The following is a 57,671-nucleotide window of genomic DNA, read 5'->3' on the forward strand; positions in this document are numbered from 1 at the left end:
AAGGGGAAAGGGAGCCGATCCTGGTGCTTTTCAAAACCTGAGTTCGGCTCGGTAATTCAGGTCGGTGTAGCTCCTGCAAACAACTCGGTCAGTCCCCTCTCCCTCTGGGAGAGGGTTAGGGTGAGGGGCTGCGATATCAGCCTCACACCAGATGCAGCGCCGTGAGCAGCATGTCGATCGCCTTGATCCCCACAAACGGCACCAGAATCCCGCCCAACCCGTAGATCAGCAGATTGCGTCGCAGCAACGCTGCCGCACTCGCCGCCTGCACGCGCACACCGCGCAGCGCCAGTGGAATCAGCACAACGATGATCAAGGCGTTGAAGACGATCGCCGAGAGAATCGCGCTCTGCGGACTGGTCAGCTGCATGATGTTCAGCACACCCAACTGCGGATAGATCGAAGCGAACAGCGCCGGCAAAATCGCGAAGTATTTGGCCACGTCGTTGGCGATGGAAAAGGTCGTCAGCGCACCGCGAGTCACCAGCAATTCCTTGCCGATCTGCACCACGTCGAGCAGCTTGGTCGGGTCGCTGTCGAGGTCGACCATGTTCGCCGCTTCGCGGGCAGCCTGGGTGCCGTCGTTCATCGCCATGCCGACGTCAGCCTGAGCCAGCGCCGGGGCATCGTTGGCGCCGTCGCCGCACATCGCAACCAAGCGACCGTCGTTTTGTTCGTGACGAATGCGCGCGAGTTTTTTCTCTGGTGTGGCTTCGGCAAGAACGTCATCGACGCCCGCTTCAGCGGCGATGGCAGCGGCGGTCAGCGGGTTGTCGCCGGTGACCATCACGGTGCGAATGCCCAGTTTGCGCAGCTCGGCAAAGCGCTCGCGAATACCCGGTTTGACCACGTCCTTGAGGTGGATCGCGCCAAGCAGTTTGCCGTCGGCGCAGACCAGCAACGGGGTGCCGCCGCTCTGGGCGATCTTGTCGATTTCCCGCGACAGTGCCGGAGCCAGATCCGAGCGTTTCTGGCCGAGGAAACTCAGCAGCGAATCCACCGCGCCTTTGCGGTAGACACGACCCTGATAGTCGACACCGGACAAACGGGTTTCCGCGCTGAACGGCACAGCGGTCAAGGTTTCCAGCGCCGGCTCAGGCTGTGGATGCAGACCGCGCAGGTACTCGACGATGGATTTACCTTCAGCGGTTTCGTCGCCCAGCGAAGCGAACAACGCACCTTCGGCCAGCTCACGACCACTCACACCGGGCGCGGCATACACCGCGCTGCAACGACGGTTACCGAAGGTGATGGTGCCGGTCTTGTCCAGCAACAGCACATGCACATCACCCGCCGCTTCCACTGCGCGACCAGACTTGGCGATCACGTTGAGGCGCACCAGACGATCCATCCCGGCAATACCGATCGCCGACAGCAAACCGCCAATGGTGGTCGGGATCAGCGTAACCAGCAGCGCTACCAGAAACACCAGCGGCAGGCTGCCATTGGCGAAATGCGCGAACGGTTGCAGGGTCACGACCACCAGCAGGAAGATCAGGGTCAGGCCGATCAGCAGGATATCCAGCGCCACTTCGTTCGGGGTTTTCTGGCGTTTGGCGCCTTCGACCAGCGCGATCATGCGGTCGAGGGTCGATTCACCGGGATTGACGGTGATCTTCACCAGCAACCAGTCGGACACCAGTCGCGTGTTGCCGGTAACAGCCGAACGGTCACCGCCGGACTCACGAATCACCGGCGCCGATTCACCGGTGATCGCTGCTTCGTTGACCGCCGCGATGCCTTCGATGACTTCGCCGTCACCGGGGATCATCTCCCCGGCTTCGACGCGCACCACATCGCCTTTACGCAGGCTCGTAGCCGGGACCACCTGAAAACTGCCGTTGGCCTGTTTGCGTCGTGCGCTGAGGCCTTCGCTGCCAGCCTTGAGGCTGTCGGCGCGGGCCTTGCCGCGACCTTCGGCCAAGGCTTCGGCGAAGTTGGCGAACAGCACGGTGAACCAAAGCCACAGGGCGATTTGCGCGGCGACGAAGGTCGGCACGTCGGCGTCGGGAATGAAGCACAGCACGGTGGTGAAAATCGCTGTCAGCTCAACCACCAGCATCACCGGCGAACGTTTCAGTTGCCGCGGGTCGAGCTTGACGAAGGCTTGCACCAGCGCCGGCCGCCACAGGGCCGAGATCGCGGTTTTCGGTGCTTCTGCCGACTTGGTCGGCTCTGCAGGTTTTGCAGGAACGTGCATATTCATGATGGATTCCTTAGAAGCCCATACTTAAATGTTCGGCAATCGGGCCGAGCGCCAGCGTCGGCAGAAAGGTCAGGCCGCCCACCAGCAAAATGGTCACGGTCAACAGGGTCACGAACAGCGGGCCGTGAGTCGGGAAGCTGTTCTGCCCGATCGGTGCGGTTTTCTTCATCGCCAGGCTGCCGGCCAAGGCCAGAACCGGGAGGATGTAACCGAAGCGGCCGATCAACATGCCCAAGCCCAGCATCAGGTTATGGAACGGTGTGTTGGCGCCCAGGCCACCGAACGCCGAACCGTTGTTGGCACTGGCAGAGGTGTAGGCGTATAGCAACTGGCTGAAACCGTGCGGGCCGGGGTTGCTGATGGTCGCCGCAGCACTGGGAACCGCTGCGGCAATCGCACCGAGCACCAGCACGCCGACCGGCATGACCAGCAGGGTCACCACCAGCAATTGCACTTCCCGCGCCTGGAGTTTCTTGCCGAGGTATTCCGGCGTACGGCCAATCATCAGACCGGCGAGGAACACCGCGATCAGCACGTTGAGCAACATGCCGTAGAGCCCGGCACCGACGCCGCCGAAGATCACTTCGCCGACCATCATGTTGACCAGTGCAACCATGCCGCTTAGCGGATTGAGGCTGTCGTGCATGCCGTTGACCGAGCCGTTCGAGGCCGCCGTGGTTGTCACCGACCACAGCACGGTGGCGGTGGTGCCGAAGCGCGCTTCTTTACCTTCCAGCGGCGCGGTCTGTTCGACGGCGGCGTTGTTCAGGGTCGGATTCGGTTGGTACTCAGCCCACAGCGAAGTCGCGCCGCCGATCAGGAACAGCGCGAGCATGCAGGCGATGATCGCGCGGCTCTGACGCAGGTCCTTGACGTAGTGGCCGAAAGTGAACACCAGCGCCACCGGGATCAGAATGATCGAGGCGACTTCGAACAGGTTGCTCCACGCCGTCGGGTTCTCGAACGGATGCGCCGAGTTGACGCCGAAGAAGCCACCACCATTGGTGCCCAGTTGCTTGATCGCAATCTGGCTGGCGGCAGGGCCGAGCGGGATCACTTGATCGACGCCCTGCATGGTCACTGCATTCACATATTGCGCGAAAGTTTGTGGCACGCCCTGCCAGACCAGATACAGCGCCAGCAACAGGCACAGCGGCAACAGACCGTAGAGGGTGGCGCGGGTCATGTCGACCCAGAAGTTGCCGAGGGTTTTCGTCGATTTGCGGCCGATGCCACGGCACAGCGCAACCAGCACGGCGAGGCCGGTGGCGGCGCTGACGAAGTTCTGCACGGTGAGGCCGACCATCTGGCTCAGGTAGCTGAGGGTCGCTTCACCGCTGTAGGACTGCCAGTTGGTATTGGTCATGAAACTGACCGCGGTGTTGAACGCCTGCGTCCATTCCTGGCCCGGCAGATTTTGCGGATTCAGCGGCAAGTGATCCTGAAACAACAGGATCGCGAACAGCAGCAGAAAACCGGCGAGGTTAAACGCGAGCAGCGCCAGCGTGTACTTCTGCCAGCTCTGTTCCGCCTGCGAATCGACCCCGGCAATGCGGTAGCAACCGCGCTCGACCGGGCCGAGAACCGGCGTCAGCCAAGTGCGCTGACCTTCCATCACCTTGTAGTAGAAGCGCCCGAGGAACGGCGCCGGCAGCAAGACCACCGCAAAAAACGCGAGGATCAGCCAATAGTCATAACTGTGCATAGCCGCTCCTAGTTCCGATCCGCGCGCAACAGCGCAACCAACAGATAAATGAACAGCCCCACTGCCAATAGCAGTGACACCCCGTCCAGAACGCTCATGGAAGATCTCCGTGTTACGGCGTATTGCCGCGTGTGGAGGCATTGTCGGAAAGGAGGCTGTAAAGGAACGAGAGCGAGGGTGTTGGCTGTGCATAAAGAAAGCGTAAAGAGTGGGTTTATGCGGGCGTTACAGCAGGTTTTTGCGCCGTCAGGCCGGGCCTCTTCGCGAGCAGGCTCGCTCCCACAGGTGTCGGCGTTGTTCAGGCGAGCGCATTTCAAAAATGTGAGCGAGCCTGCTCGCGAAGACGGCATAACGAGCAACATCGCACCCAACTGGCGCACAAAAAGCAGCTATCCCACCGCGAACATCCCCGATACGACAGCTTTCAACTCATTACGACTTGTTTCAGCGCAATGGCACGCCCACTGCACACGCCCTTCCCCGAGCTTTCCAAACCGTTCAGGGAGCAACCGCATGAACACACAACTCAAACCCACACTGGGCACTTTGCACCTGTGGGGCATCGCCGTAGGGCTGGTGATTTCCGGGGAATACTTCGGCTGGAGTTACGGCTGGGGCGTGGCCGGAACACTGGGTTTCCTGGTGACCTCGTTCATGGTCGCGACCATGTACACCTGCTTCATATTCAGCTTCACCGAACTCACCACCGCGATTCCCCATGCGGGTGGCCCGTTCGCCTACAGCCGTCGCGCCTTCGGCGAAAAAGGTGGCTTGATTGCCGGTCTGGCGACGCTGATCGAATTCGTCTTCGCCCCACCGGCCATTGCCCTGGCCATTGGCGCCTACCTTAATGTGCAGTTTCCGGCACTCGACCCCAAACACGCGGCAGTCGGTGCCTACATTGTGTTCATGGGCCTGAACATTCTTGGGGTGAAACTGGCGGCCACTTTCGAGCTGATTGTTTGCGTGCTGGCCGTTGCCGAACTGTTGGTGTTCATGGGCGTCGTCGCGCCGGCGTTCAGCTTCAGCAACTTCGCCCTCAATGGCTGGGCGGGGTCGGATGTGTTTGGCGCACCGGCGATTGCCGGGATGTTCGCGGCCATTCCGTTTGCGATCTGGTTCTTCCTCGCCATTGAAGGCGCGGCGATGGCCGCCGAAGAAGCCAAGGATCCGAAACGCACGATTCCCAAGGCCTACATCAGCGGCATCCTGACCCTGGTGTTGCTGGCGATGGGCGTGATGTTCTTTGCCGGCGGCGTTGGCGACTGGCGCACCCTGGCCAATATCAACGACCCGCTGCCGCAAGCGATGAAAACCGTGGTGGGCGACAACTCCGGCTGGTTGCACATGCTGGTGTGGATCGGCCTGTTCGGTCTGGTCGCCAGTTTCCACGGCATCATTCTTGGCTACTCGCGGCAGTTCTTCGCCCTCGCCCGCGCCGGTTACCTGCCGGCCTCACTGGCGAAACTCTCGCGCTTCCAGACGCCGCACCGCGCAATCATTGTCGGCGGCATCATTGGCATTGCCGCGATTTACAGCGACGGCCTGATCAACCTCGGCGGCATGACCCTTACCGCCGCGATGATCACCATGGCCGTGTTCGGCGCGATCGTGATGTACATCATGAGCATGCTCAGCCTGTTCAAACTGCGTAAATCGGAACCGAATCTGGAGCGTACTTTCCGCGCGCCGTGCTATCCGTTGATTCCAATGATTGCATTGGTGCTGGCGGTGGTTTGTCTGGTGGCGATGGCCTGGTTCAACGCGCTGATCGGCTTGATCTTCCTTGGCTTCATGGCGGTCGGTTTCGGCTACTTCCTGCTGACCGGACAACTGCGTGCCGACGCACCGGCCGATGCAATGCTCACAGGCCTGTAACGCCCCGTCTCCTGTAGGAGCTGACGAGTGAAACGAGGCTGCGATCTTGCTTTTCAAGATCAAAAGATCGCAGCCTTCGGCAGCTCCTGCCAGGGATTTCGGGTGTAGCGGGTACAAGCGGCCTAGAATGGAACCACTGCGAGTTCACTTCGCTCAAAAGTGGTATGCAGCGTTGCACGGCGAATCCTCGTCCGTCGACCTGCCATTAAGGAGAGCCGTTATGCCTTGGTATGCCTGGTTGATTCTGGTCGTTGCAATCGGCTCGATCGTCGGCGGATTGATGATGTTGCGCGACACCGCCAACAAGGTCGATCTGACCGATGAAGAACGCCGACGCGTTGCCCAACGCAATGCCGAAGCAGATGCCAAAGACGCGCAAGACCGTTGAACACAACCCCGCCTGATCGGCGGGGTTTGTGCTTTTTATAGCCATTGGACCTATCCGCACGTTTTTAAGAAGTAGAAGTACAGTCACCATCTAATTTTCCTTGGTTAAGATGGGGACATTGTTGCGGAGAGTTCCAGATGCGTTATTCGCAGGACCATAAAGCCCAGACCCATCAGCGCATCATCAAGGAGGCTTCGGCACGCTTTCGCAAGGACGGAATCGGCGCTACCGGTCTGCAACCCCTGATGAAAGCGCTGGGTCTGACCCATGGCGGTTTCTATTCACATTTCAAATCCAAGGACGAGTTGGTTGAGAAGGCCCTGCAAGAGGCCGGCAACCAGGTCGACGGGTTATGTGCCGAGATTTTTTCGCAGGATAATCCGCTTGATGCCTTTATCGAGACGTACCTGTCCGAATGGCATCAAACGTCGCCCCATGAAGGCTGCCCGTTGCTGACCATTTCTTCGGAGCTGGGCCTGCGCGGCCAACCGAGTCCCACCAGTGACGTGGTCCTCAACGCACGGCTGGAACAGATCGAAAAAAGCCTCGAAGGCGAAAACAGCGCTGACCGCGCCATCGTCATCATGTCGACACTGGTCGGTGCGCTGCTGCTGTCACGCAGCGTCGCGGATGCCGAGTTTGCGCAACGCATCCTCGATGTCACCCGCGATCACCTCAAGAACCGGGATTAAGCCTACCAGCGCTTGAACAGCACGCTGGCATTGACCCCGCCGAATCCGAAACCGTTGGACAGTGCATATTCGATCGACATCGGCCGCGCCTGGCCATGGACGATGTCCACCCCTGCACTCGCCGGATCGGGGTTGTCGAAGTTCAGTGTCGGCGGGACCACCTGATCACGAATTGCCAGCAGCGTGAAGACCGCTTCGAGCCCGCCGGCAGCGCCGAGCAAATGCCCAGTGGCGGATTTGGTCGAGGTCACGGCGATTTTATTCTGCGTACCGAACAACGCTTTGATCGCCGCCAGTTCGCCGAGATCGCCCACTGGGGTCGACGTCGCGTGAGCATTGAGGTGCTGCACCTGATCCGGCTCGATACCTGCCTGCGCCAGTGCTAGCGTCATCGCCCGCCGCGCACCACTGCCATCTTCAGGCCCGGCCGTCAGGTGATAGGCGTCAGCGCTGGTGCCATAACCGACCAGTTCCGCCAACGGTTGCGCGCCACGAGCCATGGCATGCTCCAGCGATTCGATCACCAGCAGCCCCGCGCCCTCGCCCATCACGAAACCATCGCGACCGCTGTCGAACGGCCGAGACGCCCGCTCCGGTGTGTCGTTGTAACCGCTCGACAGTGCCCGAGCTGCCGCAAAACCGGCGAGACTGACGCGGTCGATGCAGGCTTCCGCACCGCCACACACAGCAATATCCGCTTCGCCGGCGCGGATCAATCGTGCCGCGTCGCCAATCGCTTGAACACCCGCAGCGCACGCCGTCACCGGCGCACCCAAAGGCCCCTTGAGGCCGTGTTGAATGGACACGTGACCTGCCGCGAGATTGACCAGAAACGACGGGATGGTAAACGGTGACAAACGCCGAGGACCGCGACTGTCGGTCGTGCGTACAGCGTCAGCAATCGCGCCGAAACCGCCGACACCGGAGCCGATGATCGTTGCGGTACGCTCCTGGCTTTTGCTCTCCGACGGATGCCAGTCAGCCTGCTCCAGCGCCTGCCGGGCAGCCTCCATGGCGAACAGAATGAAGCGGTCCATTTTCTTCTGTTCCTTGGGCGGCGTGGCGCGATCCGGATCGAAACCGGCTTCGGCGTCCTCTTCCTGCGTCGGTACCGTGCCACCAACTCGCGTAGGCAAATCAGCGACCACTGCCTCAGGCAAGTTACGCAGGCCGGAGCGCCCGGCCAGCAAACGCTGCCAGACGACTTCGAGATCGCTGCCCAAGGGTGAAACCAGGCCCATGCCCGTAACGACTATTCGACGCGAATCCATACCGTGGTGACCTCTGATCAATTCAATTGCCGGACTTGTAGCGTTGCGCTGCAGCACTGCGGGAAAGGTTCGGCGCCATGACATGGCGAGCCGCAACAAAGGCGTGCCATTCGCTTGCGTCAGGCAGCGAAGGAATGGTAATCAACTCGCCCTGATCCAGCCCCGCCAGCGCCGCATCGACCATCTCGCCCGCGTCCATGACCATTTCTGCCGGAATGCCACTGGCGTCAATACCGGAGCGCTCCCAGATTTCGGTGCGAGTCACACCCGGCAGCACGGCCTGGATCTGCACGCCGGTGCCTTCGAGTTCAGTGTTCAGCGATTGGGTGAGGCTCAGTACATAGGCTTTGCTGGCGCTGTAGGTAGCGTTGAAGCGTTCCGGAAACAGCGCCACCACCGAGGCGATATTAATGATCGTGCCACGACCGGCCTTGGCGAAACTGGCAGCAGCCGCCGATGCCAGTCGGGTGACGGCGGTGATGTTCAGCTGAATCAACCGCTCCAACTGGTCCATATCGGCGTTGGCCAGTAATCCATCTGCCGCGACACCGGCGTTATTGACCAGCAAGCTGATGCTGGAATCGCTGCGCAGGCGTTGCTCGAGTTTGAGCACATCGTCCTTCAGCGTCAGATCGGCCTTGAGTACTTCGACCTGAATGCCATGGGCTTCACGCAACTTACTCGCAGCGCTTTCCAGACGATCCTTGTCACGGGCCACCAGCAGCAGATCAAAACCACGCGCCGCCAGGCGCTGAGCGTAAATCGCACCGATACCCGACGAAGCGCCAGTGACGAGAGCAGTGCCTTTGGATTGTGCGGAATTCATTTGAATGCTCCAGGAATGCTTGATGGAAACGTGTCATTGAGTCATGTCAGCTCAACGACCCGGCAAATTATTATAGGCATAATCTCCAAACAATATGATAGCCATAATTTTCAGTCCTCCGATGAGTAACGTCTTCACCGCAATTACGTGCCGTGCACTGCATCAAACAAAAAAGGCCGGTCAATGACCGGCCCCTTGGCGTAAAACTATCAGCTTAGTTGACTTCCAGCTTGTCGCGATTGCGATCCAGGATCGCCTTGCCAATACCCTTCACTTCCAGCAATTCATCCACGGAGGCAAACGGACCATTTGTTTCGCGATATGCAACAATCGCTTTGGCCTTGGCCTCACCTACTCCGGCCAGCTCTTTTTGCAGCGTTGCCGCGTCAGCTCCGTTGAGATCGACTTTTGGACCTTGTAAAGGCGCCGCTGCATCCATCACCATCGGCGCCTTGGCAGACTCAGTTGGCGCAACAGGTGCGGCAATAGCCGCAATCGAGGCGCTGGTGAGGAAGGCAAAAATCAGAGAATAGAAGTAACCGGTACGCATTAGTGACGCTCCATCATCGTTTGAGAAAGCAGCTTTTCCGAAGCTGCTCTCCAAACGTAGGTCATGGTGGGGCTATGTCAAAAATGCGTGCGTTACAGAATGTGAAACAATCAGGGTTCGAGACGACGCTGCTGGTAGATCCAATCGACGATTTCGCCATCGGGGGTGTAGCCGGAGACGGTTTCGCGCAGGAGTTGGCGTACTCGGGAATAGTCGTCTTTTTCGACCGCCAGAAGCAATTCGCTCAACCGAGCTTTCAATACTTCCCAGGGCAGATGATCTTCATTGGCACTCATGATCATGGGGTGAGGTGTGGCGGCTACGTTTTCGCCGATCAACAATTCCTCGTAAAGTTTTTCGCCCGGGCGCAAACCGGTGAACTCAATGGAAATGTCCCCTTGAGGATTGCGATCGGAGCGAATGCTCAGGCCCGAGAGATGAATCATTTTCTCCGCCAGTTCGACGATCTTTACCGGTTCGCCCATGTCCAGTACGAAAACATCGCCGCCCTGGCCCATGGAGCCAGCCTGGATCACCAATTGCGCAGCTTCCGGGATGGTCATGAAGTAGCGGGTGATTTTCGGGTGAGTGACTGTCAGCGGTCCACCAGACTTGATCTGGCTATGGAACAAGGGAATCACCGAACCGGACGACCCTAGTACATTGCCGAACCGAACCATGGTGAAACGGGTTTTGTTGACTCGGGATACTCTCGCATTGTCGCCGAACAGTACCGGCGCGACCTCACGGCTCAAAGCTTGAAGCGTCAACTCGGCCAAGCGCTTCGTGCTACCCATGACGTTTGTCGGACGAACTGCCTTGTCAGTGGAAATAAGTACGAAGTTGGACACACCTGACTGTAATGCAGCCTGAGCGGTATTGAGCGTCCCGATTACATTGTTCAGTACACCTTCGGCAATATTGTGCTCGACCATGGGTACATGCTTATAGGCTGCGGCGTGATAAACGGTGTCTACTTTCCAGGTCTGCATGACATCGAGCAATTTTTCTTGATGACGAATAGAACCGAGTATAGGGAGCAGTCTGACTGGCGTAGACTCGCGACACATGCGCCTCTCCAGTTCAGTGACGATACTGTAGAGGTTGAACTCACTGTGCTCAAACAAAATAAGTGATACCGGGCCCAGTGCAAAAATCTGTCGACATAGTTCTGCCCCTATTGACCCTCCAGCACCAGTGACCATGACAGTCTTACCTTTGATGCAGCGCTCCAGAAGGCCCGGCTGCGCGGGCACGGAATCGCGCCCGAGCAAATCAGCGATATCGACCTCTTGAATGTCTTCGACCTTCACCCGGCCGCTGGCAAGATCGGTAAAGTTCGGAACACTTCGAACGTGAAGCGGAAAACCTTCCAGCAAATTCAGAATTTCCCGGCGTCGAGCACGGGTTGATGACGGTAGCGCCAGCAAGATTTCCTGGGCACCGGTTTCGTCGATCATTTGCTGAATATGTTTCGGTTTATAGACCTGAAGTCCTGAGATCGATCGATCCGAAATGCCAGGGTCATCATCAATAAATGCCACAGGGCGTAACACACGTCCCATCCGCAGTGCCGCTACGAGTTGATTTCCCGCGACCCCGGCACCGTAGACTGCAACCTTGGTCAGACCATCGTCGCGATTGGTGAATGGAACGTGCTGGGCCGCGGTGAACCAATCACCCATAAAGTACTGACGCATGCACAAGCGCAGGCCACCAATGATGATGAGACTGAGCCACCAATAGTTGAAAATAATTGAACGAGGAACCACCGCCTGGTGATTGCTGTACCAATAGACGACGAGCGCCAACACAAGCGACGAAAGACTGACGGCCTTGATGATGGCAATGAGTGCATCATTTCCAAAGTAGCGCATGACCGCGCGGTACATCCCGAAACGTATGAAAAGCGGGATTGCGATCAAAGGTGCACTGGCAAAAAGCCAAAAATGTAGCTTTACCGGGTTGTACATGTCATCGATGCCAAGGCGCACGATGAATGCCAGCCATAAAGCGACCCACACCAAAACCACGTCAGTTGTGACCTGAATAAGCCGTTTATGTCGACGCGGAAGCCCGACCAAAAATGTGCGCAGTCTGCCCATAAACCTTTCGTCTGAATGTATCATTGAGTCATCTACCCTGACCGATTGTACACATCAGTAGCCGCTGCTAACTACCGTCAAGACAGACAAAAGCTCAGATCGTCCAACGGTATCAGATTATGAGTCAATGGAGGTTTAGCATCAGAGGATAGCTACGGCGCTGACCTGCCAGCATCAGATCCACAGGATCATGCCGAGTCAAAGGAAATGCCTGCTCGGCGCAGACCGTTGACGCTGCCGTCATATCGCAATGATTCAAATATTGGTAAAGAGAACGTTAAAAAAGGTAATGGACTAACAAATGACTTTTTCATCTGATCGAACAATTCAGTTGACGCCCGACGTTCAAATTACATCAAGGAACAGCGATAAAAAAGTAGCGATACTTCTTTGTACATACAACGGAGCAAAGTACTTAGGAGCACAACTGGACTCGATAATAGATCAATCGCATAAAAACTGGGTTATCTATGCATCAGACGACGGCTCGGAAGACAGCACGTTAACTATTCTTAATGATTACAAGAATATAATCGGAGAAAACCGTCTGGTAATATTTTCCGGCCCTCGATCAGGCTTCGCTAAAAACTTCCTATCACTGATTACAAATTCAGAAGTAGAGGGCAGCTATTTTGCGTTCAGCGATCAGGATGACATTTGGGAGAAAGAAAAACTAACGAGAAGCATAGCCTCGATTGATACCATTCCAAGTCAAACGCCTGGAATGTATTGTTCAAGAGCAAAACTTATAGACGAAAACAACATTATGATAGGCATGTCCCCCTTACGGTTGAAGCCGCCTGGTTTTCGCAATGCGCTAGTACAAAGCTTGGCGGGCGCCAATACCATGTTGATAAACGAATCCGCCCGCGAACTCTTAAAGCTTACTGGAGAGACGCGCGAGATTATTGCTCATGACTGGTTAACCTATTTTGTAGTTACAGGATGCGGAGGCCAGGTAATTTATGATCCAGTCCCAACGATAGCCTACAGACAACACGCCAACAATTTGATCGGCGGGAATATAGGCTTAAAAGAACGACTGAAAAGGATAAAAAAAATAACAACAGGAAGATTCAAAAATTGGAGTGACAAGAATCTTCTGACCCTCAAAGACTTTGAAAAAACACTTACATCGGAAAGCATATACGTACTGACAGAGTATCAAAAAATCCGGAACAACAACGTAACCGGGCGATTGCGTCATCTTAAAAATTCAGGCGTTTACAGACAGAATCTTCTGGGAAACACTTTGTTATTCACTGCAGCCCTTCTAAACAAACTCTAAAGCAGCGCCAAAGATGGCAAAGTCACTCACACGCAACAATCAATTCAGCGATCAACAGCAGTCATTTACTTCTACAATAAGAACCGCAGAGGCATCATAAATGATACCTCTGCGCCAAGAAAATCCATCAAGGATTTGTACCAACAGCTAAATCATCGATGGAGAAAACCGGACACCCTTTAGGCGCGACAAGGTCAAATCTAATTTCGCTAAGTTCTTTTCCAACTGGCCATTTTTTTGCTGATGAAATGTCAACGGCCGTAGTTCCCTGTTTAACATTGAAAATAGCACTGTCCTCTTCGTTGAACCCCTTGTCCTTTGTTGACCAGTACACCTGGACCGGAAAAACAGTATCCGAGGTACTCACACAGGACAGATTGAAAGCCAACTGCCTGACGTTGTCACTTTGTAGCGGCTTGGAGAATTGAAATACAACATACGGATCCGCCCCTGTGACTTTATACTCGCCATTCAAAGCCGCTTGATTGAGATCGTTCGTTTGGGAAGCCTTACCGGAAGCCAATTGAAGAAACTGCTTTCGGTCGTTTGCAATTGAAAACGTAGGCGGAGAGGCCAAGAAAAGCCCCATTCGTGATACACGCTCGACGGCCGAAAACACTACATAATCTGGTTTAAACTCATTCACCAGTTCAACCAACTTATCACTACTCACCTGATCATAATGAATTTGTAGTGTTTTTGAAAAAGTCGCGGCCATAAAGGGTGAGAGTGATATACCGAAAGAGTCTCTCAACCAGAGAACTTTAGCATCGTTCAACGCGCCTTTAGTGCTAACTAATAATGGCTTCTGAGGCGCATCAAGCGGAGTATTCGGCCCTGATCTTACAAGCAATCCAGAAGTATAATCATACTCTTCAACATCCAACTGAGGACCTGCATGAAAAGCAAGTGCAACTTCCCGATCTCGGGTCACACTCTGGATTCGTTGAAATCTGGAGAGATCACCACCTTCTCGATCATGACTGGTCATGACTTTCCCCAGCGAAGGCTCAGGCCAGCGTAAACCTGGTTCACTCTTATGAAGATTGGCAGCGAAAGCCTCAAAAGCGATCCACGCTCCCAAACTATTCCAATGCGTGTCAGTTTTGAAGTATAGCGGGACTGACTGGTTTTTCTTTGCTGCCAACAAAGGAGTAATTGCATCCACATACAACAGCGAAGGCGAATCATTAAGCAACTTGCTGAGAACTTGATGTGTAGAGTGCACAGCCCAATCGGGAAGAAATTCCGGATACACAGAATCTTTGTCCGGCCCAATCAATATGCGATATTGTTTTACACCGTGCCGGTGAAACCAGTGTTCCCAATTTTCCTGATTAGAGATGACTTGCTGTACGACAAGTGAATTTTCATCGGTAACACCCGTTCGTTTGACGGTTATGGATTGGGCATGATCATCACCAAGAAAAAACCAACCATCTTTACCTAACACTACCTGGCCTGGATTTATTGAAACACCCAAATAACTATAAACCCTGCCTAATACTGGAAGCGCATAGTCAATATTATAGAGAAAAGCCTTGTTCCACAAAGACTTTGTGCCGTCTTTCAACGATTTAGCATCCAGCCAGATATTGACAAGCGGCGTGAAAACCAACGTAAAAAATACAATAGAGATAAATATATAGATTTTTTTCTTCATCTCAACACCATCAAAAATTAAAATACAAGAATACGGTACTGGTCGACTTCAGCGTTGAATACATTGCGATAGTAAAAACAAGCGACATCCAAAAAACCTTTTTCCACGTAAACGGTTTTGCCGTTGTCATCTCAAAGGAGTTTTTCTGAGGCACTATCAAAAGCCCTATAGCAATCATTACAAAACAAACAAAGTTCAACGCTAAACCGCTCGGCAAAACTTTAAGCAAATGATCTGAAAATACTCCACCCCAAGCAAGTTCCGAAGTAGGCATCGACGTTACCGGCAAATCTCTAATAGATCCCGGGCTAAACATATTAGAAAGAATGCTCAGAGCATCCCCCATAGACGTAGCACGAAAGAACACCCAAGTAACATTGACAAACATAAAAGTTACAAACCATGCCAACGCGTTTGGCATGGACATGCCAAATTGCTTCCAGGCACGATGCAAAACTAACGCGCCACCATGCAGAGCACCCCATACAACGAACATCCAACTGGCGCCGTGCCAAAGTCCACCAAGCACAAATGTTAGCATCAAATTAACATATATTCTTGCCGACGAACATCTATTGCCACCCAGTGGGATATACAAGTAATCTCGAAGATAGCGGCTAAGCGTCATGTGCCAACGACGCCAGAAATCTTGAATATCCAACGCTTGATATGGAGAATTGAAGTTAATCGGAAGCCATATATTGAAAAGCAAAGCTGCGCCTATAGCCATGTCGCAGTATCCGCTAAAATCAAAATATAGTTGAAACGTATAAGACAGACTCGTACTCCAGGCACTGTAAAAATCATGAACAGCCCCGGGTGCGAAACCCGCATCAGCCCAAACAGCGAAAGTATCAGCAAGAATAACTTTTTTGAAGAGACCAATACTAAATATAAACATACCCATCAGTATATTTTTGTGTCGCACCGCAAATGTCCACCGCGACTCAAACTGCGACATCATCTCTTTGTGGTGCAAAATCGGTCCGGCGATCAAGTGCGGAAAAAACGTCACAAACAATGCATAATTAATAAAATCGTACTCTTTTGCCTCTCCCCTATAACTATCAACAAGAAAAGCTATTTGCGTAAACGTGTAAAAGCTTATCCCTAACGGTAGAATTATTTGATGCAACTCGAAACTACTGCCCGACAAGGCATTTAAGTTATCGATGAAAAAATTCATATACTTGAAATAAGCAAGCAGGACCAGATTGATAACCACACCCAACGTCAACAATCTTTTCTTGCTGTTTCCCGCTACAACCCTATTAGAATAAGGCGAAACCAATCTACCTACAACATAGTTGAATGCGATTGAACCAATTAGAAGTGGGAGATAAGCCACGCTCCAGTAGCTATAGAAAAACAAACTGGCGAGGACAAGCCATATCTTACCAACAACAATAAGCCGTTTTTTGTTTAATAAAAAATAAACAAAAAAGACGATCGGAAGATAAACCAGAATGAAAGCGGAAGAGCTAAAAATCATGAGCGCACCTGGCGTGATGTTTACTGAGTTACATAAAAGACAAGATTATTGCGACAGCTCAGGGGCGTAGATACCAGTTCATCAGAAAATATCGACTGACGGCTTGATCGACTTTCCCTTCACACTCAAAACCGTTCATTTTAGATGCCCCCCTCCTTGACTGAATGAAAACACTGTCCAAAAATCCGAGTGGCGTTCCCTTAGACATGAAGCCTGTGTCCCGCGCCGCACCTTTTTGAACAATTTTATGCCACACAAGATAGCATGTTACAAATTATTTTAAGAGCACTTTTGAGCAATTGGATGTCTGATCAGATGCTACCGGCAGGTGTTTGGCTTTCCGTAATTCATACTGGCAGTGAATGAGATCTATACATAAAAAGTCATCAGAAAAATATATACATCATGCTATTGGACTACTTAGTCACTCTGATCGTCCAGGTTACCAAGCCTTGACCTAATCCCATCGCGTAGCGACATATACAGATAGTGCAGTCGCTTTCTCCGCTCACCCGCCACTAAAACACTAAATACAGAAACTTTTATTGACTGCAAAAGAAAAAACAGCCGCCATCTGATTGGAATATATTTCAGAGAACACAGGTATATAGCATTCCTTACCTTGTAGTAATTTCTCAACGGAGAGTGAATAGAAACATTCTTCCGACCAAACAACCATATTGAGATCACTTTATCGCCAAGTGCATGAGACAGCGTCGCTTGCGGTGACTCATAGATCTCATAACCGAATGATCTCGCTCTAAAACACCATTCATGATCTATGTGATCAATAAACAAAGCTTCCGCCATACCTCCGATCTCTAAAAGCGCCGTAGCTTTAATTAATGATCCTGATGCAATAATGAAGTCTTTTTTTATTGCTTGTACTTTATCTACTTCACACGCTGGCGAATTGAAACTTAGTCGGCGATCTTGGATCACAGGTCCGACAATCGCTACGTTCATCAACTCTGTATCGAAAAAAACATGAAGCAGATGATTAACAAATTCAGAATGAGGACTGCTATCTTGATCTAACAACAGTGTAAAGTCATAATTATGCTTTAGTGCATAATCAATCCCTACATTCTGTGCATAAGCGAGTCCGTGATTTTTATCCAGCAAAATCAATTCACAATTTTCGTGATCACCGGCGCACAACAGGAGCTGAAGCTCTTTGCGACTGGAGCCTCCACTGAAATTGTCAATTATAAGTATTTTATCAACTTGGCCGCCTAGAACATCGAGAGTATTCTTTAGCTCGAGAATACTCGGCTGATAAGTCACAATCAGACAGATAACGGTACTATTTGCTGCAAATAAACGGGGGTTGGACATGCTTTGTTCCAGTAACTTAATTTCATTGAACAATACAAATTTATTTGTCCACGCCAAACCAAGTAAGCAGCGAGACCACAAAGAATCAAAGCTTTAAATTCCAAAAACCAACTTTAAATATCAGTTAGATAGAAAATGAAAAGGTGGTAAAAACTACCACCCTTTCACATGACCAATTTTCAACCAGCCACAACCTTAACCAACTGCTGATTGTTCTGCCACTCTAGTGTATTCCTAATACCCTCATCAAAAGAGACTAACGGTTCAAAACCAAAGCACGCTTTGGCCTTCGATATATCAAGAACATTAGATTTTATATCAAACTGCCTAGACGGTAAAAATCTGACTTCCGGCATCGGATCAATCCATTTCGACACTTCCGAAATCACTTCGAGCAATGACCTTCCCTGTCCAGATCCAATATTAAATATACGTTCCTCACCCGTATAGTTCATTAGAGCTCCGATACCACGAATAGCGTCGTCGATATAAATATAGTCACGCACATTAGAACCATCCCCCCAAATCTCTATTGGCAGCATGTTTCTTGCGCGTTCTATGAATACCGAGACTGCGCCCTGGGCCTTATTGACATCTTGTCCGGGGCCATAGGGATTGGCAAGACGGATAATCTGATAATTCAGACCATGCAGCCGTTGAAAGAGCGCCAGATATTTTTCAATCGCCAGTTTGCTGACAGCATAAGAGCACGTCGGCTCCAATGGATGATCTTCTGGAATCGGCAGCACTCTGGCATCACCATAAATGGTTCCGCCAGACGATATAAAATAGAGTTTTCCAACTCCTAATTCTGTTGCCAATTCCATGACCTGAAGCGAATTGCAAACATTGGTGCTGATGTCCCAAGAGGGATCCTTGTTCGAATTCCCTGGCAACGATGAAGATATCAAATGAAAACAAATATCCTGGTTAACAAGGAGACTTTTGACATCCTCCCTATTCTCGTAGTCACCAACGTGCCAACGAACTTTGGACACTGCTGCCTTAGACAAAATTGCGTTTTGCGCAGGCGTGTGACGAGTTAACGAACTGACCTCATGTCCTTGTTCGATCAAATGATTGATCAGATGGCTTCCAATGAAACCAGTTCCGCCCAAAATTGCGCATTTCACACAGCGTCCCTCTTGTTAAAAACCCAATTGATACATGAGTTTCTTCGAGAATTCCTGCTCGGAAAAACATTTGTCGAAAAGCTGTTTAGCCGAATCGCCCATAACTGGCCAGTCAGCGGATAAAGTTATGGCTTCGACTAATGCCTTCGTCATCTCGGCAGCAGAACTTCCAGGGATGATAAATCCGGATTGTTTATGCTTGAGATACGCAGACGTCCCCGTTGCAAGCGTACACATTACAGGTTTACCTGCGCTCAATGCATGCAGCGATACAAGCGGCAACGTATCGTCTCGTGAAGGGACAATCAACAGATCAGTAGAAAACATAAGTTCAACATACTGTTTGTAACCAATATCGCCAAACAACTCCAGATTAGGAATCTTCTTAGATGTATTAGTCAAGCCTTGAAAGAAGCTTTCATCAAGCACTCTTCCATAAAACTCAAACTTGCATTTATTTGCAATTTCCGCTGGAAGCGCTGCAATCGCCAAGGCAAGTAAATCTTGTCCTTTACGAGGTTCGTAGGATCCAAAAGTACGAACAACCAGCTTTTCCCGAGACGATTTTTCCTTGATATCCGATAGAGGTGGCAACAAGCTTGGAAAGCCATACTCAAGAACTTGCACAGACTGATTATGTTTCATAACCGGGATGGCTGCCAATTTACTACCAGCCCATATTTTTTTCGGCTTTTTCAGTGCCCTGACAAAATCTGGATCGGAAGCTGCCAACTGAGCCAAAAGACTGATTTCATGAATGTACCAGTATACATCCACAACATCAGACAACTGATTGACCACAGGATAGGTCATTACGGTATTGCAAATCAGCGCATCAAAGTTCCGAGCAAAATCAAATACAGATGCGTGTTGCGTAAGCAGCAACTCATCTACAACAACGGTTACACCGAGATCTTGCAGATCTTTCCGTATAGAACCATCAGTAGGCGACATTACGACAACGAAATGACCCGCGTTGGTAAGCAGCTTGGCGAGTTCGTATACAATGCGCGGTGCACCGCTCTCGCTAAGGTCATGAGAGAAAAGGAGTATATCCTTCCCCCCAACACACTGCAGTGTCTCGTTGGAGAAGACCTCGTAGTAATCCGGCGAGTCATGAAACAACTGCTCTCGCATCGCCTTGGTATAAAACGGGTCGCGCCCCAAATAATTTGCCCAGCGGCGCAGAATGTAAATATCAGCTTTGTCTTTTTTCTTGGGAGCTGAAACCTTTTCAATCGCGTCAACTGACGCTAGCGACATATGGCCTATATGTGTCAGCGTCGAATGGGGGGTATAAACACATGAGTACCCTAACTCTCTGACCTTGAAGCAAAGATCGACATCAGAGTGATTAATTGGAGCATTGACGGCATCAAAGCCATCTATCTGCTCAAATACATCTTTTCGAATTGCCAGGCAGGCGCCACAAATGAGAGAAACTTCACGTACGGATTGAGCGAAATTGTAGTGCGCATTGGTATCTTCAGGAAGGCAATGAAATGCTGTTCCTAAAAGACGTCGCACACCCGTCACCATGCCCGCGTGCTGAATGGTATTACTTTCATAAACCAGTTTAGGACCGGCGATTCCGACGCCAGGAAGCTCTAAAACCTCCACAAGGGTTTCGACCCATTCCGAAGTCTGAACCCGAACATCATCATTGAAGAAAACCAGAAATTTACCGATTGCTGCTTTAGCACCTTGGTTGCACTTATCGGAAAAACTGTAAGGCAGATCGTAACGTACGAACTTAATATGCTCACTTGGATAACGAGGTTCAAGTGCATCGCATACGGAAGAATTAGTGACGACAAGAATCTCGTAATTAGACCAGGTTGTCGACTTACCGATAGACTCCAGACTATCACTGATATTCTTCTCATTATCAGAAGGAATAACAATCGAAACCAAATCGGAAGCATCATCTAAGGCAAACTTGAATCTATTCGCGGCGGGAAGTGCTAAAGCAGTACCTTTCCATCCACGTCGATCTCCAGCCGCTTGCAAAGCCCGAATGTTCGACTCTCGCGCGTAAGGTTTGCCACCGGCTGCACCAGAAGAAGCGATAGCCCTCCAGCCATAGAGAACCTCTTCTATGTGGTAAATTTTATCGGTTCTCTCAGTGATCCTCAGCGCAAGATCATAATCCTGGGAAAAATCAAATTCAGAGCGAAATCCACCGACTTCATCCACGAGTGCCTTTCGATAAGCTGACAAATGACCCGTGTACATGCAGTTCAACAGAAGGCTTGGGCTCCAATCAGGTTTGTTGAAGATTTCCTGAACAGTTCCTTTTTCATCGATCTTGCATTCGTCAGAATACAACATGTCTAAAGCAGGATCGGCTTTGATCGTAGATGCAATCCAAAAAAGCGCATCGTTGGTCAATACATCATCATTATCCAGCAATGCGATATAGGCGCCTGTAGCTAAACTTAATGCTTGATTCGAAGCGGCCGCGATTCCCGAATTCTTTTCCAACTGCACATACTTTATTCGCTTGTCACGTTGGACATAGCTTTCAAGCAGAGAGTTAAGACTTGGTGATTGCGAGCAGTCATCCGCAATACACAATTCCCAATTTATATACGACTGACCGATAACTGACTCTATGGCAGCCTTCAGTAGGTCATCAGGAACTTTATAGACGGGCATAATCAAAGAAATTTTTATGCCGAAATCAAAAGACTCATTTGATTGCATGAGGAATCGACTTTCAATTTCCTTGAACCTTGAATCCTGACGATCCTTCAGAATGTCCCGAGTCGCTCCTCTCTCAGCCTCCGGTGATTTAAGTTGCGCCCGCGCCGCTTCTTTCAGGGCACGAATCCCGCCAGACTTAAGAATACGCTGTATACGAGTGCAGAAATTTCGCCATCCACCAACTTTATTTTTTGCAGCCACAACTTTACGTGCCAACGTACGTAGTTTTCTGGCCTGCCTGACTTTCTTATGAACTATGGCAACGGCACGCCACGACTTGCTGTTTAATATAGCATGAAGCTCGTGATTACGAGCTTGCAACTCCTGGTTACGACTTTGAAGCTCACAATCCAATTCTGCAATTTTGTTGCGCAGGTCATCCGAAACACTCTCCTGCTCGTCTGTCAGGCTTTTCTGTTCAGCGAGTTGATCAGAAAGTTGTGCTTTTTCCTGGGCGGACTGCTCCACATTGTGATTTTGAATGTGCAGGGCATCTACAAGTTTACGCTCGTTGACGACTGCAAAGCCGAGTTCTTTATAGAACTCGCGAATAGACACTTTGTCCGTATCTGAAAGCTCAAACAGAAACTTTAGTTCGTCCGGTACATCTTTACCTGCAGCCACCACACCTAAACCATGCGCATGATCGAATCGGAAGGTAGGGTAATTTACTTCGATTTCCTCAAAGAGCTTCCATACTCCAAAACCATTCTCTCGCACATTTACATCGTGAAAGATGACGATGGCTTTGTCGCTTAACAACGGTAGCCATGTATCCCAATCGTTTTTTACCGCTTCATAGCTGTGTAGCCCGTCAATATGCAGCAAATCTACACTTTTCGGAGCGAAGTGCTGCGCTGCGTCATCAAATGTCTCGCGGAGTAACCTTGAAAACGACGAGTAGGGAACATCATGACGTGCGCGCAGTTGGTTCAGTACGTCCTGGCCGTAGTGCCCTGCATGCTCATCGCCCTGCCAAGTGTCGACAGCATAAGCCTGACAGTCCAGCTCGGTTTTCTGAATGGCTTGGCAAAATGCGCAGTAAGAGTCTCCGTAATGAGTCCCAAGCTCTACGAAAATTTTCGGTTTTACCTTTTCAATCAGAGTGAAGGCAAACGGAATATGTTCCGCCCACGCACTTTTGCCTGAAAGATAAACTGGACGCCCGAAACACATTTTGCCAATATCATTTAAAAACATACTTTTCTCAACTATGATCAAATTCAGGAACAGCGGCGAGCTTCAACGAAATATCCTGCATCGGGATACCGATCAACCCGGTACTCGCACTGGTGGATTCAGATTTGAAGAATAAAGCATCATGTATCCAGTGCATCTGCACATGCTCTTCTTGCGTGCCTTCCGCTAATGCAACGCAAATGGAATAATCACCTTTCGGCAAAATTGGCATATGGAAGGTAAAGTCGCAGCGAAGCGCTTGTTCCTCCATAACCTCCAAAGGTTCATCCATGTAGGAAAGGAACGAGTTATCTCCAAACAACGTCTGCCCCAATCGGTCCTTGATATAGAAACCAACAATCGGAGATTTCAGAGTCAGGTGCGTAACGGCCAGGATTGAGATTGTTACAAGCTCGCCCCCCACCAACCAGATTAGCCGGTCACCCTCTGCTGTCGTAAAGGACACATCCACTATTACTGCCGACCCCAGACCAAACGATGTCGACTCATGGTTAAACTCAAAAATTTGCAAATCGTTACGATGCTGAGTTTTATTTATGAATTCAAGCCGCTGATCTTTTACCGCGACTTGGCGTTCAATTCTAAGCTTAGGTTTCATTTTTGTTGTAGTACCCTTCCCTTGTTGTGCTTCGTAAAAAGCCTCCAAGTAAAAGTCACTTACAACCTTTGGCAAACCTTCTTGAATAACCTTACCTTTCTCTAGCCAAACTGCGTATGAGCACAGATTTTTAACTGAAGCAGTATCATGACTAACGAACAGTACCGTTCCACCCTTCATGAACTCGCGAAGGAAACGCATACATTTCTGCGTAAAAAACGCATCGCCTACGGCGAGCGCTTCATCGATGACCAATACATCGGCGTCCACATGGGCAATAACTGCAAAAGCCAATCTTACTAACATACCACTCGAATATGTTTTAGTTGGCTGCTCAACGAAGTCACCAATATCCGCGAATGCAATAATTCGCTCAAAACGCTCATCGATCTGTTCGATCGTCAGGCCGTATAGTTGACCATTTAAATAAACATTTTCACGACCAGTAAAATCAGGATTGAAACCTGACCCCAACTCTAGCAATGCTGCAACCCGGCCATTTATCTCTGCGACCCCGCGTGTAGGGTTCAGGGTTCCGCAGATAATCTGCAGAAGTGTACTTTTCCCTGACCCATTACGACCGATAATCCCGACGGTCTGACCCTTTTTAACTTCAAAACTTATGTCTGTAAGCGCCTCAAATTTACTTGAGCAAGCGTTTGCTCTGAAGTCAAAAGATCGACGCAACCGCGGAATCAATGAGACTTTAGACAGAACTCTATACAGCAGCTGCTGCAGCCGCTTCTGTGGTCTGTCATACGTTTCAAATGTTTTACTGACATTAGAAACTTTAATTGCAATATCAGAGCACATCGGCAAAACCTATTCTGAGTTTTTGAAACCAGGCAAAACCTAGCCAGCAGAAAACGAGAGATACGACCAAATAGGTCAACCAGGCAACCGGATCAATGCCGACGCCAAAAATCAATAAGTCTCTAGTTTGCTCTATCGGATAGGTCAGCGGATTGTAATTAGCAAGAAACCTCCAATGCTCAGGAAACGAACTGGCAGGAAAAAAGATTGGAGAAATAAACATCATGCCTGTTGTGATCAAACCAATTGTCTGGCTAATATCTCGAACAAAAACACCTGTTGCCGACAACCAGAACATCATCCCGAGAATAAATACAAAAAACGGAAAAATCCCGATCGGAAGCAATAAAGCGGTCCATGGGATACTGCCCGTTTCCACCAATATAAAGATTAGCAAAATTGCGAAGCTTATTGCCGCTTGAAAAAGAGCGCATAGAATCGACACCAGTGGAAGAATTTCCAATGGGAAGATTATTTTTTTAACAAAATTTTGATTACCAATTATTATCGCTGGAGACCGTCCAAAACACTCGCTGAAAAAATTAAACACGATCAGCCCAGCAAATAGAATGACGGGATAGGATACAGTGGTAGCCTCAACCGCCACCCCCCAACGAGACTTGAAGATATTAGTAAACACAAAAGAAAAAATTATCAGCATAAACAAAGGGCTGAGTATCGACCAGAACAACCCGAACAGCGACTCTTTGTATCTCCCCACAATTTCCCTTTTTGCCAAATTTAGCAATAAATGCCGATGCTTGTACGCAGACCTTAGGAGTTTTAACGGGGATAAACTTTGAGTTTCCATTTATTTCAATTTACCTTTCAAAAAACTGATTTCATCGCAATTTATGGAGTACCTTCGTATTCGCATCCAGCTTCTGGCAATCACCTCGGTACGAAGGGCTCTCACGATCCAGGGTGGTAAAGGGGTAGCTCGCATCCTTGACCCAACCCTCTGAGAAAATTTACGATTCGCGCCGCGCGCTGCAGCCAAGGTCTAACATAAGCTCTTCGCGCCTGCTAAACGAGCCTTGCAAGCCGCCTTAGCGTCGATCCGCCTATAGGACCCCAGCCTTGCGTCGTCTGGTCAAGCGTCATCTGCTTTAGCTGCTACCAAGTAACTACGACGGATGCGGCGTCGATCCAAAAAAATAAGCTTATCATGCGTGCCGCTTGTACGTAACCATTCCGCCCTCACGCCGCGGCTCTACGGATTCGAGCGCCTTCAATACCACGCCTCGCCAGCCTTTATCGCTTCAGGCCGAGATCAATGCTATTAAGATAGCGAATTAGAATGCGCCCCTTTAGAACCCGAAGCATTTACGAAAATTAATGCTTCATACCTTCCTGCTCGCCACAACCAACTCCAACACGCGACACTCTACAATACCTTCAAAGGGAGTCGCGGCTGACGGGACGAGCGCTTACGAATTAGCATTGAGTTCTTGCCTAGGGATAGCACCAAAAAAGGTTACCCAGAGTACATCAAACACTAGAATCAATTCGGTATCATACTCTGTCGCTACCCGCTTTTAACCGAAATGCCAACCAGATCAAAGGCGCGTATGCCAATATGAGATAGATAGAGCCGTAATCACTTCCTACAGATAATACTGCAATCGGTAATAGCCAAAAGACATTGATGGCAATAACGGAAAATGTCACCACACCATGTCTTCCAAATTTCATTGCCGCTTTTTGGTAAGCGTGGCTTCGATGGGCTTCATAAACTTTATGCCCAGTCATCAGTCGACACATCAGAGTGAATGTAGCGTCGACAATGAAGACACCCATCAGGATCAACCAGCTCCACAAAAACTCTGTCGTCTGTGCCGCAGATTGAACAGAAAGACTCGCAAGTACGACCCCCAAAAATCCGCTCCCTGCATCCCCCATAAAAATCTTTGCGGGAGGAAAATTCCAGCATAAAAATCCCAAAACCGCAGCAGCCAGAACCAGGGGGGCCCAAATCAGATCAGTTTCACCACCCAGCCAGTAAACGATGCAAATACTGACACAAACACAGATAGCTTGCGCGCTAGCCAGAGCGTCGATGCCATCCATGAAATTATAAAGGTTGAGCATCCATACAAGATAGAGCGCAGTCCATATGGTGCCGAGCCATCCCAACTGAACAGCAACACCAAAAAAATTGACTTCGTGAATACCGCCCAACCAAAAAATAGCCCACGCGGCAGCGAGGAAATGCCCAAGCAGGCGCCATCTAGCAGCGATATGCCCATGGTCATCGGCGAAACCGATCAGCGCAACAATCAGGCCGGAGCCAAACAATCCAAAAAGTGCCGCTGTGCTTAAGAGATTCAGAGTTGCCAATAAAGGGATTGTTACCAAAAACGCGATAACGATTGCCACTCCACCACCACGTGGTGTGGGTATTACGTGAGAGCTTCGCTCGTTCGGTATGTCTATCAAGCTCTTCGCCAAGGCATAACGGCGCAGAAGAAACGTCCCACCCAAGGACGCAGTAAACACCACAAAAAGTAACAGCCAAACAATCATTTCGTTAACTCTTGCTGGTAAAAACTCGCGGTTCGACGCAGGGCTTTGTCGGTGCTGACAGGCGGCGCCCAAGACAACAACTCAGAGTTCTTGCCGATATCGACTTGAAGGGATTCACAAATACGCTGAACTGCAGCCTTCTTACCTAGAATTGAAGCAAGCAGGTTTAAACACCACTCAGGAACCGGTAGGAGAATCGCACGATTACCAAGTGCTTTGGAAAGACGACGCGCCAATTGTGTCGTCGAAAGATCTTCACCGTCGGAAACTAGAAAAGTTTGGTTCGCTGCCGCTGGATGATCAATGCAGTGGATGATGAGACTAACCAGGTTTTCAACCGAGACCAAGCTTCGTTGATTGTGGATGGCCCCTAAGGGTAACGGAACACCGACTCGCAGCGCGTTCAATAACCGAAGAAAATTACCTTTTACCCGCGGTCCATACACTAGAGGCGGACGCAAGATTACGAGTTCCATACCGGAGTTTTTTGCAAGCTGTGTCAATGCCAATTCTGCTTCGTACTTTGAAATACTGTAGGGATCAAGCGGCTTAGGGTCGTCGTCAGCAGTAAATGGCCTACCCAAACCTGTAGTTTCTCCATTGACTTTGATTGTACTGATGAATATGAAGCGTTTGACTCCGGCCTTGACGGCATGCTTAGCCAACCTCAACGTACCCTCGACGTTGACTTTGCGAAACTCGGCTAATGCATCGGCAGACTTTTCATCCATGATATGGACTCGTGCAGCGGTGTGAATGACCACTTGAACATCGTCTAGCGGTGGTAGCGTCTTTAGATTAGTTAAATCAAAATGCACTACGGGACACAAACCACAGAGACGGGATGCACCCCGTAAGGCTGCGACCGGGGAAAACTCCCTTTCTGCCAATAACCTGAACACCAAAGCCTCGCCAACAAACCCACCAGCCCCGGTGACCAGTATTTTCAGAGCGGTCATTCAGCTCGACTCCCTAACAGCGCAGTTGCCCAGCAAACAAAAAAGAAGAAAATTTTATCACGCCTTCTGCGCCTGCATTTACCAGCACTGAACGACAGCTTAAGTAATTTCAAGCGCCCCAACCCGAACCAGCTTTTCACAAAAGACTGATCATCCTGCCCCACCAATAATGCGACCTTCTTTACTTGGCTGAACCACCATCCGTTATAAATTCTTCGATAGCGAGTAATCAGCGGAATTAATCCGGTATTGGCACCTACTTGATTATTTCCATGTTGCCGATACTCAACTGACGGCATTGGATCAATAAACCAGCGAAAACCATGACTTCGCGCGAACGCATAGATATACCAATCATGAAGAGTTATCGCTTGTAACGCCTGCCAGTTTTCGAGCATCGACGCTTTCAACGCTAATACGAATGCTTTACTCATCACATAGCTGCAACCAGGGCCCGCAGATTCGAATAGATAGTCCCATGTAACCTGAGGCTGCGCTTTGTCGAGTAACTGTGTTCGACCGTCAGGCCAAAATGCTCGGACATTACTGGAATAAGCATCAAGCTGGAGATTATTGATAGTCTCAGTCGCACGCTGTAGCTTGTCTGAGTGCCAGATATCATCTTGATCAGCGAATGAGATGAAATCATAAGCGCTGATATCAACATCACGAATCAAACGAAAAAAATTGCGAGAAGCACCGCCAAATATCTCCCCAGATGGTAGAACAATTACTTGCGAATGCTTATTAGCGTAAGCCGCACACCAAGCTTCAGTGCCATCGGAGGAGGGGTCGATACTGATATATATTGTCACTTTGACTTCGGACTGGCGGAGGATAGAGGTTAGTTGCTCCTCAATCCACTGCATGCCATTAAATGCGGCCAGCAAAACCGCAACATTGGGATGTTTCACTGGCATCGCATTCCTGCTCACTCTTTTCAAACTGCCTTTCGAAAGGCAAAATCCTTCGAATCAGTGAGACGCAGGGTCTAACAGCTTCTGCAGGTACTGACCGTAACCGGTCTTCTTCAGAGCATCAGCTTGTGCACTCAATTGCTCGGAAGTGATCCAGCCATTGTGATAGGCAATCTCTTCCAGGCAGGCAACTTTCAACCCCTGACGCTGCTCAATCGTATGCACGAAATGGCTGGCTTCAAGCAGTGAGTCGTGAGTACCAGTATCGAGCCAAGCGAAACCTCTTCCCAGCATTTCAACGCTGAGAGACTTACGCTCAAGGTAAACACGGTTTACATCTGTAATTTCCAGCTCACCACGCTCAGAAGGTTTGATATTCTTCGCGATATTGACAACTTCATTGTCGTAGAAATACAGGCCGGTTACCGCATAGTTCGACTTAGGTTTAAGCGGCTTTTCTTCGATGCTGAGAGCACGCCCACTGCTATCGAATTCAACCACACCGAAACGTTCAGGATCTGACACATGATAACCAAACACTGTCGCACCGCTCTTTTGCTCAGTAGCAGAGCGCAAATTGTCAGAGAAGTGCTGACCGTAAAAGATGTTGTCGCCCAAGATTAGGCAGCAAGGATCCTTAGCAATAAACTCTTCACCAATGATGAAGGCCTGAGCCAGCCCGTCTGGACTAGGCTGCTCGGCATAAGTCAGCTTGATACCGTACAGACTGCCATCCCCCAGCAACTTGCGAAACAATGGCAAGTCTTCCGGCGTGGAAATAATCAGAATTTCACGCATGCCCGCCAACATCAATACAGACAGCGGATAGAAGATCATCGGCTTGTCGTAGATCGGCAGCATCTGTTTGGATACACCTAGAGTTAGCGGGTGCAGTCGAGTGCCCGAACCGCCAGCCAGGATGATGCCTTTACGATTTGTCGTGGTCATTTGTTTAAAACTTCCCTAAGCATTCTTGTTACACCATTTTGCCAATCCGGCAAGTGTAGAGAAAATTTGTCGCGTAGTTTTTGAGTGTTCAATCGCGAGTTCAGAGGGCGGCGTGCCGGTGTTGGATAATCGATCGTATCGATTGGATTCACCATTGAAACCGCCAGCTCTTCACCGCTTGCCTTGGCAAAATCGATGACGTGACTCGCATAACCGTGCCAGGAAACTTCCCCGGCAGCCGCCAAATGATAGAGCCCCGCCAGCTCAGGATGCTTCAAGACCTGCTGAATGACCAACGCCGTCACATCGGCGATCAGATCGGCCCCGGTCGGAGCACCTACCTGGTCACTGATGACGTTGAGCGTCTCGCGCTCCCTGGCCAGGCGTAACATGGTTTTTGCGAAATTATTGCCGCGGGCGCTGTAAACCCAGCTGGTCCGAAATATCAGATGTTTGCAATCCGAAGCAGCAATTGCCCGTTCTCCGGCCAGTTTGCTGACGCCATACTGATTTACAGGAGAGACGATATCCGTCTCACACCAAGAGGTCACACCCTCACCACTAAACACGTAGTCGGTCGAGTAGTGAATAAGCCATGCATCTAGCGATGCTGCTTCTTCTGCCAAAACTTGAACGGCTTGCGCGTTGACTCGATTTGCCTGTTCAATTTCTGATTCAGCACCATCGACCGCGGTGTAAGCTGCGGCATTTACGATTATGTCGGGCTGTATCTGGCGAATCGTTATACGTAATGCTTCTAGATCGGACAAGTCGCCACTCAAGCCGTTTGCCTGCTGACGATCCAGGGCGATCAACTCACCAAGCGGTGCGAGGGAGCGTTGCAGCTCCCAGCCCACTTGGCCATTTTTTCCTAAAAGAAGGATTTTCATTTTTTGTTCGAGCGATCTGCGTAATTCTGATCAATCCACTGCTGGTAACTGCCACTCTTCACATGAGCAACCCATTCAGTGTTGTTCAGATACCACTCTACGGTTTTGCGAATACCCGTTTCAAAGGTCTCTTCAGGCGTCCAGCCCAGCTCACGCTGAATCTTGCTCGCATCGATAGCATAGCGCTGGTCGTGCCCCGGACGATCCTGAACGTAAGTGATGAGACTGGCGTGCGGGAGATGGTCAGAATCAGGGCGCAGTTCATCCAATAGCGCACAAAGGGTGTTTACTACCTCAATGTTCTGCTTTTCATTATGGCCACCGATATTGTAAGTCTCACCAATGACACCTTCCGTCACCACCTTGTACAACGCACGCGCGTGATCTTCCACGTATAACCAATCGCGAACCTGATTGCCTTTGCCATAAACCGGCAACGCCTTGCCTTCCAACGCATTGAGGATGATCAGCGGGATCAATTTTTCAGGGAAGTGGCAAGGACCGTAGTTGTTCGAGCAGTTGGTAACGAGCGTAGGCAACCCGTAAGTACGAGCCCAAGCGCGAACCAGATGGTCCGAACTGGCCTTGCTGGCCGAGTACGGAGAGCTAGGTTGATAGGGTGTGGTTTCAGTGAACAGGTCTTCCGGCCCCTCGAGATCACCATAGACTTCATCAGTGGAAATGTGGTGAAAGCGGAATTCTGCCTTGCGAGTGTCATCCAAGGCAGCCCAATAGTGGCGCGCTGCCTCTAGCAAAGTGTATGTACCAATAATATTGGTATGAATAAATTCCGACGGACCGGAAATAGAGCGATCAACGTGGGATTCTGCAGCAAGATGCATGATTGCATCGGGCTGGTGCTCACGTAAAATCCGGTCAATCTGCTCGCGATCACATATATCAACGCGCTCGAATGCGTAACGAGAACTGTTCCCAGCTTCCGACAAAGACTCTAGGTTGCCCGCGTAAGTCAGCTTGTCGACGTTAACGACGGAGTCGGTGGTGTTGAAGATTATGTGACGGATGACTGCCGAGCCGATGAACCCGGCGCCGCCTGTAACTAGAATTTTCACGCGAAACCATACCCTTGAGCTGCGGGCAGCGCCACAACACGCGCTGCCTAATCCATGAATTAAAAAGCCGTCAGTACATCAGGCCTTTATCAGAGTCAGTGTGAACCGATGTAGAACTACACCATCATCGAACAAGGGTTGCATTTTACAGCTAAATGAACCTTTTACTAATGGATAAAGAGAGGATAGGTGCAATTTCGACAGATGCCCTGCACCTATAGGTCTTAGGCAAGACTTTTGCGAGAAACTCTGGACGATCGCCCCAAAAACCAGCCCAGAACAGGCCCAACCAGCATGCCGACGAGCAGTGCCAACACCACGACCAGTGAAATCGGAAGTTGAGGCCCGGAAAACCCAAGAAACAAAATCGATACCTGCTGTTGATTTTCAAGGACGAAAGCCAAGACAACCAGCATCAGCAGAAGAAGGAAAAAACCGAGAAAGACTCGTTTAAAACTACGCATGAGCATCCCCCTTGTAATCCGAAGCGAGCTCACCCTCCTCCTCTTCGTTTACACGATCTCGCAGCTCTTTTCCTGGCTTGAAATGCGGGACAAACTTTCCGTCAAGGCTGACAGACTGCCCGGTTTTCGGGTTTCGCCCAACGCGCGGCGCACGATAGTGCAAGGAGAAGCTGCCAAAACCACGGATCTCTATCCGATCCCCGGTGGCGAGACACTGAGACATTTGCTCAAGCATGGTCTTGATCGCCAACTCCACATCCTTGGATGAGAGTAGCCCTTGATGGGTGACAATTCGTTCGATCAACTCCGACTTCGTCATTTTTTTCCCTTCTTTTTCAAGCAGCTAGATCAGCGCTTCAAAGGTTTTAGCACGCCCCGCGGTTTTTGAACAGCCTGAGCACTACCTTAACTAACCAGCGCTACCGCCCACCCACCTTCCAGTCAATCGATACGGGGCTCAACCCGCTAAATCTGCAGCCCTGCAACGTGCTTTTTCAGGACTGGCACACTACGACCATCGTTCGAGTGAGATACCCGGCAGGATTCCAGCCGAACGGATAATCCTCCGCGTTTTCTTCAGCTTCGCTGGATTTGACTAACACCTTATAGCCTCGCCCCGAACACTCCCGGACCGCGCGCTTGTAACACCTTTCCCAGTTTGAGCCGAGGCCGGAACAATCGATTTTGACTGTGGCAGTACCATGAACGACATGAGTCCGGCTGTTGGTCGTACACCCCGCCAAAATCAACAGCACCGCAGCAGCAAGCAACTTGCTCATCCCCTCTCCACCTTTTATCCCCCTGGCTTGCAGCCTCCAGCCAAACCTGCCACCTCCCTGACAGGCCTACTTAAATGCAGACCTTGCCATACCGCATTTGGTTTCCCTCATGCTGCCGGTGCCACGTATTTCCAATCTATTCGAACTCCTCTCGGCAGCGGAGGGGCTTCGAACATTCCGACAGAGTGGCTTATTTCATAATGTTTCAGGATAGTCACCAATCGACTCGGATGTGGCCGAAACCCCCATTCCACCGCGCCTCATTTCGGGACGTCGGTCAAAAAGTAGCGACCGCGACCTGACAGCCTTGCGATGGATTAAGGGAACAGAAATGGTTATGATTGCCACGTCTAGCGTAGGACAATTCTGAAAACATGCGGAGAAATGCAGAAAAAACAATAAAGACAGGCTTCGTCCTACAATAAACTCGGATTCATCTCTCGATTCAGGTTGTACAGCCAGTTTTTACACCGATTATCAGGCCTCCCGCCGACGCTTTAACTCGACAAAGCAATTCAACTCGATTGTTGTATTGCCAAAAGAGCACATGCCGAAGCAGGCCTCTAGGTGCGACAAGGCTTGCCTCCTGTTTTTGGAGTTGAGACATGGAATTGTCCTCGTTGTTTGTAACACCCTACTTGATACATCTCCCATAAAAAGTGATCTGGCTTCGATGTCACCGCATCGATCCAGTGGCGATATCCCCAACTCTTGCACAACCTAAATCGGTAAGTAAGGCACCCCCCAGCTTTTAGCCGAACTTGCTTATAAGGACATTCTCATGTCAATTCAGCTGTTTATTCCAAAATTCCGCATCGATGAATGCCTCGCAGCTATTCGCGAGTGCCTCGAAAAAGGCTGGACCGGTCTTGGTTTCAAGACCACCGCCATGGAAGAAGAATGGAAGTCCTACACCGGCTTGCCGCACGCCCACTTCCTGAGCTCCAACACAGTGGGTCTGCACCTCGCTGTTGAACTTTTTAAAACCAAGTTCGGCTGGACTGATGAGGATGAAGTCATCACCACCCCGCTGACTTTTATCTCCACCAACCACGCGATTCTGTATGCGGGCATGAAACCGGTATTCGCGGACGTCGACGAATCGCTGTGCCTGGACCCGGAAAGCGTGATCGAACGCATCACGGAAAAAACCAAGGCGCTGATCTTTGTAGGCATTGGCGGCAACGTCGGGCAGTACGAGAAAATCGTCGACATCTGTAAAGAACGCAACATCAAGTTGATCCTCGATGCCGCTCACATGGCGGGAACCCGACTCAACGGCAAACACGTCGGACAAGAAGCAGATTGCGTGGTATTCAGCTTCCAGGCCGTAAAAAATCTGCCGACCGCCGACTCAGGAATGATCTGCTTCAAAAGTAGAGAAGACGATGAGCGTGTTCGTAAGCTGAGCTGGCTGGGCATCAACAAAGACACCTTCGCTCGTACCGCCGCACAGGGTGCATACAAGTGGATGTACGACGTCGAAGAACTCGGCTACAAATACCACGGCAATTCGATCATGGCAGCCATGGGCCTAGTACAACTGAAGTATCTGGATCTGGACAACGCCTACCGTCGCCAACTGGCTAACTGGTATCGCCAGAACCTGGTTGGTCAGACCAAAATCAGTATTATCAACGTGACGCCGGGGTGTGAGTCCTCTACTCACTTGCTGCAGGTTCGCGTCAAGGATCGCGACGCACTGATGCTCGCCCTGAACGAACATCAGATCTATCCGGGCGTGCACTACCGTGACAACACTGAGTACTCGATGTACTCGTTCGGTGCCGGCACTTGCCCGAATGCAACGAAAGCCAGCCAGGAAATCCTCTCGCTGCCGATGCATCTAGGTCTGTCGCGTGCCGATGTAGACACCGTGTGTGAACTACTGATCCGTTACGCGAAATGAAGCGCTCACTCCCCTCGGTCGAGGCAGGCGCATTGCGCCTCCGTCTAATCGAAGAGAGTGACCTGCACGATACCTTGTCCTGGAGAAACCGGGACGAGGCACGTGTCTGGTTTAAGACTTCGACACCTTTAACCTACGAACAGCACGCTAACTGGTTCCATCAGCGCTACCTGCGGAGCGACACAGACTTTCTGTTTGTTGTAGAAACAGAGGGAGTCCTGGTAGGACAAGCGTCCGTCTATGGAATCGACTGGCAGGCACGCACCGCGGAAGTCGGTCGCTTCCTGGTTGACTCCACTCAAGCGGGACGCGGCTATATCAGTCGCGCCTGTGGAGTATTGTTGGATATTTGTTGGCACACGCTGGATCTGGACTACGTATTTCTCGAAGTCATCGATACCAATGCTCGCGCAATCCACCTTTACCGCAAGCATGGTTTCAGTGAGGAGGAACATTACGACGGACTCATAAGAATGGGCCTCAGAAAAAACCAGGCGAGAACTGAATGACAAGTGTGACAAGGCTGCTCACCGATAGCACGCGTGCAATGAAAATGTGGCGCGTCTGGGTGTATCTGGGCGTACAGGACATCAAGGCAAGGTTCCACCGATCATTCTTCGGCCCACTATGGATAGTCCTGACGACAGGTTTTTTTGTGACCGGCGTCGGCCTGATCTACGGATTGCTGTTTGGCCAACCGGTCCATGAGTTTTTGCCTTATCTGGCGTGCGGTTTCGCTCTATGGGGCTTTATCGTTGCGTCAATCACCGATGCCAGCTCGACATTCGTAAGGGCCGAGGGATACATCAAACAGTTCTCCTATCCCAAGCAGATCTATTTGCTGAGGACGCTGATTTCCAGCGTCATTGTGCTGCTTATCGGCATCGCCGTTGTGATACCCGTGCAACTGTTCTTCAACGAGATCAGCCCGTTTGGTTGGCTGCTCGCGATTCCTGGGCTGGCTATTCTGATCATGGCCGCATTCGGCCATATCGCGATTAGCGCATATCTGGGCGCGCGCTTTCGGGACTTCCCGCACGCCATGGCAGTCATGCTTCAAATGTTGTTTTTCATCACCCCAATCATGTTCCCGATAAAACTGTTACATGAAAAAGGGCTCGGGTTCATCTATCAACTCAACCCTCTGTACTACCTCATCGATGTGGTGCGGCATCCCATCATCCAAGGTGAACTTGCCCTGCCGGAAAACTACCTTTACGCCGGCATTTATGTACTGATGACCTGGCTAACTGCACTGCTTGTCGCCTACAAGCTCGACTCTCGCGTGGTTTTCCTTTTATGACTCATGCATCACTGGTTCTGAAAAACGTCGACATCACTTTCGAAGGCGCGCTCAGTAGCGAAGAGGGCTTGAAAAGCTGGTTAAAGCGCAAGTTGCTAACGCGCAATACCGATGCAGCCACCAATTATCGTATCGAGGCGCTCAAAGGCATTAATCTCGAGATCAACCATGGCGAGCGTGTTGGACTGATTGGTCTCAACGGTGCCGGCAAGAGCACCCTGCTAAAAGTTATGGCGGACATTTATCCACCGACCGCAGGTTCGGTTTCGATTAAGGGACATGTATGCCCGATGTTCGAATTCGCCACCGGCTTCGAGATGAATCAGTCAGGCTGGGACAACATTCGCATTCGCGGGCTGTTGTTGGGCATGCCCGCCGATGCAATCGAGGCGAAGCTACCCGAGATTGCTGCATTCACCGAACTGGGCGACTTTCTCGACTACCCGGTACGCACCTACTCCTCGGGTATGTTCATTCGGTTAGCGTTTGCCGTTTCGACCAGCATCAACCCGGAAATTCTACTGATTGACGAAGTCATGGGTGCCGGCGACATTTCATTCGCAGAAAAAGCCAAGCGACGCATGTTTGAATTCATGGAACAGGGAAAAATCCTGGTTTTCACCACCCATAACTTCAATCTCCTGAATGACTTCTGCACCCGCACAGTGTGGCTGCATAAAGGCCAGATTGTCGCAGATGGCCCTACCGACGAAATCGTCAAGCGCTACAACGAAGCGCACACCAACGCTCAATAAAAATCTCAACCTTTTCCGGCCAAGACTCATAGCTAGGATAGCGAGCAAAAATGACGCCCCCTTATAACTTAAAGAACATTCAAGCCCTGCGATGGCTGGCAGCACTGTTGGTTTTCGTTCAACACGCGGTCTATTTCTCCGGACAAATCAATAACGACTCGATACAAGAATTTTTGCGACTGAGCTTCGGATCGATCGGCGTCTTCGTGTTTTTCATCATTTCCGGCTTTGTCATCGCCTTGCAGACAGACAAGAAACCAAGCCTGTTCGCCGCGCACCGACTCGCACGCATTTATCCGGCCTTTTTCATTGCCGCCATTGTTGCCTCGCTGATTTTCTTTCTCTTCTCCAACTACCGTCCCGTTCTGAACAGCGGCACCCTTTCGATGCTGCTGATTCCAGTCGGCTCTCTGAACGGAACGTTCCAGATCCCGTACTGGACATTGATCTATGAGGTGTTTTTCTATGCGCTGGTGTTGCTGGCGATGATTGCCTTCAAAGCCAGGCCGCAACTGTTGAATATTGCCATGTTTGCTTGGCTGCTGGTCATCCTTGGGTTTTCTAACGCAGGCATCAAGACCAGTGTCGCCATGCCGACGTTGAGTGAAATCGTTATTTCGACGCTGAACATTTACTTCATCGTCGGTTTCTTCCTGTCGCGACTGCTTTTCTCGCCGACAAGCAGGATTGCCTATGCCGCTCTCTTCGCCATGGCATTGGAGGCGGTGTATTTTCCTGAACTGCGCTATACCGCCATCATCTGCACAATGGGCGCCATCGCTATCCTGTCACTGGTGAGATTACCCGCACTGCCAGCATTTCTTATCAAATTGGGTGACTACTCCTACGGCATCTACCTGATGCACATGCCGGTTATCTTTTGCCTGTTCCTGGCCCTCAAACCTCACGGCGTGGACTTCTACACTTCGATTGCGATCATGACTGTGATTGCATTGCCGGCAGCGATTCTGTTCGGCAAGTTCGAATACTGGTTTTATCAAACCAAGATTCGTCCGGCTGTAGACAAATTCCTGACCCGCCCGAACCCGCTTCATCAGAATCAGCCTCTGGAACAACCATGAAATTTAGTGATTTCTCATCTGACCTGAAAATTCATGCCAGCTCCAAGGCGCCGTCGAAACCGAAGGTCACGGTGATTCTGCCGACCTATTCCCGTGGCCACGGACCACTGCAGGAGTCCATCGACAGTGTATTGGCCCAAAGTTACAGAAACTTTGAACTGATCATTGTCGACGACGGTTCACGGGACGGCTCCGCGGCCGTGCTGCAGGAATACCTGAAGAAAGACTCGCGCATTATCGTTCACTCGTACCACAAGAACAGTGGCCTGCCAGCCTTGCGCGTCAACCAGGCGGCGTTGCATGCGAAAGGCAAGTATATCGCCTATCAGTTCGACGATGACATGTGGACCGAGCACAGTCTGCAAGTGCGCGTCGAGCAACTGGAAAAGTGCAGCAGACCTTCTGTGGCCTATGCCAACGCTAGCGTCGACATCGCCCTCGCCGACGGGTCGATCACCACTCGCAAGCTGGGCGGACCGTTCAACTACGGTCTGTTGATGAACGGCAACTACATTGCCAACAACACGATCATGCACCACAAGTCACTGTTCGACATCGCAGGCATGTATGACTCCCACGTCATGATGCGCCGCTACTCGGACTATGACCTGTGGTTGCGATTCGCCAAACACGCCGACTTCATCTGGGTCGACGAAGTGACGTCGCATGTGCGCGCCAACCTGGTCGACTCACTGGGAAAGGAAATTCCACTGTTCTTTGCTCGGTACAGAAAGAGCCTGGCGATTCCACGCGATCACCTGCTCACCCCTGCGACCATCAACAACTACGACGTCATCGATCTCTCGCAATTTGCCGATACGTTCACCGAAGCGGAAATCATTGAATACCGGCGCATGGAAGCCGCGCCTTTCCTGACCAAGTTCAATGACTATTGCAGCGACTCCGAAATGGCAGTTGCCGCGGCCGCTCGAGGACGCAAGCTGCACTTGCTGACCGTGAAACCCGACTATTCGACGTCGGTGGATGTCACTATTCACAACTTCACCCTGCTGCCAGAACAGCGAGCGATCACCAGCACGTTCGTCAAGGAAAACGATCTTCCGGCCATCGACCTGGCGGGTGTGGATGTGACCGTGCTCTATCGCACGGTCGGCGTTGCCGGCAGCCAGTTCGTCAAGAACCAGAAGGGCAAGATGCCTTTGGCTTACTTGATGGACGACAACATGCTGCACTTCCATGAAGTCGGCCCTCAACACAGCTTTCTTGCCCCTGGCACACCGACGTATCAGAACATCGCGCAACAGATCCAGTCGGTCGACACCTGCATCGGTTACAGCGATGCGATCAATGAAGACTTGCGCGAACTCAACAGCAAAACGGTTCGGCTTAACACCAACATTCATGCCCGATTCGTGCAGAAACGCACCTACAGTCGCGGCAAGCGTCTGAAAGTCGCAATCATGTCCGGCGCCGTACGCGAGGATATTCTGCGTGAGCTATGGCAGGCCCTTGCGAACTTCGCCAGCACCCATAGCAACTCGGTGGAGTTCCACTTCTGGGGTCTGGATCCTGCGAAGTTTGGCACACTGGAATGCCCGGTATACTTCAAACCTTTCACCCACGTCTACGAAAGCTATATTCGCGACTTGAGCGAAACGAGCTTCGACATCGCACTGGTTCCCCTGGATTTCAGCACCCGCGCTGCGCGCAGCAAAAGCCCGGTCAAACTGCTGGAGTCGGTCGCTGCCGGCGCCATTGGCGTCTTCACCGATGCCGTGCCCTACTCCGACATTCCAGACGCCTGTTGTGTGAAAGTCGAAAACACCGTCGAAGCATGGGAACAGGCGCTGACTCACTGCTACGACATGGGTCAGCAAAAGCGCGATGAGATACTTGAGAACGCCAGGGAGCTGGTGTTTTCGCGCTATACCACCGAGTCGCAGTTCTATGACTTCCTGGCCAGCTGCGAAGCTGTTCGCCTGCATTCCAGACTGGGCGACAAAGCCATTGCCTACGCATTCCACGAAACAGCCCTGGGCGGTGCCACGCTGCACCTGATCCGACACGCCAGCCTCGTCGCATCGCTAGGCTTTCGAGTCGTAGGCATTGTTCCGCAGGATGCAACCTACGGCCCGATCTTCAAGGCACGGTGGGACGCCGCAACGAACGGGGCAAACCTGATCGAAGAGCAATGGCCTTCCGGGTATATCGACAGTGCGCAACCGCAGCGTCCTTTCCAGCAGCAGGACGAAGCGGCGGCACGCCATCTGTCCAATTGCCTGGAGCCGGAAAGAATCGGCTTCCTGCACTTTGCAACGTGGTCACCGACCATGAGCCTGCTGGCCAAGCAACTGGGGATTCCCTGCAGCGCCAGTGTCCACCAGTTTTATGAAGGCGCCGGCAACTCCATCGTTCACTTTGCCGACTCGATTCACTGCTCTTCGCTGACTCACGGTTTTAAATGGTCGAGCCTATCGAAGAGTCCGGCGCGGCGTATCGTCTGCCCGGTCGCCGATGATTACTTCGCAAGCTTTGCAGCCAATCGCGCCCGAGCGGCAAAGAGCGGCAATGCCCTGCGAATTCTCGTATCCGGCACTCTGCAGCCGCGCAAGAATCAACTGGGTGCGATTCAGGCAGCGATCTTGCTCAACGATGCCGGGTTTGACGTGTCACTGGACTTGATCGGCTACACGGTATTCCACAATCAATACTTGGCCGAATGCACTTCATTAATTGAATCCAGCCAATATAAAGATAAATTCATCATTCATGGTTTTATCGATGATCCAAAACCGTTTTATGATAAGTGCGACCTGTTGCTGATATCGGCTACCGATGAGTCCATGCCCCAGACAATGTTGCAGGCGATGGCCATGGGCATACCCGTCGTATCAACAATTGTCGGCGGCGTAGCGGAGATCATCAAACACCGCTATAGCGGCTTCCTCGCCCAGAATGAAAGTCCTGAGGCAATGGCAGCGGCCGTCTCGCAGTACATCCAGTTGTCAAAATTGCAGCGCCTGGAAATCGTTGATCGCGCGCAGCGGTCGATGCAGTTCCTTGCCCGTCCGACGTATGTCCGTTCCGAACTGGTGGACCTGTACAACCAGGCATTCGAGGAATTCGCGTTGTACCAGAAAGCTGCAAAGAAGCCGGGCAAAAACATGCCCAACACGTCGGCGACTTCGTATGAACAGATGCTGCTTGCAACTCTGAACACCACCCGCAGTCAGATCAGCCAATTAAGCAGAGCGCTGGATAAATGACGTTTGAGAATGAAGTGGTGAACGTTGACCTGGGTTGCGGGAAACGCAAGCAGGAAGGATTTTTCGGCATTGATCGTTTCCCGATGCCGGAAGTCGATATGCTCGCCGACATCGATCTCGGCATTCCGCTGCAAGATGATTCGGTCGACATGTTGTTCTCGTCGCACTTCCTGGAGCACGCCCGTGATCTGATGTTCACCATGCGGGAAATTTATCGCGTCTGTAAGCATGGGGCGCAGGTCTGCATTATCGCGCCTTATAACGAACAGAAACTGAACATTGCCAACCCCTACCACATCACGATTTTCAACGAGCACACGCCTCGCTTCTGGACTGACCACACGGAAACACCGGTGGATGAAGCTGACTATGCGGATCCGGTAAAGCGCCCCTGGGGACTTTCAAAGTCAGACAACTCCAATCCTGGTCTCGATATTCGACTGATCAACATGGAGTTTTTCTACTTCCCCGAGTACTTGCCTCTACCGCTCGAGCAAAAGAGAAAGTTTCGTAACGAGCGATTCAACGTATGTGACCAGATCATGTACCAATTGATCGTTTGGAAAGGTGATGAATGCTCGCCTGGCGTCAGCTACGAAGATCACGTCAGCGCATTCAAACCTTATGAACCTCATTACATCAGGCACCTCAAGATGCACGAGCAAAACGAAATCATCCAGAAGTTCACTCAGTCGGAAACCGCTCTTCGTCAGCGAATCGAGGGCCTGAAAACTGAACTTGCACAAGTCACCAGCGCGGCGCAAGCAGCATCGGCACAAGCGGCTGCAACACCGGCGATTACGACTGATGCACTTCTGGAACGACGCATCAATGAGTTGACCGAAGATCGTGCATTGACCGATCGCCTGCTGCATGAAGCGCGTGCGGACAATCACCAATTGCGATTGCAGGTGATGAGCGCCTTTGAAAAGGCCGAAGCTCTTTCGGCACAGATCCACGAAGGCAAAACCCGGTTGATGAAGTCTCAACTGGAGCAAGAGCAACTGAACGACCAGATCGCCCGCCTGAGCGAACAGAACGCCAAACTCGAAAGCGACAATGTCGACGCCTTGCTGCTCGTCAACGAACTGCATGAGCGCCTGGCAGAAGCCCAATCGAATACCTCGGCCGCTCATCAGTCGCTGCTGGATCAGACTCAGGAAAACAAGGACCTGCGTTCCCGCCTGGAAGTGTCAGCCATTGCCAATGCCAAAGTCGCCCTGGTCAAAGCCGAACTCGTTGCCGCCAATGGCATCATCGACTGGTATCGTGCCAAGGAAGAAACCTGGAACATCGAACAGCATCGCCTTCAGCAGGACGTGCTCAACGCCCAGCAGGCGACGAAGAAAACTGCACTGACTCAGTCGCCTCTCGCCCAGCAAGTGCAACATCTGAACCTGGCACTCAACAACGCACAGAGCCAGGCTAGCCAATCGCGCAACGAAGCGTTGCAGGTCATTGATAACCTTCAATTGGAAGTCCAAGCGTATCGCTCCTCGCGCTCCCTGCAACTGGTGTCGCTGTACAAGAGCAAAAGTTCGCTGTGGAACTCGATCTCCCCGGCATTCACACCGCTCAGAGCCTTTACCGAAAAACACCTGCTCAAGACTTCACGGCCTGTTCTGACACTTGGCGATGACTTGCGCAACGTTCCCTATCGCGAATACCTGATGCCACTTCGTCAGGAGAACCTCGGTGGCGTATTGCTCGCGGTTCGACCGCTGATGCGCGGACAAATGGGCCTGCTGGGTGTAGAGATCGTCTCCAGCAAGGACGAAGTTGTCGCTCATATCGTCCTGCCACTGGCCGACATCGATCCAGAAGTGCCGACCCGCTTTAAACTTCCGACAGTCATCACTCTGGACGCCAACTGGTATCTGCGTGTTTTCGTGAGGGACTCCGACGTACCGGTCGCCCTTTACGAAGTCAGCCAGTACTCCATCATGAAAAAACGTACCAAATACTTCCCGTTTGCTGCTCTCCAGTAATGGTCAAAGGGCTCAGCTTGATGAAGGGAAAAATAGATATCCTGATGGTTATCGAAGGCGAGATAGCAACGACTCATTTGATTGAGCACATGTTGTCCGCCTGTCGAGCCTATGGTGTCGTCTACCGGAAGAAATTTCTGTCGGAGTTGACGATCGCGGATATTCGCAAAACCACGATTCCACTGTTCGTGCGCAGCGGCGATCCGTCGCTGCGCCTGTGGATCGAGAAACTGCAGAACGCCAATCATCCTTATATTTACTACATCGATGACAATTTCTGGAAAATCGAAGGCGATTCACCGATCGCCAAGTATTACCAGCATCCACTGATCCGACACACACTGGAAATCGCTGTTTCGAGCGCTCACAGAGTACTGACGAATTCTGACTTGCTCGCAGAGTTTTTATTTCAGCTCAATGAAAAGATCGAAGTACTGCCCTCGTTCTTCGATTTTTCCTTGTTGCAGTCCGCCCGAAAGGTCGAGCTCGATGAACTGCGAATAGGCTTTGCCGGCAGCCCTTCGAGGGCTGACGACCTGGATATCATCAAGCCGGTCATATCCCCTCTTCTTCAGGCGTATCCGCAGGTCGTCTTCGAATTCATTGGCGCTGCGCCAAATGATCTTGAGCTCAACGACCGTATTCGCTACTTTCCCCACACCACGGACTATGCAGGCTTCCTGCATTTCAAGCAGGAACGCCAATGGTCGATCGGCCTCGCTCCGCTTATCGACAATGCCTCGAATCGCTGCAAGACCAATAACAAGTACCGGGAATACTCGGCGTGTGGCCTGCCCGGGGTGTATACGGATATGCCGCCCTATCAGCGATCAATCGTCCAGGGTGAAACCGGGCTTCTTTCGCCCAATACACCTGATGCGTGGTACTCGGCAATCAGCCGATTGATTGACGACAAGGCGCTGCGGGAAAGCATTGCAGCAAAAGCCTACGACGACGTTTTCAAAAAGCACTCTGTTGCCCACGTGGCGACCATCTGGTCCGAGCACTTCGCTCAAGTTCATCAGCACATGAAGCGCCGCAAGATCAGTCCGTTGCGAACCAACCGACTCAGATCCCATGTCATGACGTGCTTTCTTCGATTCGAATCGCTTTGGGTACGTGCAGCAACCGTGTATTCCCAAGGCGGAATACGTCTGCTGGTACGAAAACTGATCAATCGGATCAAATTCGCCTTCACACGCAGCGATTCTCTTTAATCAGCCCCTCGATAGCGGCCCCGAATTTATCAGGATGTAAATTATGCGAGTTACAGTTTTCGGCACCGGTTATGTCGGACTCGTCACGGGCGCTTGCCTTGCAGATGTTGGCCATGACGTGATGTGTGTCGATGTCGATAACGCGAAAATCGAGAATTTGAAGCTGGGTGTCATTCCGATTTACGAACCGGGTCTGGACGCACTGGTGGCACAGAACCAGCGCGAGGGTCGCCTGCATTTCACAACCGACGCCAAGCAAGCCGTGGATTTCGGTGAGTTGCAAATGATCGCGGTGGGTACTCCGCCCAACGAGGATGGCTCTGCCGACCTGCAACATGTGCTGACCGTGGCCCGCACCATCGGTCAGTACATGACCGAACGCAAAGTGATCGTGAACAAGTCGACGGTTCCGGTAGGCACTGCCGACAAAGTCAGCCAGACAGTCGCTGCGATCCTGCAAGCCAGAGATGCCAGACTCGATTTCGATGTCTGCTCCAACCCCGAATTTCTCAAGGAAGGCTCGGCCATTGAGGATTTCGCCAAAGGAGCCCGTATCATCGTCGGAACCAAATCCGAAGTGGTCAAAACGGTCATGCGCGAGTGCTACGCACCTTATAGCCGCAACCACGACAAATTGATTTTCATGGATGTGCGCGCTGCCGAACTGACTAAATATGCAGCCAATGCAATGCTGGCAACCAAGATCAGTTTCATGAACGAAATCGCGCAGATGGCAGAACGCCTGGGGGCCGATATCGAACAGGTCCGACTGGGCATCGGCTCCGATCCACGAATAGGTTTCCAGTTCATTTACCCCGGTTGCGGATACGGCGGCTCATGTTTCCCGAAAGATGTTCAGGCGCTGGCCCGAACCGCTCATGAAATCGGCTATGAGGCGCAACTGCTCAACGCCGTAGAGGCCGTCAACAATCGTCAGAAGAACGTGATATTCGAAAAGCTGTCACTCGCCTTCGATCACGATCTTAAGAACAAAACCATCGCCGTCTGGGGCCTGTCCTTCAAACCCAATACTGACGACATGCGCGCAGCGCCCAGTCGCAATCTGATCGAAGCGATCTGGGCGGCAGGCGGCAAGGTTCAGGCATTCGACCCCGCCGCCATGAACGAGGCCACGCGCATTTACGGAACCCGCGACGATCTGCAACTGACGGCCAATCGTGAAGCGGCGCTGGAAGGTGCGGATGCCTTGGTAATCTGCACAGAATGGAAACAATTTCGCACCGTCGACTTCAAGTGGCTGAAAACCTGCCTTAATTACCCGGTGCTGATCGACGGTCGCAATCTGTTTGATCCTGTAACAGTCAAAAAAGCAGGGTTCATGTACTACGCAATCGGTCGCGCTGACTCGCTCGTGCCTGTTCTGAAACCCTGAGGAGCTGTCCCATGAAAGTACTAGTGACTGGCGCAGCCGGTTTTATCGGTTTTCATGTCAGCCAGGCGCTGCTCGCCCGCGGCGATGAAGTCGTCGGTATCGATAATCTGAACGATTACTACGAGGTGGCCCTCAAGGACGCTCGTCTCGCGCAATTGACGCCGCACGAGCGCTTCCGGTTTATCCGCATGGACATCGGTGACCGGGTTGCGATGGCGGACCTGTTCGAGACAGAAGGCTTTGAAAAAGTTGTTCATCTCGCAGCGCAAGCCGGCGTGCGGTATTCGCTGGAGAATCCTCACGCGTATGCAGACAGCAACCTGGTAGGCTTCTTGAACATTCTTGAGGGCTGTCGACAAACTCACGTCAAACATCTGGTTTACGCCTCGTCCAGCTCAGTGTACGGCGCCAACGAAAGCATGCCTTTCGCCGTTCACGACAATGTTGACCACCCTGTGTCGCTGTATGCCGCCACGAAGAAGGCCAACGAGCTAATGGCGCACTCGTACAGTCATCTCTATGGATTGCCGACTACCGGGTTACGCTTTTTCACTGTCTACGGGCCATGGGGCCGGCCTGACATGTCGCCGTTCCTGTTCGTGCGGGCGATTCTTGAAGGTAAACCGCTGAAGGTTTTCAATCACGGAAAGCATCGCCGAGACTTCACGTACATCGACGATATCGTCGACGGTGTCATAAGGGTTCTTGACCATGTGGCTGTGCCGAACGCTCAATGGTCAGGGCTGAAGCCGGACCCAGCTTCCAGTGCCGCGCCCTGGAGGCTTTACAACATTGGCAACAGTCAACCGGTCGAATTGTTGGACTACATCAACCACATCGAACAGGCGCTAGGCAAAACCACTCACAAAGAGCTCTTGCCGTTACAACCGGGCGATGTGGAACATACCTATGCCGATGTGAAGCAGTTGAAGCTCGATACCGGCTACGCACCCAGTACTCCGATTCAAAGCGGGATACAGCGCTTTGTGAACTGGTACAAGGACTTCTACAACGTCAGCTGATGCGCTTATCGTTCAAAACATCAAGCAACGCCGGATCTCGTGCTCCGGCGTTTTTTTTTGCCGAATCGCAGGCACAAAAAAGGGCGACCGAAGTCGCCCTTTTTCATGATCAAGCAGAACTTAGTTCTGTTTGGCCATTGCCTGGCGCAGCAGTGCCGCCATGGTGGTGTCGCCAGTAGGAGCTTCTTCAGCCTTCAGGCTTTGGATAGCTTCTTTCTCTTCAGCATCGTCTTTCGACTTGATGGAGAGCTGGATCACGCGGCTCTTGCGGTCAACGCTGATGATCTTGGCTTCTACTTCCTGGCCTTCTTTCAGAACGTTGCGCGCGTCTTCAACGCGGTCACGGCTGATTTCGGAGGCTTTCAGAGTCGCTTCGATATCGTCGGCCAGAACGATGATGGCGCCTTTGGCGTCAACTTCTTTCACAGTGCCCTTAACGATTGCGCCTTTGTCGTTCTCTTGAACGTACTCGGAGAACGGATCGCTTTCCAGTTGCTTGATACCCAGGGAGATACGCTCGCGCTCTGGGTCAACCGACAGGATAACGGTGTCCAGCTCGTCGCCCTTCTTGAAACGACGTACGGCTTCTTCGCCCACTTCGTTCCAGGAGATGTCGGACAGGTGAACCAGACCGTCGATGCCGCCGTCCAGACCAATGAAGATACCGAAATCGGTGATCGACTTGATGGTGCCGGAGATTTTATCGCCCTTGTTGAACTGGCCAGAGAAATCTTCCCATGGGTTAGATTTGCACTGCTTGATGCCCAGGGAGATACGACGACGCTCTTCGTCGATGTCCAGAACCATAACTTCCACTTCGTCGCCGACTTGTACGACTTTCGAAGGGTGGATGTTCTTGTTGGTCCAGTCCATTTCCGAAACGTGTACCAGACCTTCAACGCCTTCTTCCAGCTCAGCGAAGCAGCCGTAGTCGGTCAGGTTGGTTACACGAGCGGTAACGCGAGTGCTTTCTGGGTAACGGGCTTTGATAGCAACCCATGGATCTTCGCCCAGTTGCTTCAGGCCCAGGGAAACACGGTTGCGTTCGCGATCGTATTTCAGAACCTTAACGTCGATTTCGTCACCAACGTTGACGATCTCGGAAGGATGCTTGATGCGCTTCCAGGCCATGTCGGTGATGTGCAGCAGGCCGTCCACGCCACCCAGATCGACGAATGCGCCGTAATCGGTGAGGTTTTTGACGATACCTTTGACTTGCTGGCCTTCCTGCAGGGATTCCAGCAGAGCTTCACGCTCGGCGGAGTTCTCGGCTTCCAGGACGCTGCGACGGGAAACGACAACGTTGTTGCGCTTCTGGTCCAGCTTGATGACCTTGAATTCCAGCTCTTTGCCTTCCAGGTGCGTGGTGTCGCGCACTGGACGGACGTCAACCAGGGAACCTGGCAGGAACGCACGGATGCCGTTAACGTCGACAGTGAAGCCGCCTTTAACCTTACCGTTGATAACGCCCTTGACCACTTCCTCAGCTGCGAATGCTGCTTCCAGAACGATCCAGCACTCAGCGCGCTTGGCTTTTTCACGGGACAGCTTGGTTTCACCGAAACCGTCTTCAACCGAGTCCAGAGCAACGTGAACTTCGTCACCGACATTGATAGTCAGATCGCCAGCGTCGTTGTAGAACTGCTCAAGCGGGATGAGTGCTTCAGACTTCAGGCCAGCGTGAACGGTTACCCAGCGAGCTTGGTAATCGATATCAACGATAACACCGGTGATGATGGAGCCTGCCTGAAGGTTCAGGGTTTTTAGGCTTTCTTCAAAGAGTTCCGCAAAGCTTTCGCTCATTTTAATTCCTGTAAATGAGGGCGAAGGATACGCCCATCTCCACACCCCAGACGGTGTGGGTTAGTTTCATATAGAAGAAGCGCCGCAGGACTATGACTGGTCCCCTGTGGCCTTCTTGGTCACCCGGCGATATCGCGAATGGCGATCTCGCTCATGATGCGTTCAAGCACCTGATCGATGGACAACTCCGTGGAATCCAGCTGTATGGCGTCAGCCGCCGGCTTAAGCGGGGCTACCGCTCGCTGGGTGTCACGCTCGTCGCGAGCACGGATCTCATCTAGCAGACTCGACAGACTAACACCCTCGACTTTGCCCTTCAACTGCAAATATCGACGGCGCGCCCTCTCCTCGGCACTGGCGGTCAGGAAAATCTTCAGCGGTGCGTCCGGAAAAACCACCGTGCCCATGTCGCGACCATCGGCCACCAGGCCCGGCGCTTCCTGGAATGCACGCTGACGCTGCAGCAGCGCCTCGCGTACGGCGGGCAATGCAGCCACTTGCGAAGCGCCGGAGCCGACGCTTTCGGTGCGAATGACATCGCTGACTTCGTCACCCTCCAGGATGATGCGCTGCAACTGACCGTCGGTCGCCGCGATGAATTGAACATCCAGATGAGCGGCAAGCTTCTTCAGCAGCTCTTCATTGGTCAGATCAACACCGTGATTGTGTGCAGCAAATGCCAGCAAGCGGTACAGCGCACCGGAATCCAGCAAGTTCCAGCCCAGACGCTTGGCCAGAATTCCGGCTACGGTGCCTTTGCCCGAGCCGCTTGGCCCATCAATGGTGATGACTGGAGCAATGTTTTTCACGACTGAGCCTCTTGTGCCACACGAATACCGACCTGCCCACACAGCGCGAGGAAGTTCGGGAACGACGTCGCGACGTTGGCGCAATCGTGGATGCGGATCGGTGCAGTGGCGCGCAACGAGGCAACGCTGAACGCCATCGCGATACGGTGATCGCCATGACCATGCACTTCGCCGCCGCCGATCTGGCCGCCGTCGATGATGATGCCGTCCGGGGTCGGCTGGCATTTCACGCCCAGCGCCAACAGACCGTCCGCCATCACCTGGATACGATCCGATTCCTTGACCCGCAGCTCTTCAGCGCCAGTCAGCACGGTACGCCCTTCGGCGCAGGCAGCCGCCACGAACAGCACCGGGAATTCGTCGATGGCCAGCGGAACCAGCTCCTCGGGAATCTCGATACCTTTGAGTTTAGCTGCCCGCACGCGCAGGTCAGCCACCGGCTCGCCGCCGACTTCACGCTGGTTTTCCAGAGTGATGTCCGCGCCCATGAGACGCAGGATGTCGATCACGCCGGTACGAGTCGGGTTGATGCCGACGTGCTCGAGCACCAGCTCGGAACCTTCGGCGATCGAGGCCGCTACAAGAAAGAATGCCGACGACGAGATGTCGCCCGGTACTTCGATGTGAGTGGCTGTCAGCTTACCGCCCGTTTCAACCGATGCCGTGGCGCCTTCAACGCTTACCGGGTAGCCGAAACCACGCAGCATGCGCTCAGTGTGATCGCGAGTCGGCGCTGGTTCGGTCACGGTGGTCTTGCCTTCAGCGTACAGACCGGCGAGCAGCAGGCAGGATTTCACCTGAGCACTGGCCATCGGCATGGTGTACGTCAGGCCTTTGAGTTTGTGCCCGCCACGAATGGTCATCGGTGGACGACCTTCGGCAGCAGTTTCGATCACGGCGCCCATTTCACGCAGTGGATTGGCTACGCGATTCATCGGACGCTTGGACAGCGAGGCATCGCCAGTCAAAACACTGTCGAAGTTCTGCGCCGCCAGCAGGCCGGACAGCAGACGCATCGAAGTGCCGGAGTTCCCCAGATAGATCGGGCCCGGCGCCGGCTTCAGGCCATGCAGGCCGACACCGTGGATGGTCACGCGGCCGTGGTGCGGGCCTTCGATGACCACGCCCATGTCGCGGAATGCCTGCAAGGTCGCCAGGGCGTCTTCGCCCTCAAGGAAGCCTTCGACTTCGGTGACGCCTTCGGCCAGCGAGCCGAGCATGATCGAACGGTGGGAAATGGATTTGTCACCCGGTACGCGAATCCGACCGGACAGGCGGCCACCAGGTTGAGCCAGGAAGATCAGATCGTTGGAATTCATAGCGTCCACATAGGCCCTGCGGGCCAGGATTTTACTGAAATGCTCGCGGGCAACCCGGGCGCGCGTGAAAACGCCCAGCAATTGATGCCCATCCCCTGCATCGACCGCGTCGCGCAAGGCGTCGAGGTCGCTGCGAAATGTATCGAGTGTGCGCAGGACAGCCTCGCGGTTGGCGAGGAAGATGTCGTGCCACATCACCGGGTCGCTTCCGGCGATTCTTGTGAAATCGCGGAAACCGCCCGCAGCGTAACGGAAGATCTCAAGATTTTCATTGCGCTTGGCCAACGAATCGACCAGACCGAAGGCCAGCAGGTGCGGTAGATGACTGGTCGCGGCCAGCACCTCATCGTGACGCTCGACCTGCATGTGCTCGACGTCGGCGCCCAATTCGCGCCACAGACGATCGACCACAGCCAGCGCCGCCGGGTCGGTTTGCTCGAGCGGCGTGAGAATCACTTTGTGACGACGGAACAGTTCGGCATTGGAGGCTTCCACCCCGCTCTGCTCGGAACCGGCAATCGGATGCCCCGGCACGAAACGCGCCGGCATACCACCGAACGCTTCGGTTGCCGCACGCACCACATTGCCTTTGGCGCTGCCGACATCGGTCAGAATCGCCTGCCCCAGATCCATGCTCGCCAGACGCGCGAGCACTTTTTCCATGGCCAGAATCGGCACCGCCAGCTGAATCACATCAGCGCCCTGGCATGCAGCCGCCAGATCATCCTCACAACGATCAACCACACCCAACTCGACCGCCAGCTTGCGCGATTGCGGGTCGAGATCGACCCCGACCACTTCGCGGCAGATACCGCTTTCACGCAAGCCTTTGGCAAACGAACCACCGATCAACCCCAGACCGACCACCACAAGGCGACCGATCATAGGTGCAGCAGATTGCAGTGCAGTGACATCACCCACGAGCCAGAACCTTGCGCAGCGCTTCGAGGAAGCGGCTGTTTTCCGCCGGCAGACCGATGGTCACCCGCAGGTGGTTAGGCATGCCGTAGTTGGCCACCGGACGCACGATCACACCTTCGCGCAGCAAGCCCTGGAACACCGGAGCAGCGATTTGAGCGAGATCGACGCAGATGAAGTTGCCTTTGGATTCGATCCAGCCCAACCCCAACTCACGGAAACCGGCCTGCAACTGCTGCATGCCCGCCTCGTTGAGTTGACGGCTTTGCGCCAGATATTCCTCATCCTTCAGCGCCGCACAGGCTGCCGCGAGGGCGAGACTGTTAACGTTGAATGGCTGGCGAACACGGTTCAGTACATCAGCCACAACCGGGGTCGACAGACCGTAGCCAACACGCAATGCCGCCAGACCATAGGCCTTGGAGAAGGTGCGCGACACCAGCAGATTCGGGTAAGCGGCAAGGAAATCCAGACCATCCGGCAGATCGCTGCCTTCGGCGTATTCGATGTAAGCCTCGTCCAGCACTACCAGCACGTGCTCCGGAACATCCTGGAGGAACTCGTCCAGCGCTTCTGCGCCGAACCAGGTGCCGGTCGGGTTGTTCGGGTTGGCAATGAACACCACACGGGTATTGGCATCGATGGCCGCCAGCATCGCAGGCAGGTCATGCCCCCAATCCTTGGCCGGCACCACTTTGGCTTGCGCGCCGACCGCCTGAGTGGCAATCGGGTACACAGCGAAAGCGTGCTCGCTGAACACCGCATTCAGGCCCGGCGCCAGATAGGCGCGCGCAACCAGCTCAAGAATATCGTTGGAACCGTTACCCAGAGTGACCTGATTCAGCTCGACACGGCATTGCTCGGCCAGCAGGGATTTCAGCGCGAAACCGTTGCCATCCGGATAACGGGTCAACTCGGCCAGCTCTTCGCGGATCGCCGCCAAGGCTTTCGGACTGGCACCCAGCGGGTTTTCGTTGCTCGCCAGTTTGACGATTTTTGCCGGATCCAGATCCAGCTCGCGCGCCAGTTCGTCCACAGGCTTGCCCGGAACGTACGGCGAAAGTTGTTGCACGCCCGGCTGTGCCAGAGCGAGGAAGTTGCCACTCATTTGCTACCACCCCTTAGAGAACTGCTTTCGGGTAGGAACCCAGCACTTTGAGTGCTACTGCTTCCTGACTGATCTTTTCCAATACACCTTTGATCAACGGATCGCGGTGATGGCCGACGAAGTCGATGAAGAACACATACGTCCATTTGCCGCTGCGCGACGGACGGGTTTCGATACGGGTCAGGTCGATTCCGTTGTCGTGGAACGGCACCAGCAGCTCGTGGAGCGCGCCGGGCTTGTTGCTCATCGACACGATGATCGAAGTCTTGTCGTCGCCGGTCGGCGGCACTTCCTGGTTACCGATCATCAGGAAGCGCGTCGAGTTGTCCGGACGGTCTTCGATCTTCTCGGCCAGACGGGTCAGGCCATACAGCCCTGCCGCCATGTCACCGGCAATCGCCGCCGAGTTCCACTCGCCTTTAACCCGCTTGGCCGCTTCGGCATTACTGGAAACCGCCACGCGCTCGACATTCGGGTAATGCGCGTCCAGCCACTTGCGGCACTGAGCCAGCGACTGTGCGTGGGAATAGATGCGGCTGATGCTGTCGGTCTTGGTATTTTCACCGACCAACAGGTGATGGTGAATGCGCAGCTCGACTTCGCCACAGATGACCATGTCGTGCTCGAGGAAGCTGTCCAGCGTGTGGTTGACCGCGCCCTCGGTGGAATTTTCCACCGGGACCACGCCAAAATTCACCGCACCGGCCGCCACTTCACGGAACACTTCGTCGATCGCCGCCATTGGTTTGCTGATCACTGCGTGACCGAAGTGCTTCATGGCCGCCGCTTGGGTGAAGGTGCCTTCAGGGCCGAGGTAAGCCACTTTCAGCGGCTGCTCCAGCGCCAGGCATGAGGACATGATTTCGCGGAACAACCGCGCCATCTCTTCGTTGCCCAGCGGCCCCTGATTGCGCTCCATGACACGCTTGAGCACCTGAGCTTCGCGCTCAGGACGATAGAACACCGGCACTTCGCCTTCGGCCAGCGAGGCCATCTTTACTCGCGCGACTTCCTGGGCGCAACGCGCACGCTCACTGATCAACTCCATGACTTTAGTGTCCAGAGCGTCAATGCGAACGCGCAGTGCCTTGAGTTCTTGCTCGGACATCAGCCGTGTTCCTTCTCGAATTCAGCCATGTACGCCACCAGCGCGTTAACCGCGGTGATGTCGACAGCGTTATAGATGGAGGCGCGCATGCCGCCCACGGAGCGGTGGCCCTTCAGATTGAGCAAGCCGCGCTCTTCGGCACCGACGAGGAACGGCTTGTCCAGACGATCGTCAGCCAGACGGAACGGCACGTTCATCCAAGAGCGATCCGACTTGTTGATCGGGTTGCTGTAGAGGCCGCTGGCGTCGATGAAGTCGTACAGCGTGCGCTGCTTGACGTCATTGAATTTAGCGATTGCGTCAACGCCGCCCTGCTCTTTCAGCCACTGGAACACCAGGCCGGACAGGTACCAGGCCAGGGTCGGCGGGGTGTTGTACATCGAGCCGTTATCCGCTGCGACTTTGTAGTCGAGCATGGTCGGGCACAGCGCGCGCGCCTTGCCGAGCAGGTCTTCGCGGATGATGTTGACGACGATGCCGCTCGGGCCGATGTTTTTCTGTGCGCCGGCGTAGATCATGCCGAAACGCGAGATATCGACCGGGCGCGAGAGGATGTCCGAAGACATGTCGGCCACCAGCGGTACATCACCGACTTCAGGAATCCACTGGAATTCCAGACCGCCGATGGTTTCGTTTGGCGCGTAGTGAACGTAAGCGGCGTCTTTCGACAGGTTCCACTCGTTCTGGCCAGGAATGGCGAAATAGTCGTAAGGCTTGGCAGTGGCAGCAACATTGACGTGGCCGTAGCGCGAAGCTTCTTCAATGGCTTTCTGCGACCAGATACCGGTGTCGATATAGTCGGCAGAACCGCCTTCCGGCAGCAGGTTCAGTGGGATCTGCGCGAATTGCTGGCTGGCGCCACCTTGCAGAAACAGCACTTTATAGTTGGACGGGATATTCAGCAGGTCACGCAGATCCTGTTCGGCCTGGGTGGCGATGGACACGAACTCATCACTGCGATGGCTCATTTCCATGACCGACAGACCCTTGCCATGCCAATCAAGGAGTTCCCCTTGGGCGCGCTGCAGGACAGCTTCAGGAAGCGCCGCAGGACCGGCGCAGAAGTTATAGGCTCGCTTGCTCACATCCAATCTCGCTCTGATTTGGTGGTCACTTAAATCTTTTGGTCTGCAGATGATCGTTCCCACGCTCTGCGTGGGAATGCATCGAATGACGCTCTGCGTCATGGGACGCGGAGCGTCCCGAGCGGCATTCCCACGCAGAGCGTGGGAACGATCCCGTGCAGTGTTGCAAATTTTCAAACAGGACAAATAACAAGGGGGCGAATTCTCATCCGCCCCCTCGTTTGTCCGCTTATTCTTGCGGTTCTTCGTCTGCTGCGGCGTCGAGTTGCTGGTCTTCACCGGCATCGTCGTTTACGACAGTGCCTTCGAATTCCTCGCCCTCTTCACCCTCAAGCTCTTCACCTTCAACTTCCGAAGGCTCCTGAACCCGCTCCAATCCGACCAGGGTTTCATCCTTGGCCAGCTTGATCAGCGTCACACCTTGAGTGTTACGACCCAGGCTCGACACTTCGTCGACACGGGTACGCACCAGAGTGCCCTGATCGGAGATCAGCATGATTTCTTCACCGTCCTGCACCTGAACCGCGCCGACCAGACGGCCGTTACGCTCGTTGCTGACCATGGCAATAACGCCCTGACCGCCACGCTTGTATTCAGGGAACTCGGTGATCGCCGTGCGCTTGCCGTAGCCGCGCTCGGAGGCAGTGAGAATCTCGCTGCCTTCTTCCGGAATCAGCATGGAGATCAGCTTCTGCCCTTCTGGCAGACGCATACCACGCACGCCGCGGGCGGTACGGCCCATGGCGCGAACTTCGGATTCCTTGAAGCGTGTCACTTTGCCGCCGTCGGAGAACAGCATGATTTCCTGCTCGCCATCAGTAATGGCAGCGGAGATCAGGATGTCGCCTTCGTCCAGTTCCAGCGCGATCAGACCAACGCTACGCTGACGGCTGAACGCCACCAACGGGGTCTTCTTCACGGTACCGTTGGCGGTCGACATGAAGATGAACGGCGCCTTCTTGCGGTCAGCAGCCTTGATGCGAGCACGACGCTCTTCATCGGTCTCGTTGCTGTTTTCGATTTCTTCTACATCAGCCTCGGCGCCTTCGGCTTCTTCTTCGTCAGCCTGACGCTTCATGGCTTCGAGATCGACCGGCAGCATGGTGGTGATGTATTCGCCTTCGCTCAAGGGCAGAAGGTTGACCAGCGGACGACCACGGGCAGCGCGGGAGGCTTCCGGAATCTCGTAGGTCTTGAGCCAGTACACTTTGCCCTTGCTGGAGAACAGCAGCAGCGTGGTGTGGCTGTTGGCAACCAGCAGGTGAGCGATGTAGTCCTCATCCTTGACGCCGGTCGCCGACTTGCCTTTACCGCCACGACGCTGAGCCTGGTACGCAGCCAGTGGCTGGGTCTTGGCGTAGCCACCGTGGGAGATGGTAACGACGCGCTCTTCTTCCGGGATCATGTCACCCAGGGTCAGGTCGAGACGGGCATCGAGAATTTCGGTGCGACGCACGTCGCCGTATTCGGCACGAATCACCTCCAGCTCTTCGCGGATCACTTCCATCAGGCGCACAGCGCTGTTGAGGATGCGGATCAGCTCGCCGATCTGGTTGAGGATCTCTTGATACTCGGCCAGCAGTTTTTCGTGTTCCAGACCGGTCAGACGGTGCAGACGCAGTTCCAGAATGGCTTGCGCCTGTTCTGGCGACAGGAAGTACTTGCCTTCGCGCAGACCGTATTGCGGATCGAGGTTTTCCGGACGGCACGAATCGGCACCGGCACGTTCCACCATCGCCACCACCGCCGAGGATTCCCACGGTGTGCTGACCAGTGCTTCTTTTGCTTCCGACGGCGTCGGCGAAGCCTTGATCAAGGCGATGACCGGGTCGATGTTCGACAGGGCAACGGCCTGGCCTTCGAGGATGTGACCACGCTCGCGCGCCTTGCGCAGTTCGAACACGGTACGACGGGTAACCACTTCGCGACGGTGACGGACGAAGGCTTCCAGCAGATCCTTGAGGTTCAGGATGCGTGGGCGGCCGTCGATCAGCGCAACGATGTTGATGCCGAATACCGATTGCAGCTGGGTCTGGGCGTAGAGGTTGTTGAGGATCACCTCAGGCACTTCGCCGCGACGCAGTTCGATCACGACGCGCATACCGTCCTTGTCGGACTCGTCGCGCAGTTCGGTGATGCCTTCCAGCTTCTTCTCTTTGACCAGCTCGGCGATCTTCTCGATCAGACGCGCCTTGTTCAGCTGGTATGGCAGCTCGGTGATGACGATCTGCTGACGGCCACCGACCTTGTCGATGTCTTCGATGATCGAACGGGCACGCATGTAAATACGGCCGCGACCGGTGCGGTAGGCTTCGATGATGCCGGCGCGACCGTTGATGATCGCCGCGGTCGGGAAGTCCGGACCCGGGATGTACTGCATCAGTTCATCGACGGTCAGCTCAGGGTTGTCGATGAGCGCCAGGCAACCGTCGATGACTTCACCGAGGTTGTGCGGCGGAATGTTGGTCGCCATGCCCACGGCGATACCGCTGGAGCCGTTGACCAGCAGGTTCGGGATACGGGTCGGCATGACCGCCGGGATCATTTCGGTGCCGTCGTAGTTCGGCACCCAGTCCACGGTTTCTTTGTGCAGGTCAGCCAGCAGCTCGTGCGCCAGCTTGGTCATGCGCACTTCGGTGTATCGCATGGCCGCAGCGTTGTCGCCGTCGACCGAACCGAAGTTGCCCTGACCGTCTACCAGCAGGTAGCGCAGGGAGAAAGGCTGAGCCATACGAACGATGGTGTCGTACACCGCGGTATCACCGTGCGGGTGATACTTACCGATCACGTCGCCGACAACACGGGCAGATTTCTTGTACGGCTTGTTGAAGTCGTTGCCCAGCTCGCTCATCGCGAACAGTACGCGACGGTGCACGGGCTTGAGGCCATCGCGCGCATCCGGCAGTGCACGGCCGACGATCACGCTCATCGCGTAGTCGAGGTAGGACTGTTTCAGCTCGTCTTCGATATTGACCGGGAGGATTTCTTTGGCCAGTTCGCCCATGAGAAGCCTGATTCCTTTTTCTGGTGAAACTTCGTCATATCCATATGGGACCAACGAAGCTCGTCGGGGCAGGCCGAGTGCCATGCGCCGACTTACGACAAATCAACATTGGATCGCGGATTTGCGCAGTAAAGACAGCTCCGTGGAGCTGCCTCGGAAAACGCCGGATGTTATCACAAGAGCCGCCACGCACCTATCCCCCTGATGCGCATG

Annotated in this window: 44 protein-coding genes; 14 read left to right on the plus strand and 30 right to left on the minus strand. The window is 52.9% G+C overall.

From position 1 onward, the window contains the following. Positions 1 to 142 precede the first annotated feature (142 nt). The 3 genes from kdpB to kdpF are packed head-to-tail and all read right to left on the minus strand — an operon-like array spanning position 143 to position 4,009. Positions 143 to 2,206 carry a potassium-transporting ATPase subunit KdpB gene (gene kdpB / locus M5G26_RS26485; protein ID WP_273916909.1) on the minus strand — a complete coding sequence of 688 codons (2,064 nt, stop codon included), beginning with the start codon at positions 2,204 to 2,206 and terminating at the stop codon, positions 143 to 145. A 10-nt stretch (positions 2,207 to 2,216) separates the two neighbouring features. Further along, positions 2,217 to 3,911, minus strand: coding sequence for a potassium-transporting ATPase subunit KdpA (gene kdpA / locus M5G26_RS26490; protein WP_110720400.1), 1,695 nt, complete (start codon positions 3,909 to 3,911; stop codon positions 2,217 to 2,219). Positions 3,912 to 3,919: 8 nt separating this feature from the next. Then, positions 3,920 to 4,009, minus strand: a complete 90-nt coding sequence (gene kdpF, locus M5G26_RS26495) for a K(+)-transporting ATPase subunit F (protein ID WP_007899818.1) — start codon at positions 4,007 to 4,009, stop codon at positions 3,920 to 3,922. A gap of 415 nt (positions 4,010 to 4,424) precedes the next feature. On the opposite strand from kdpF, the gene eat reads away from it, so the two are divergent. The 3 genes from eat (at position 4,425) to M5G26_RS26510 (ending at position 6,869) form a co-directional block, all read left to right on the plus strand. Beyond that, on the plus strand, positions 4,425 to 5,789 hold the full coding sequence (gene eat / locus M5G26_RS26500) for an ethanolamine permease (protein ID WP_134176345.1): 1,365 nt from the start codon (positions 4,425 to 4,427) through the stop codon (positions 5,787 to 5,789). A gap of 220 nt (positions 5,790 to 6,009) precedes the next feature. Continuing rightward, on the plus strand, positions 6,010 to 6,177 hold the full coding sequence (locus M5G26_RS26505; RefSeq protein ID WP_007908505.1) for a DUF2897 family protein: 168 nt from the start codon (positions 6,010 to 6,012) through the stop codon (positions 6,175 to 6,177). A gap of 137 nt (positions 6,178 to 6,314) precedes the next feature. After that, on the plus strand, positions 6,315 to 6,869 hold the full coding sequence (locus M5G26_RS26510; protein ID WP_273916910.1) for a TetR/AcrR family transcriptional regulator: 555 nt from the start codon (positions 6,315 to 6,317) through the stop codon (positions 6,867 to 6,869). Positions 6,870 to 6,871: 2 nt separating this feature from the next. Here M5G26_RS26510 and fabF read toward each other — a convergent pair whose 3' ends face one another. The 4 genes from fabF to M5G26_RS26530 form a co-directional block, all read right to left on the minus strand. After that, a complete protein-coding gene (gene fabF, locus M5G26_RS26515) occupies positions 6,872 to 8,140 on the minus strand; it encodes a beta-ketoacyl-ACP synthase II (protein WP_273916911.1) in 1,269 nt (422 codons plus the stop codon). 22 nt (positions 8,141 to 8,162) lie between these two features. Then, the gene (locus M5G26_RS26520) at positions 8,163 to 8,966 is read right to left on the minus strand and encodes an SDR family NAD(P)-dependent oxidoreductase (protein ID WP_273916912.1); all 804 of its coding nucleotides are present in this window, start codon (positions 8,964 to 8,966) and stop codon (positions 8,163 to 8,165) included. 214 nt (positions 8,967 to 9,180) lie between these two features. After that, on the minus strand, positions 9,181 to 9,516 hold the full coding sequence (locus tag M5G26_RS26525) for a ComEA family DNA-binding protein (RefSeq protein ID WP_273916913.1): 336 nt from the start codon (positions 9,514 to 9,516) through the stop codon (positions 9,181 to 9,183). A gap of 110 nt (positions 9,517 to 9,626) precedes the next feature. Further along, positions 9,627 to 11,621 (minus strand): polysaccharide biosynthesis protein, encoded by a 1,995-nt coding sequence (locus tag M5G26_RS26530; protein ID WP_273916914.1) that lies wholly within the window; start codon positions 11,619 to 11,621, stop codon positions 9,627 to 9,629. A 301-nt stretch (positions 11,622 to 11,922) separates the two neighbouring features. Here M5G26_RS26530 and M5G26_RS26535 point away from each other — a divergent pair, with 301 nt between their 5' ends. Beyond that, positions 11,923 to 12,909: a glycosyltransferase family 2 protein gene (locus tag M5G26_RS26535; RefSeq protein WP_273916915.1), complete on the plus strand. Its 987-nt coding sequence runs from the start codon at positions 11,923 to 11,925 to the stop codon at positions 12,907 to 12,909. A 127-nt stretch (positions 12,910 to 13,036) separates the two neighbouring features. Here the strand turns inward: M5G26_RS26535 and M5G26_RS26540 are convergent, their stop codons facing one another. From M5G26_RS26540 to M5G26_RS26615, 16 genes are all read right to left on the minus strand, one after another. Then, positions 13,037 to 14,572 carry an alginate O-acetyltransferase AlgX-related protein gene (locus tag M5G26_RS26540; protein ID WP_273916916.1) on the minus strand — a complete coding sequence of 512 codons (1,536 nt, stop codon included), beginning with the start codon at positions 14,570 to 14,572 and terminating at the stop codon, positions 13,037 to 13,039. A 10-nt stretch (positions 14,573 to 14,582) separates the two neighbouring features. Continuing rightward, the gene (locus M5G26_RS26545) at positions 14,583 to 16,064 is read right to left on the minus strand and encodes an MBOAT family O-acyltransferase (protein WP_273916917.1); all 1,482 of its coding nucleotides are present in this window, start codon (positions 16,062 to 16,064) and stop codon (positions 14,583 to 14,585) included. 420 nt (positions 16,065 to 16,484) lie between these two features. Then, entirely contained in the window at positions 16,485 to 17,402 is a 918-nt protein-coding gene (locus M5G26_RS26550) for a glycosyltransferase family 2 protein (protein WP_273916918.1), read from the minus strand. Positions 17,403 to 17,581: 179 nt separating this feature from the next. Next, a complete protein-coding gene (locus M5G26_RS26555) occupies positions 17,582 to 18,535 on the minus strand; it encodes an NAD-dependent epimerase/dehydratase family protein (protein ID WP_273916919.1) in 954 nt (317 codons plus the stop codon). Positions 18,536 to 18,550: 15 nt separating this feature from the next. Then, positions 18,551 to 22,441: a glycosyltransferase gene (locus M5G26_RS26560; RefSeq protein WP_273916920.1), complete on the minus strand. Its 3,891-nt coding sequence runs from the start codon at positions 22,439 to 22,441 to the stop codon at positions 18,551 to 18,553. Positions 22,442 to 22,448: 7 nt separating this feature from the next. After that, positions 22,449 to 23,852 carry an ABC transporter ATP-binding protein gene (locus M5G26_RS26565; RefSeq protein WP_273916921.1) on the minus strand — a complete coding sequence of 468 codons (1,404 nt, stop codon included), beginning with the start codon at positions 23,850 to 23,852 and terminating at the stop codon, positions 22,449 to 22,451. Continuing rightward, positions 23,842 to 24,663 (minus strand): ABC transporter permease, encoded by an 822-nt coding sequence (locus M5G26_RS26570; protein WP_273916922.1) that lies wholly within the window; start codon positions 24,661 to 24,663, stop codon positions 23,842 to 23,844. The genes M5G26_RS26565 and M5G26_RS26570 overlap by 11 nt, the downstream gene beginning before the upstream one ends. A gap of 704 nt (positions 24,664 to 25,367) precedes the next feature. Further along, positions 25,368 to 26,378: an MraY family glycosyltransferase gene (locus M5G26_RS26575; protein ID WP_273916923.1), complete on the minus strand. Its 1,011-nt coding sequence runs from the start codon at positions 26,376 to 26,378 to the stop codon at positions 25,368 to 25,370. Beyond that, positions 26,375 to 27,337 carry a UDP-glucose 4-epimerase family protein gene (locus M5G26_RS26580; protein ID WP_273916924.1) on the minus strand — a complete coding sequence of 321 codons (963 nt, stop codon included), beginning with the start codon at positions 27,335 to 27,337 and terminating at the stop codon, positions 26,375 to 26,377. The genes M5G26_RS26575 and M5G26_RS26580 overlap by 4 nt, the downstream gene beginning before the upstream one ends. Beyond that, positions 27,334 to 28,257, minus strand: a complete 924-nt coding sequence (locus M5G26_RS26585; protein ID WP_273916925.1) for a glycosyltransferase — start codon at positions 28,255 to 28,257, stop codon at positions 27,334 to 27,336. The genes M5G26_RS26580 and M5G26_RS26585 overlap by 4 nt, the downstream gene beginning before the upstream one ends. Before the next feature lie 54 nt (positions 28,258 to 28,311). Beyond that, complete coding sequence (gene rfbA / locus M5G26_RS26590) at positions 28,312 to 29,202, minus strand: glucose-1-phosphate thymidylyltransferase RfbA (protein WP_273916926.1); 891 nt, start codon at positions 29,200 to 29,202, stop codon at positions 28,312 to 28,314. Next, on the minus strand, positions 29,199 to 30,092 hold the full coding sequence (gene rfbD, locus M5G26_RS26595; protein WP_273916927.1) for a dTDP-4-dehydrorhamnose reductase: 894 nt from the start codon (positions 30,090 to 30,092) through the stop codon (positions 29,199 to 29,201). The genes rfbA and rfbD overlap by 4 nt, the downstream gene beginning before the upstream one ends. After that, on the minus strand, positions 30,089 to 31,165 hold the full coding sequence (rfbB, locus tag M5G26_RS26600) for a dTDP-glucose 4,6-dehydratase (RefSeq protein WP_273916928.1): 1,077 nt from the start codon (positions 31,163 to 31,165) through the stop codon (positions 30,089 to 30,091). Before rfbB ends, rfbD begins: the two co-directional genes overlap by 4 nt. A gap of 224 nt (positions 31,166 to 31,389) precedes the next feature. After that, complete coding sequence (locus tag M5G26_RS26605; RefSeq protein WP_273916929.1) at positions 31,390 to 31,629, minus strand: lipopolysaccharide assembly protein LapA domain-containing protein; 240 nt, start codon at positions 31,627 to 31,629, stop codon at positions 31,390 to 31,392. Next, positions 31,622 to 31,948 (minus strand): integration host factor subunit beta, encoded by a 327-nt coding sequence (gene ihfB / locus M5G26_RS26610; protein ID WP_273916930.1) that lies wholly within the window; start codon positions 31,946 to 31,948, stop codon positions 31,622 to 31,624. Before ihfB ends, M5G26_RS26605 begins: the two co-directional genes overlap by 8 nt. Positions 31,949 to 32,123: 175 nt before the next feature. Continuing rightward, entirely contained in the window at positions 32,124 to 32,408 is a 285-nt protein-coding gene (locus tag M5G26_RS26615; RefSeq protein ID WP_273916931.1) for a hypothetical protein, read from the minus strand. Between the two features lie 781 nt (positions 32,409 to 33,189). On the opposite strand from M5G26_RS26615, the gene M5G26_RS26620 reads away from it, so the two are divergent. From M5G26_RS26620 to M5G26_RS26665, 10 genes are read left to right on the plus strand one after another with little or no spacing between them, the layout of a single operon-like run. Continuing rightward, positions 33,190 to 34,317: a DegT/DnrJ/EryC1/StrS family aminotransferase gene (locus M5G26_RS26620; protein ID WP_273916932.1), complete on the plus strand. Its 1,128-nt coding sequence runs from the start codon at positions 33,190 to 33,192 to the stop codon at positions 34,315 to 34,317. Then, a complete protein-coding gene (locus tag M5G26_RS26625; protein WP_273916933.1) occupies positions 34,314 to 34,826 on the plus strand; it encodes a GNAT family N-acetyltransferase in 513 nt (170 codons plus the stop codon). The genes M5G26_RS26620 and M5G26_RS26625 overlap by 4 nt, the downstream gene beginning before the upstream one ends. Beyond that, positions 34,823 to 35,620 carry an ABC transporter permease gene (locus tag M5G26_RS26630; RefSeq protein WP_273916934.1) on the plus strand — a complete coding sequence of 266 codons (798 nt, stop codon included), beginning with the start codon at positions 34,823 to 34,825 and terminating at the stop codon, positions 35,618 to 35,620. The genes M5G26_RS26625 and M5G26_RS26630 overlap by 4 nt, the downstream gene beginning before the upstream one ends. Beyond that, positions 35,617 to 36,375 carry an ABC transporter ATP-binding protein gene (locus M5G26_RS26635; protein WP_273916935.1) on the plus strand — a complete coding sequence of 253 codons (759 nt, stop codon included), beginning with the start codon at positions 35,617 to 35,619 and terminating at the stop codon, positions 36,373 to 36,375. The genes M5G26_RS26630 and M5G26_RS26635 overlap by 4 nt, the downstream gene beginning before the upstream one ends. 50 nt (positions 36,376 to 36,425) lie before the next feature. After that, entirely contained in the window at positions 36,426 to 37,457 is a 1,032-nt protein-coding gene (locus tag M5G26_RS26640; RefSeq protein WP_273916936.1) for an acyltransferase family protein, read from the plus strand. Further along, positions 37,454 to 40,684: a glycosyltransferase gene (locus M5G26_RS26645; RefSeq protein WP_273916937.1), complete on the plus strand. Its 3,231-nt coding sequence runs from the start codon at positions 37,454 to 37,456 to the stop codon at positions 40,682 to 40,684. The genes M5G26_RS26640 and M5G26_RS26645 overlap by 4 nt, the downstream gene beginning before the upstream one ends. 17 nt (positions 40,685 to 40,701) lie before the next feature. Next, a complete protein-coding gene (locus tag M5G26_RS26650) occupies positions 40,702 to 42,672 on the plus strand; it encodes a methyltransferase domain-containing protein (RefSeq protein WP_273916938.1) in 1,971 nt (656 codons plus the stop codon). Between the two features lie 44 nt (positions 42,673 to 42,716). Continuing rightward, on the plus strand, positions 42,717 to 43,889 hold the full coding sequence (locus M5G26_RS26655) for a glycosyltransferase (protein ID WP_273916939.1): 1,173 nt from the start codon (positions 42,717 to 42,719) through the stop codon (positions 43,887 to 43,889). Between the two features lie 43 nt (positions 43,890 to 43,932). Beyond that, positions 43,933 to 45,282: a UDP-glucose dehydrogenase family protein gene (locus tag M5G26_RS26660; protein ID WP_273916940.1), complete on the plus strand. Its 1,350-nt coding sequence runs from the start codon at positions 43,933 to 43,935 to the stop codon at positions 45,280 to 45,282. 11 nt (positions 45,283 to 45,293) lie between these two features. Continuing rightward, positions 45,294 to 46,304 carry an NAD-dependent epimerase gene (locus M5G26_RS26665; RefSeq protein WP_273916941.1) on the plus strand — a complete coding sequence of 337 codons (1,011 nt, stop codon included), beginning with the start codon at positions 45,294 to 45,296 and terminating at the stop codon, positions 46,302 to 46,304. Positions 46,305 to 46,424: 120 nt separating this feature from the next. On the opposite strand, the gene rpsA is transcribed toward M5G26_RS26665, so the two are convergent. From rpsA to gyrA, 7 genes are all read right to left on the minus strand, one after another. Then, on the minus strand, positions 46,425 to 48,107 hold the full coding sequence (gene rpsA / locus M5G26_RS26670) for a 30S ribosomal protein S1 (protein WP_053122458.1): 1,683 nt from the start codon (positions 48,105 to 48,107) through the stop codon (positions 46,425 to 46,427). 119 nt (positions 48,108 to 48,226) lie between these two features. Then, entirely contained in the window at positions 48,227 to 48,916 is a 690-nt protein-coding gene (gene cmk / locus M5G26_RS26675) for a (d)CMP kinase (protein WP_015093983.1), read from the minus strand. Continuing rightward, complete coding sequence (locus M5G26_RS26680; RefSeq protein WP_263596727.1) at positions 48,913 to 51,120, minus strand: bifunctional prephenate dehydrogenase/3-phosphoshikimate 1-carboxyvinyltransferase; 2,208 nt, start codon at positions 51,118 to 51,120, stop codon at positions 48,913 to 48,915. Before M5G26_RS26680 ends, cmk begins: the two co-directional genes overlap by 4 nt. A 28-nt stretch (positions 51,121 to 51,148) precedes the next feature. Then, positions 51,149 to 52,261 carry a histidinol-phosphate transaminase gene (gene hisC, locus M5G26_RS26685; protein ID WP_150694157.1) on the minus strand — a complete coding sequence of 371 codons (1,113 nt, stop codon included), beginning with the start codon at positions 52,259 to 52,261 and terminating at the stop codon, positions 51,149 to 51,151. Between the two features lie 13 nt (positions 52,262 to 52,274). After that, positions 52,275 to 53,369 carry a prephenate dehydratase gene (gene pheA / locus M5G26_RS26690; RefSeq protein ID WP_007908404.1) on the minus strand — a complete coding sequence of 365 codons (1,095 nt, stop codon included), beginning with the start codon at positions 53,367 to 53,369 and terminating at the stop codon, positions 52,275 to 52,277. Continuing rightward, a complete protein-coding gene (serC, locus tag M5G26_RS26695; protein WP_273916942.1) occupies positions 53,369 to 54,454 on the minus strand; it encodes a 3-phosphoserine/phosphohydroxythreonine transaminase in 1,086 nt (361 codons plus the stop codon). The genes pheA and serC overlap by 1 nt, the downstream gene beginning before the upstream one ends. Before the next feature lie 229 nt (positions 54,455 to 54,683). After that, complete coding sequence (gene gyrA, locus M5G26_RS26700; RefSeq protein ID WP_134176368.1) at positions 54,684 to 57,458, minus strand: DNA gyrase subunit A; 2,775 nt, start codon at positions 57,456 to 57,458, stop codon at positions 54,684 to 54,686. Positions 57,459 to 57,671 lie beyond the last annotated feature (213 nt).

Source organism: Pseudomonas sp. TNT2022 ID642 (assembly GCF_028656995.1).
In the GTDB taxonomy this organism is placed as follows: Bacteria; Pseudomonadota; Gammaproteobacteria; order Pseudomonadales; family Pseudomonadaceae; genus Aquipseudomonas.

Coding starts and splice junctions, on each gene's coding strand:
- M5G26_RS26550 (WP_273916918.1), bottom strand. CDS start 17,402: ATGTCCAACCCCCGTTTATTTGCAGCAAATAGTACCGTTATCTGTCTG.
- M5G26_RS26635 (WP_273916935.1), top strand. CDS start 35,617: ATGACTCATGCATCACTGGTTCTGAAAAACGTCGACATCACTTTCGAA.
- hisC (WP_150694157.1), bottom strand. CDS start 52,261: ATGAGTGGCAACTTCCTCGCTCTGGCACAGCCGGGCGTGCAACAACTT.
- M5G26_RS26560 (WP_273916920.1), bottom strand. CDS start 22,441: ATGTTTTTAAATGATATTGGCAAAATGTGTTTCGGGCGTCCAGTTTAT.
- M5G26_RS26630 (WP_273916934.1), top strand. CDS start 34,823: ATGACAAGTGTGACAAGGCTGCTCACCGATAGCACGCGTGCAATGAAA.
- M5G26_RS26585 (WP_273916925.1), bottom strand. CDS start 28,257: ATGCCAGTGAAACATCCCAATGTTGCGGTTTTGCTGGCCGCATTTAAT.
- M5G26_RS26620 (WP_273916932.1), top strand. CDS start 33,190: ATGTCAATTCAGCTGTTTATTCCAAAATTCCGCATCGATGAATGCCTC.
- M5G26_RS26615 (WP_273916931.1), bottom strand. CDS start 32,408: ATGAGCAAGTTGCTTGCTGCTGCGGTGCTGTTGATTTTGGCGGGGTGT.
- M5G26_RS26545 (WP_273916917.1), bottom strand. CDS start 16,064: ATGATTTTTAGCTCTTCCGCTTTCATTCTGGTTTATCTTCCGATCGTC.
- kdpA (WP_110720400.1), bottom strand. CDS start 3,911: ATGCACAGTTATGACTATTGGCTGATCCTCGCGTTTTTTGCGGTGGTC.
- M5G26_RS26680 (WP_263596727.1), bottom strand. CDS start 51,120: ATGATCGGTCGCCTTGTGGTGGTCGGTCTGGGGTTGATCGGTGGTTCG.
- kdpF (WP_007899818.1), bottom strand. CDS start 4,009: ATGAGCGTTCTGGACGGGGTGTCACTGCTATTGGCAGTGGGGCTGTTC.
- eat (WP_134176345.1), top strand. CDS start 4,425: ATGAACACACAACTCAAACCCACACTGGGCACTTTGCACCTGTGGGGC.
- M5G26_RS26625 (WP_273916933.1), top strand. CDS start 34,314: ATGAAGCGCTCACTCCCCTCGGTCGAGGCAGGCGCATTGCGCCTCCGT.
- fabF (WP_273916911.1), bottom strand. CDS start 8,140: ATGGATTCGCGTCGAATAGTCGTTACGGGCATGGGCCTGGTTTCACCC.
- pheA (WP_007908404.1), bottom strand. CDS start 53,369: ATGTCCGAGCAAGAACTCAAGGCACTGCGCGTTCGCATTGACGCTCTG.
- M5G26_RS26580 (WP_273916924.1), bottom strand. CDS start 27,337: ATGACCGCTCTGAAAATACTGGTCACCGGGGCTGGTGGGTTTGTTGGC.
- kdpB (WP_273916909.1), bottom strand. CDS start 2,206: ATGAATATGCACGTTCCTGCAAAACCTGCAGAGCCGACCAAGTCGGCA.
- M5G26_RS26510 (WP_273916910.1), top strand. CDS start 6,315: ATGCGTTATTCGCAGGACCATAAAGCCCAGACCCATCAGCGCATCATC.
- M5G26_RS26575 (WP_273916923.1), bottom strand. CDS start 26,378: ATGATTGTTTGGCTGTTACTTTTTGTGGTGTTTACTGCGTCCTTGGGT.
- M5G26_RS26645 (WP_273916937.1), top strand. CDS start 37,454: ATGAAATTTAGTGATTTCTCATCTGACCTGAAAATTCATGCCAGCTCC.
- ihfB (WP_273916930.1), bottom strand. CDS start 31,948: ATGACGAAGTCGGAGTTGATCGAACGAATTGTCACCCATCAAGGGCTA.
- M5G26_RS26570 (WP_273916922.1), bottom strand. CDS start 24,663: ATGGAAACTCAAAGTTTATCCCCGTTAAAACTCCTAAGGTCTGCGTAC.
- M5G26_RS26565 (WP_273916921.1), bottom strand. CDS start 23,852: ATGTGCTCTGATATTGCAATTAAAGTTTCTAATGTCAGTAAAACATTT.
- M5G26_RS26655 (WP_273916939.1), top strand. CDS start 42,717: ATGGTTATCGAAGGCGAGATAGCAACGACTCATTTGATTGAGCACATG.
- M5G26_RS26530 (WP_273916914.1), bottom strand. CDS start 11,621: ATGGGCAGACTGCGCACATTTTTGGTCGGGCTTCCGCGTCGACATAAA.
- M5G26_RS26665 (WP_273916941.1), top strand. CDS start 45,294: ATGAAAGTACTAGTGACTGGCGCAGCCGGTTTTATCGGTTTTCATGTC.
- M5G26_RS26505 (WP_007908505.1), top strand. CDS start 6,010: ATGCCTTGGTATGCCTGGTTGATTCTGGTCGTTGCAATCGGCTCGATC.
- M5G26_RS26525 (WP_273916913.1), bottom strand. CDS start 9,516: ATGCGTACCGGTTACTTCTATTCTCTGATTTTTGCCTTCCTCACCAGC.
- M5G26_RS26640 (WP_273916936.1), top strand. CDS start 36,426: ATGACGCCCCCTTATAACTTAAAGAACATTCAAGCCCTGCGATGGCTG.
- gyrA (WP_134176368.1), bottom strand. CDS start 57,458: ATGGGCGAACTGGCCAAAGAAATCCTCCCGGTCAATATCGAAGACGAG.
- M5G26_RS26535 (WP_273916915.1), top strand. CDS start 11,923: ATGACTTTTTCATCTGATCGAACAATTCAGTTGACGCCCGACGTTCAA.
- M5G26_RS26520 (WP_273916912.1), bottom strand. CDS start 8,966: ATGAATTCCGCACAATCCAAAGGCACTGCTCTCGTCACTGGCGCTTCG.
- M5G26_RS26540 (WP_273916916.1), bottom strand. CDS start 14,572: ATGAAGAAAAAAATCTATATATTTATCTCTATTGTATTTTTTACGTTG.
- M5G26_RS26605 (WP_273916929.1), bottom strand. CDS start 31,629: ATGCGTAGTTTTAAACGAGTCTTTCTCGGTTTTTTCCTTCTTCTGCTG.
- M5G26_RS26660 (WP_273916940.1), top strand. CDS start 43,933: ATGCGAGTTACAGTTTTCGGCACCGGTTATGTCGGACTCGTCACGGGC.
- rpsA (WP_053122458.1), bottom strand. CDS start 48,107: ATGAGCGAAAGCTTTGCGGAACTCTTTGAAGAAAGCCTAAAAACCCTG.
- rfbA (WP_273916926.1), bottom strand. CDS start 29,202: ATGACCACGACAAATCGTAAAGGCATCATCCTGGCTGGCGGTTCGGGC.
- rfbD (WP_273916927.1), bottom strand. CDS start 30,092: ATGAAAATCCTTCTTTTAGGAAAAAATGGCCAAGTGGGCTGGGAGCTG.